Annotated in this window: 67 protein-coding genes and 1 riboswitch (1 of these 68 running past the window's edge); of the genes, 24 read left to right on the forward strand and 43 right to left on the reverse strand. The window is 70.8% G+C overall.

What is annotated here, in order from left to right; genetic code table 11:
- The coding region (locus ACFQQI_RS10375) for a DUF222 domain-containing protein (RefSeq protein WP_378561955.1) at positions 1–1,095 on the forward strand (1,095 nt) is incomplete at its 5' end.
- Between the two features lie 157 nt (positions 1,096–1,252).
- On the opposite strand, the gene ACFQQI_RS10380 is transcribed toward ACFQQI_RS10375, so the two are convergent.
- The 3 genes from ACFQQI_RS10380 to ACFQQI_RS10390 form a co-directional block, all read right to left on the reverse strand.
- Entirely contained in the window at positions 1,253–2,389 is a 1,137-nt protein-coding gene (locus tag ACFQQI_RS10380; RefSeq protein WP_378561958.1) for a hypothetical protein, read from the reverse strand.
- Positions 2,390–2,901: 512 nt separating this feature from the next.
- Positions 2,902–3,192: a DUF4193 family protein gene (locus ACFQQI_RS10385; RefSeq protein ID WP_378561961.1), complete on the reverse strand. Its 291-nt coding sequence runs from the start codon at positions 3,190–3,192 to the stop codon at positions 2,902–2,904.
- 120 nt (positions 3,193–3,312) lie between these two features.
- Positions 3,313–3,774 carry a hypothetical protein gene (locus ACFQQI_RS10390; RefSeq protein ID WP_378561964.1) on the reverse strand — a complete coding sequence of 154 codons (462 nt, stop codon included), beginning with the start codon at positions 3,772–3,774 and terminating at the stop codon, positions 3,313–3,315.
- Between ACFQQI_RS10390 and ACFQQI_RS10395 the strand changes: the two genes are divergently transcribed.
- Both ACFQQI_RS10395 and ACFQQI_RS10400 read left to right on the forward strand, forming a co-directional pair.
- A complete protein-coding gene (locus ACFQQI_RS10395) occupies positions 3,773–4,288 on the forward strand; it encodes a VOC family protein (protein WP_378561967.1) in 516 nt (171 codons plus the stop codon). The two genes, ACFQQI_RS10390 and ACFQQI_RS10395, sit on opposite strands and share 2 nt — an antisense overlap.
- Before the next feature lie 111 nt (positions 4,289–4,399).
- Positions 4,400–5,851 (forward strand): alkaline phosphatase PhoX, encoded by a 1,452-nt coding sequence (locus ACFQQI_RS10400; RefSeq protein WP_378561970.1) that lies wholly within the window; start codon positions 4,400–4,402, stop codon positions 5,849–5,851.
- Positions 5,852–5,856: 5 nt separating this feature from the next.
- On the opposite strand, the gene ACFQQI_RS10405 is transcribed toward ACFQQI_RS10400, so the two are convergent.
- Genes ACFQQI_RS10405 through ACFQQI_RS10415 form a run of 3 tightly spaced genes read right to left on the reverse strand, consistent with a single transcriptional unit; the run spans position 5,857 to position 9,410 of the window.
- Positions 5,857–6,630, reverse strand: a complete 774-nt coding sequence (locus ACFQQI_RS10405) for a PIG-L deacetylase family protein (protein WP_378561973.1) — start codon at positions 6,628–6,630, stop codon at positions 5,857–5,859.
- Between the two features lie 54 nt (positions 6,631–6,684).
- Positions 6,685–8,736 carry an acyltransferase family protein gene (locus ACFQQI_RS10410; protein ID WP_378561976.1) on the reverse strand — a complete coding sequence of 684 codons (2,052 nt, stop codon included), beginning with the start codon at positions 8,734–8,736 and terminating at the stop codon, positions 6,685–6,687.
- Positions 8,737–8,795: 59 nt separating this feature from the next.
- Positions 8,796–9,410, reverse strand: a complete 615-nt coding sequence (locus ACFQQI_RS10415; RefSeq protein ID WP_378562311.1) for a TetR/AcrR family transcriptional regulator — start codon at positions 9,408–9,410, stop codon at positions 8,796–8,798.
- A 51-nt stretch (positions 9,411–9,461) separates the two neighbouring features.
- Between ACFQQI_RS10415 and ACFQQI_RS10420 the strand changes: the two genes are divergently transcribed.
- The 8 genes from ACFQQI_RS10420 to ACFQQI_RS10455 are packed head-to-tail and all read left to right on the forward strand — an operon-like array spanning position 9,462 to position 17,643.
- Complete coding sequence (locus ACFQQI_RS10420; RefSeq protein ID WP_378561979.1) at positions 9,462–10,214, forward strand: SDR family oxidoreductase; 753 nt, start codon at positions 9,462–9,464, stop codon at positions 10,212–10,214.
- A complete protein-coding gene (locus tag ACFQQI_RS10425) occupies positions 10,214–11,014 on the forward strand; it encodes an SDR family oxidoreductase (protein WP_378561982.1) in 801 nt (266 codons plus the stop codon). The genes ACFQQI_RS10420 and ACFQQI_RS10425 overlap by 1 nt, the downstream gene beginning before the upstream one ends.
- Entirely contained in the window at positions 11,011–12,045 is a 1,035-nt protein-coding gene (locus ACFQQI_RS10430) for a phosphotransferase family protein (protein WP_378561985.1), read from the forward strand. The genes ACFQQI_RS10425 and ACFQQI_RS10430 overlap by 4 nt, the downstream gene beginning before the upstream one ends.
- A 12-nt stretch (positions 12,046–12,057) precedes the next feature.
- Entirely contained in the window at positions 12,058–13,287 is a 1,230-nt protein-coding gene (locus ACFQQI_RS10435; RefSeq protein ID WP_378561988.1) for an acyl-CoA dehydrogenase family protein, read from the forward strand.
- Between the two features lies 1 nt (position 13,288).
- Positions 13,289–14,467, forward strand: coding sequence for an acyl-CoA dehydrogenase family protein (locus ACFQQI_RS10440; protein WP_378561991.1), 1,179 nt, complete (start codon positions 13,289–13,291; stop codon positions 14,465–14,467).
- Positions 14,464–15,528: an acyl-CoA dehydrogenase family protein gene (locus tag ACFQQI_RS10445; RefSeq protein ID WP_378561994.1), complete on the forward strand. Its 1,065-nt coding sequence runs from the start codon at positions 14,464–14,466 to the stop codon at positions 15,526–15,528. The genes ACFQQI_RS10440 and ACFQQI_RS10445 overlap by 4 nt, the downstream gene beginning before the upstream one ends.
- A 1-nt stretch (position 15,529) precedes the next feature.
- Positions 15,530–16,693, forward strand: a complete 1,164-nt coding sequence (locus ACFQQI_RS10450) for an acyl-CoA dehydrogenase family protein (protein WP_378561999.1) — start codon at positions 15,530–15,532, stop codon at positions 16,691–16,693.
- 11 nt (positions 16,694–16,704) lie between these two features.
- Positions 16,705–17,643, forward strand: a complete 939-nt coding sequence (locus ACFQQI_RS10455) for an alpha/beta hydrolase (RefSeq protein ID WP_378562004.1) — start codon at positions 16,705–16,707, stop codon at positions 17,641–17,643.
- A gap of 82 nt (positions 17,644–17,725) precedes the next feature.
- Here the strand turns inward: ACFQQI_RS10455 and ACFQQI_RS10460 are convergent, their stop codons facing one another.
- On the reverse strand, positions 17,726–19,342 hold the full coding sequence (locus ACFQQI_RS10460; RefSeq protein ID WP_378562007.1) for a heme peroxidase family protein: 1,617 nt from the start codon (positions 19,340–19,342) through the stop codon (positions 17,726–17,728).
- A 544-nt stretch (positions 19,343–19,886) separates the two neighbouring features.
- Positions 19,887–20,186: a DUF3303 domain-containing protein gene (locus tag ACFQQI_RS10465; protein ID WP_378562010.1), complete on the reverse strand. Its 300-nt coding sequence runs from the start codon at positions 20,184–20,186 to the stop codon at positions 19,887–19,889.
- A gap of 183 nt (positions 20,187–20,369) precedes the next feature.
- Positions 20,370–20,433, forward strand: a riboswitch (guanidine-III (ykkC-III) riboswitch).
- Positions 20,434–20,444: 11 nt separating this feature from the next.
- Here ACFQQI_RS10465 and ACFQQI_RS10470 point away from each other — a divergent pair.
- Positions 20,445–20,759, forward strand: coding sequence for a DMT family transporter (locus ACFQQI_RS10470; protein WP_378562013.1), 315 nt, complete (start codon positions 20,445–20,447; stop codon positions 20,757–20,759).
- Here the strand turns inward: ACFQQI_RS10470 and ACFQQI_RS10475 are convergent.
- Together ACFQQI_RS10475 and ACFQQI_RS10480 are read right to left on the reverse strand one after the other, a co-directional pair.
- Positions 20,756–21,490, reverse strand: a complete 735-nt coding sequence (locus ACFQQI_RS10475) for a GNAT family N-acetyltransferase (RefSeq protein ID WP_378562016.1) — start codon at positions 21,488–21,490, stop codon at positions 20,756–20,758. The genes ACFQQI_RS10470 and ACFQQI_RS10475 overlap by 4 nt on opposite strands.
- 43 nt (positions 21,491–21,533) lie before the next feature.
- Positions 21,534–22,661, reverse strand: a complete 1,128-nt coding sequence (locus ACFQQI_RS10480; protein WP_378562019.1) for a glycosyltransferase — start codon at positions 22,659–22,661, stop codon at positions 21,534–21,536.
- Between the two features lie 83 nt (positions 22,662–22,744).
- On the opposite strand from ACFQQI_RS10480, the gene ACFQQI_RS10485 reads away from it, so the two are divergent.
- The gene (locus ACFQQI_RS10485) at positions 22,745–23,269 is read left to right on the forward strand and encodes a GNAT family N-acetyltransferase (protein WP_378562022.1); all 525 of its coding nucleotides are present in this window, start codon (positions 22,745–22,747) and stop codon (positions 23,267–23,269) included.
- A 24-nt stretch (positions 23,270–23,293) separates the two neighbouring features.
- Here ACFQQI_RS10485 and ACFQQI_RS10490 read toward each other — a convergent pair whose 3' ends face one another.
- A complete protein-coding gene (locus ACFQQI_RS10490) occupies positions 23,294–23,671 on the reverse strand; it encodes a hypothetical protein (RefSeq protein WP_378562025.1) in 378 nt (125 codons plus the stop codon).
- 47 nt (positions 23,672–23,718) lie between these two features.
- Between ACFQQI_RS10490 and ACFQQI_RS10495 the strand changes: the two genes are divergently transcribed.
- Entirely contained in the window at positions 23,719–23,841 is a 123-nt protein-coding gene (locus tag ACFQQI_RS10495) for a hypothetical protein (protein ID WP_378562028.1), read from the forward strand.
- A 162-nt stretch (positions 23,842–24,003) separates the two neighbouring features.
- Here the strand turns inward: ACFQQI_RS10495 and ACFQQI_RS10500 are convergent, their stop codons facing one another.
- Positions 24,004–24,231: a hypothetical protein gene (locus tag ACFQQI_RS10500; protein WP_378562031.1), complete on the reverse strand. Its 228-nt coding sequence runs from the start codon at positions 24,229–24,231 to the stop codon at positions 24,004–24,006.
- Between ACFQQI_RS10500 and ACFQQI_RS10505 the strand changes: the two genes are divergently transcribed.
- Complete coding sequence (locus ACFQQI_RS10505) at positions 24,224–25,639, forward strand: PQQ-binding-like beta-propeller repeat protein (RefSeq protein WP_378562034.1); 1,416 nt, start codon at positions 24,224–24,226, stop codon at positions 25,637–25,639. The two genes, ACFQQI_RS10500 and ACFQQI_RS10505, sit on opposite strands and share 8 nt — an antisense overlap.
- A 36-nt stretch (positions 25,640–25,675) precedes the next feature.
- Here ACFQQI_RS10505 and ACFQQI_RS10510 read toward each other — a convergent pair whose 3' ends face one another.
- Positions 25,676–26,884, reverse strand: a complete 1,209-nt coding sequence (locus ACFQQI_RS10510) for a PucR family transcriptional regulator (protein WP_378562036.1) — start codon at positions 26,882–26,884, stop codon at positions 25,676–25,678.
- Between the two features lie 155 nt (positions 26,885–27,039).
- On the opposite strand from ACFQQI_RS10510, the gene ACFQQI_RS10515 reads away from it, so the two are divergent.
- From ACFQQI_RS10515 to ACFQQI_RS10535, 5 genes are read left to right on the forward strand one after another with little or no spacing between them, the layout of a single operon-like run.
- The gene (locus ACFQQI_RS10515; protein WP_378562038.1) at positions 27,040–27,834 is read left to right on the forward strand and encodes an ABC transporter ATP-binding protein; all 795 of its coding nucleotides are present in this window, start codon (positions 27,040–27,042) and stop codon (positions 27,832–27,834) included.
- A gap of 1 nt (position 27,835) precedes the next feature.
- Positions 27,836–28,543 carry an ABC transporter ATP-binding protein gene (locus tag ACFQQI_RS10520; RefSeq protein WP_378562041.1) on the forward strand — a complete coding sequence of 236 codons (708 nt, stop codon included), beginning with the start codon at positions 27,836–27,838 and terminating at the stop codon, positions 28,541–28,543.
- A 13-nt stretch (positions 28,544–28,556) separates the two neighbouring features.
- The gene (locus ACFQQI_RS10525) at positions 28,557–29,435 is read left to right on the forward strand and encodes a branched-chain amino acid ABC transporter permease (RefSeq protein ID WP_378562043.1); all 879 of its coding nucleotides are present in this window, start codon (positions 28,557–28,559) and stop codon (positions 29,433–29,435) included.
- A gap of 8 nt (positions 29,436–29,443) precedes the next feature.
- A complete protein-coding gene (locus ACFQQI_RS10530) occupies positions 29,444–30,493 on the forward strand; it encodes a branched-chain amino acid ABC transporter permease (RefSeq protein WP_378562045.1) in 1,050 nt (349 codons plus the stop codon).
- Positions 30,490–31,839 (forward strand): ABC transporter substrate-binding protein, encoded by a 1,350-nt coding sequence (locus ACFQQI_RS10535; protein ID WP_378562048.1) that lies wholly within the window; start codon positions 30,490–30,492, stop codon positions 31,837–31,839. The genes ACFQQI_RS10530 and ACFQQI_RS10535 overlap by 4 nt, the downstream gene beginning before the upstream one ends.
- A gap of 70 nt (positions 31,840–31,909) precedes the next feature.
- Here the strand turns inward: ACFQQI_RS10535 and ACFQQI_RS10540 are convergent, their stop codons facing one another.
- The 3 genes from ACFQQI_RS10540 to truA are packed head-to-tail and all read right to left on the reverse strand — an operon-like array spanning position 31,910 to position 33,773.
- Complete coding sequence (locus tag ACFQQI_RS10540) at positions 31,910–32,356, reverse strand: hypothetical protein (RefSeq protein WP_378562051.1); 447 nt, start codon at positions 32,354–32,356, stop codon at positions 31,910–31,912.
- A gap of 15 nt (positions 32,357–32,371) precedes the next feature.
- Positions 32,372–32,980: a class I SAM-dependent methyltransferase gene (locus tag ACFQQI_RS10545; RefSeq protein WP_378562054.1), complete on the reverse strand. Its 609-nt coding sequence runs from the start codon at positions 32,978–32,980 to the stop codon at positions 32,372–32,374.
- A complete protein-coding gene (truA, locus tag ACFQQI_RS10550) occupies positions 32,973–33,773 on the reverse strand; it encodes a tRNA pseudouridine(38-40) synthase TruA (RefSeq protein WP_378562057.1) in 801 nt (266 codons plus the stop codon). The genes ACFQQI_RS10545 and truA overlap by 8 nt, the downstream gene beginning before the upstream one ends.
- 35 nt (positions 33,774–33,808) lie before the next feature.
- Between truA and ACFQQI_RS10555 the strand changes: the two genes are divergently transcribed.
- Positions 33,809–35,482: an FAD-dependent oxidoreductase gene (locus ACFQQI_RS10555; protein ID WP_378562060.1), complete on the forward strand. Its 1,674-nt coding sequence runs from the start codon at positions 33,809–33,811 to the stop codon at positions 35,480–35,482.
- Here ACFQQI_RS10555 and ACFQQI_RS10560 read toward each other — a convergent pair.
- A complete protein-coding gene (locus ACFQQI_RS10560) occupies positions 35,479–36,387 on the reverse strand; it encodes a carbohydrate kinase (protein WP_378562063.1) in 909 nt (302 codons plus the stop codon). The genes ACFQQI_RS10555 and ACFQQI_RS10560 overlap by 4 nt on opposite strands.
- Positions 36,388–36,409: 22 nt before the next feature.
- Between ACFQQI_RS10560 and ACFQQI_RS10565 the strand changes: the two genes are divergently transcribed.
- On the forward strand, positions 36,410–36,784 hold the full coding sequence (locus tag ACFQQI_RS10565; RefSeq protein WP_378562066.1) for a GntR family transcriptional regulator: 375 nt from the start codon (positions 36,410–36,412) through the stop codon (positions 36,782–36,784).
- On the forward strand, positions 36,781–37,974 hold the full coding sequence (locus tag ACFQQI_RS10570; RefSeq protein WP_378562068.1) for an AGE family epimerase/isomerase: 1,194 nt from the start codon (positions 36,781–36,783) through the stop codon (positions 37,972–37,974). The genes ACFQQI_RS10565 and ACFQQI_RS10570 overlap by 4 nt, the downstream gene beginning before the upstream one ends.
- A 73-nt stretch (positions 37,975–38,047) precedes the next feature.
- Here ACFQQI_RS10570 and rplQ read toward each other — a convergent pair whose 3' ends face one another.
- The 7 genes from rplQ to infA form a co-directional block, all read right to left on the reverse strand.
- Positions 38,048–38,629, reverse strand: coding sequence for a 50S ribosomal protein L17 (gene rplQ / locus ACFQQI_RS10575; RefSeq protein WP_378562071.1), 582 nt, complete (start codon positions 38,627–38,629; stop codon positions 38,048–38,050).
- A 69-nt stretch (positions 38,630–38,698) separates the two neighbouring features.
- Positions 38,699–39,715 (reverse strand): DNA-directed RNA polymerase subunit alpha, encoded by a 1,017-nt coding sequence (locus ACFQQI_RS10580; protein ID WP_378562074.1) that lies wholly within the window; start codon positions 39,713–39,715, stop codon positions 38,699–38,701.
- Positions 39,716–39,824: 109 nt separating this feature from the next.
- Entirely contained in the window at positions 39,825–40,433 is a 609-nt protein-coding gene (gene rpsD / locus ACFQQI_RS10585) for a 30S ribosomal protein S4 (RefSeq protein WP_378562077.1), read from the reverse strand.
- A 32-nt stretch (positions 40,434–40,465) separates the two neighbouring features.
- Positions 40,466–40,873: a 30S ribosomal protein S11 gene (rpsK, locus tag ACFQQI_RS10590; RefSeq protein ID WP_157341719.1), complete on the reverse strand. Its 408-nt coding sequence runs from the start codon at positions 40,871–40,873 to the stop codon at positions 40,466–40,468.
- 67 nt (positions 40,874–40,940) lie between these two features.
- Entirely contained in the window at positions 40,941–41,315 is a 375-nt protein-coding gene (gene rpsM, locus ACFQQI_RS10595; protein WP_157341721.1) for a 30S ribosomal protein S13, read from the reverse strand.
- A 159-nt stretch (positions 41,316–41,474) separates the two neighbouring features.
- On the reverse strand, positions 41,475–41,588 hold the full coding sequence (gene rpmJ, locus ACFQQI_RS10600; protein ID WP_011757308.1) for a 50S ribosomal protein L36: 114 nt from the start codon (positions 41,586–41,588) through the stop codon (positions 41,475–41,477).
- A gap of 56 nt (positions 41,589–41,644) precedes the next feature.
- The gene (gene infA / locus ACFQQI_RS10605) at positions 41,645–41,866 is read right to left on the reverse strand and encodes a translation initiation factor IF-1 (protein ID WP_011757309.1); all 222 of its coding nucleotides are present in this window, start codon (positions 41,864–41,866) and stop codon (positions 41,645–41,647) included.
- A gap of 292 nt (positions 41,867–42,158) precedes the next feature.
- Here infA and ACFQQI_RS10610 point away from each other — a divergent pair, with 292 nt between their 5' ends.
- A complete protein-coding gene (locus ACFQQI_RS10610; RefSeq protein ID WP_378562083.1) occupies positions 42,159–43,214 on the forward strand; it encodes a glycosyltransferase family 2 protein in 1,056 nt (351 codons plus the stop codon).
- Between the two features lie 13 nt (positions 43,215–43,227).
- On the opposite strand, the gene ACFQQI_RS10615 is transcribed toward ACFQQI_RS10610, so the two are convergent.
- The 19 genes from ACFQQI_RS10615 to rpsC form a co-directional block, all read right to left on the reverse strand.
- Positions 43,228–44,274, reverse strand: a complete 1,047-nt coding sequence (locus tag ACFQQI_RS10615; protein ID WP_378562085.1) for an LLM class flavin-dependent oxidoreductase — start codon at positions 44,272–44,274, stop codon at positions 43,228–43,230.
- A 28-nt stretch (positions 44,275–44,302) separates the two neighbouring features.
- On the reverse strand, positions 44,303–45,334 hold the full coding sequence (locus ACFQQI_RS10620; protein WP_378562087.1) for a TerC family protein: 1,032 nt from the start codon (positions 45,332–45,334) through the stop codon (positions 44,303–44,305).
- A gap of 145 nt (positions 45,335–45,479) precedes the next feature.
- Positions 45,480–46,307 (reverse strand): type I methionyl aminopeptidase, encoded by an 828-nt coding sequence (gene map, locus ACFQQI_RS10625; protein ID WP_378562090.1) that lies wholly within the window; start codon positions 46,305–46,307, stop codon positions 45,480–45,482.
- A gap of 105 nt (positions 46,308–46,412) precedes the next feature.
- The gene (locus tag ACFQQI_RS10630) at positions 46,413–46,988 is read right to left on the reverse strand and encodes an adenylate kinase (protein WP_378562093.1); all 576 of its coding nucleotides are present in this window, start codon (positions 46,986–46,988) and stop codon (positions 46,413–46,415) included.
- Positions 46,989–48,302, reverse strand: coding sequence for a preprotein translocase subunit SecY (gene secY, locus ACFQQI_RS10635; protein ID WP_378562095.1), 1,314 nt, complete (start codon positions 48,300–48,302; stop codon positions 46,989–46,991).
- Between the two features lie 165 nt (positions 48,303–48,467).
- Positions 48,468–48,908: a 50S ribosomal protein L15 gene (gene rplO / locus ACFQQI_RS10640; protein ID WP_378562098.1), complete on the reverse strand. Its 441-nt coding sequence runs from the start codon at positions 48,906–48,908 to the stop codon at positions 48,468–48,470.
- Position 48,909: 1 nt separating this feature from the next.
- On the reverse strand, positions 48,910–49,092 hold the full coding sequence (gene rpmD / locus ACFQQI_RS10645) for a 50S ribosomal protein L30 (protein ID WP_378562101.1): 183 nt from the start codon (positions 49,090–49,092) through the stop codon (positions 48,910–48,912).
- On the reverse strand, positions 49,092–49,709 hold the full coding sequence (rpsE, locus tag ACFQQI_RS10650; protein WP_378562105.1) for a 30S ribosomal protein S5: 618 nt from the start codon (positions 49,707–49,709) through the stop codon (positions 49,092–49,094). The genes rpmD and rpsE overlap by 1 nt, the downstream gene beginning before the upstream one ends.
- Before the next feature lie 34 nt (positions 49,710–49,743).
- The gene (rplR, locus tag ACFQQI_RS10655) at positions 49,744–50,127 is read right to left on the reverse strand and encodes a 50S ribosomal protein L18 (RefSeq protein ID WP_378562109.1); all 384 of its coding nucleotides are present in this window, start codon (positions 50,125–50,127) and stop codon (positions 49,744–49,746) included.
- Positions 50,128–50,129: 2 nt separating this feature from the next.
- Positions 50,130–50,669: a 50S ribosomal protein L6 gene (gene rplF / locus ACFQQI_RS10660; protein ID WP_378562113.1), complete on the reverse strand. Its 540-nt coding sequence runs from the start codon at positions 50,667–50,669 to the stop codon at positions 50,130–50,132.
- 29 nt (positions 50,670–50,698) lie between these two features.
- Entirely contained in the window at positions 50,699–51,106 is a 408-nt protein-coding gene (gene rpsH / locus ACFQQI_RS10665; protein ID WP_378562116.1) for a 30S ribosomal protein S8, read from the reverse strand.
- Positions 51,107–51,175: 69 nt separating this feature from the next.
- Entirely contained in the window at positions 51,176–51,361 is a 186-nt protein-coding gene (locus tag ACFQQI_RS10670; protein ID WP_011757321.1) for a type Z 30S ribosomal protein S14, read from the reverse strand.
- A gap of 1 nt (position 51,362) precedes the next feature.
- On the reverse strand, positions 51,363–51,935 hold the full coding sequence (gene rplE / locus ACFQQI_RS10675; RefSeq protein WP_378562119.1) for a 50S ribosomal protein L5: 573 nt from the start codon (positions 51,933–51,935) through the stop codon (positions 51,363–51,365).
- A complete protein-coding gene (gene rplX, locus ACFQQI_RS10680) occupies positions 51,935–52,285 on the reverse strand; it encodes a 50S ribosomal protein L24 (RefSeq protein WP_378562314.1) in 351 nt (116 codons plus the stop codon). The genes rplE and rplX overlap by 1 nt, the downstream gene beginning before the upstream one ends.
- 18 nt (positions 52,286–52,303) lie before the next feature.
- A complete protein-coding gene (gene rplN / locus ACFQQI_RS10685; protein WP_011757324.1) occupies positions 52,304–52,672 on the reverse strand; it encodes a 50S ribosomal protein L14 in 369 nt (122 codons plus the stop codon).
- 68 nt (positions 52,673–52,740) lie between these two features.
- Positions 52,741–53,010, reverse strand: coding sequence for a 30S ribosomal protein S17 (gene rpsQ, locus ACFQQI_RS10690; RefSeq protein ID WP_378562122.1), 270 nt, complete (start codon positions 53,008–53,010; stop codon positions 52,741–52,743).
- Positions 53,007–53,249: a 50S ribosomal protein L29 gene (gene rpmC, locus ACFQQI_RS10695; RefSeq protein ID WP_378562125.1), complete on the reverse strand. Its 243-nt coding sequence runs from the start codon at positions 53,247–53,249 to the stop codon at positions 53,007–53,009. The genes rpsQ and rpmC overlap by 4 nt, the downstream gene beginning before the upstream one ends.
- A complete protein-coding gene (gene rplP / locus ACFQQI_RS10700; protein ID WP_378562128.1) occupies positions 53,249–53,668 on the reverse strand; it encodes a 50S ribosomal protein L16 in 420 nt (139 codons plus the stop codon). The genes rpmC and rplP overlap by 1 nt, the downstream gene beginning before the upstream one ends.
- A 3-nt stretch (positions 53,669–53,671) precedes the next feature.
- Positions 53,672–53,840, reverse strand: partial view of a 30S ribosomal protein S3 gene (gene rpsC, locus ACFQQI_RS10705; protein WP_378562131.1) — the end only. The gene runs 659 nt beyond the window's last position; only the last 169 of its 828 coding nucleotides appear in the window; its start codon lies off the right edge, out of view; it ends in the stop codon at positions 53,672–53,674.

Raw genomic sequence — 53,840 nt, forward strand, 5'->3', positions numbered from 1 at the left:
AAGCTCGAAGAGCTCGAGGCCCGGGTGGCCGCGCACGCCGACGACCTCCACGTCGGCCAGGACGTCGGCGCCTCCAACGCCGGCAACTGGCTCGCCCACCAGACCAAGGCGACCCGTCCCGCCGCGCACGCCACGGTCCGGCTGGGACGGTCGCTCGAGGCGCATCCGCTCGTCCGGGACGCGCTCGCCGCCGGACAGGTGCTCGCCGAGCAGGCGCGGGTGATCATCCGCTGGGTCGACAAGCTCCCCGACACCCTCGGCGCCGCCGTCCTCGAGAAGGCCGAGCGGCACCTCCTCGACCAGTCCCGTGACCACGACGCGCGGAACCTGAACCACCTCGGCCGCCACCTCTACCAGGTCGTCGCCCCCGACGAGGCGGACGCGCACGAGGCCCGGCTGCTCGCCGAAGAGGAGGCCGCCGCGGCCCAGGCCTGCGAGCTCACCCTCCGCGACGACGACCAGGGCCGGAACCACGGCTCCTTCACCGTCCCTCGCTACCACGGCTCCGCGCTGCGGAAGGCGCTGATGGCGATCATGGCGCCGAAGCACCAGGCCGCCACCCGAGGCGCCGGCGTCGAACGCAAGCCGACGCCGCAGGCGCTGGGGCAGGCGTTCTGCGAGTACATCGCCCGCTACCCGGTCAAGCGGCTCCCGCACACCGGCGGCGTCAACGCCACCCTCCTCGTGCTCATCGACGAAGACTCCCTGATGGGACGGCTGGAGAAGGCCGGCGTACTCGACACCGGCGACAAGATCAGCCCCGGCCTCGCCCGGCGGCTAGCGTGTGAGGCCGGGATCATCCCCGTCGTCCTCGGCGGCGACTCCGTCCCCCTCGACCTCGGCCGCAAGCGTCGTACGTTCACCGACCACCAACGCCTCGCGATGTTCGTGCAGTACCGCGGCTGCGCCGAAGAGGCGTGCGACCGCACGACCGGCCTCCACGCCCACCACACCACCCCATGGGCCCACGGCGGCAACACCGACCTGAAGGACGGCAAGCCCTACTGCGCCTACCACCACGGCCTCGCCCACCACCCCGACTACGCCACCGCCCACCTCCCCGACGGCCGGGTCAGGTTCCACAGACGAACGTGACAGGACACCCGCCAACCCCAGGAGCGGGCTGCGATCGCCAGTCACATGCTCGGGATGACGCGTCCCGGCAGATCCGGCGGACAGGCCGCGATCTGGCGCCACGCTGTCCCGCCTGCGGCTTGAGTCTGGGTGCCCGGCGTGTTACGCCGGCGCAGACTCAGTCGGTGGGCATCTGGAGGTCCACTCGGGACCAGGTCCTCCCGGCGTCGTGGCTGACATTGACGTAGTCGAACGTGTCTGGGGTGAGGATGATGTCGCCGCCGAGGACGTACAGGCCCCATGCAGCTTCCCCGAAGGGGGCAGGCCGGAACTCGAGGTGCCGGTTCGTGGTGTCGGTGCCGACCATCAAGCCGACCGTCAAGCTGTGCCTGTCCTTCGTCGTGACCAAGATTCCAGAAGGGAGGATGTACTGCCAGCCTCGCCCGAAGCGGTGCATGGAGAGGACTTCGCTTGTTGTTCGGTCGATCGTGGACCACCAGGACTTGAGCCCGCGGCTGGTCTGGATGATAAGGCGGTCGGCGGCCACCATGCATTCACCCCCGTAGAACCTCCTGCGCTTCGCCGGGATTTCGGCGAAGGAGACCCATTTCCACGTCAACCCGTTGTCGATGGAGGTGGGGATGCGGGTCCGGGCTGCAAGCGGTCCGAACGCCCGACTAGCGCAAGCACCACCATTCGCATCGGCGACGATGCCGGCCGCGCTGCGGCGCCACCAGGTCGGCAACGTCCGCCTGAACAGTCGGTCCTGGCTGGGCCGGTAGGCGGTGTCCCGTCCGCCCTCGATCGGGAGCAGCACGTCGGCCACCGTCGCGGGACGCTTCCCGGCGTGCGCGCGGAGCTCGTGGGCGACCTCGCGGACCTGGCCGTCAAGGCTGATCGTTATCCAGTGGCGGTAGTAACCGACTCTGCTCGTGACTGAGGCGTAACCGATGAAACCCTCGGGAGTTGCGGCGTAGAGCCTGAGCATTGGCTTGAGGCCCAGTAGCGGCGTGAGCGGTTTCCAGTCCTGGTCGTAGATGCGGAATGCCGACCACAAGGTCGAATCGACGCGGTACGCGATGATGGTCGCTCCACTGGTGGTCCGAAGGACGCTCTCGATGCTCGCCAGCGTGCGAGTTCCTGACATCTCGCGGGTGGCCAACGGGCCGTTGCCCTGGTTCGAGGTGACTCGATTCTCGGCCAGGACTGCGACGCTGGGGTTGGCTGGGCCCTCGTCTTCGCCGCAGGCGGTCAGCAAAGTCGCGCTCAACAGCAAGCTGACCGATACCAACTTCGTCCGCAGCGTTGTCCGCACGGCCACCTCCTGGCCGTTCCGTGCGGTTCAAGCGTCCTCCGCCTGGTCGACTGGCGTCCATGGCCCTGCCGGGCCATCCGCCGTCGATGGAGGTTCAAGTGGTTCGGTGCGGGAGAGCAGGCAGCGATGAACTCGGTGAATGGCGCCGAGATCGGCGGGATGAATGCCAGGTCTCCGTCGGCGCGACCAACAGCGATGTCGAGCCGCGACGCCTCGTCGGCGCGAACTCCGCTCCGCTCGGCGCGACACGGGTGCGCTGCTCTACGACGGCACCGACTCGTGCACCGTGATGCAGGACATCGAGGCAACGAGTTCTGGTTTACCTGAGACCTCCGGGCAGCCGAACGCCGCCCACCTCGGATCGGAGTGAGAGACCTCATCCGGGTCAGGTGAACGGCGCCGACGGCTCTCTTCCCGCCTGCAGCAGACGGTCCCCGAGCCGCCGGTCAGGCTACCGGTCGCTGGACGTCCACGCGAGCAGTTCGCACCGACGACGGGGCACTCCCGGCCGGCTACGCGCAGTCGAGGCAGTGGTCCTGCGACCCTGCGGCCAGCTGCGACCGATGCCGGACGAGGAAGCAGCCCATGCAGGTGAACTCGTCGGACTGCTGGGGCACGACCTCGACCTCGAGCTCGACCCCCGAGAGGTCGGCGCCGGGCAGCGTGATCGCCTCGTCCGGATTCGGCTCGTCGTCGACCTTGTCACCGCTGCCGGCGACCTTGGCGCGGGCCTCCTCGAGCGTTTCGTCCTTCTCCTGCTCCTCGGGCTTCACCCGCGGTGCGTCGTAATCCGTTCCGGCCATGCTCGCCTCCCCGATCCAAGCGGTCCATGCTCAAGCCGGCCTGTGACGGCCGAGACGTAGAGGATGCACCACCACCCCAAACGGGGGCGGATCGACACGACGAGTGGGACGGAAAGGCTGCTACTGGTCGCGTGGCCCCGGGGTGGCGGCGTCGACCCGCTCGAGCATCTCGGCGAGGTGTCCGCGCAGGTGCTCCCGGTGCTCGGACGCGATCTGCTCGAGCCGGGCGACCTCCTCGGCGTGACGCTCGCGGAGCGCGGTCGTCTGCTCCCGAACCCGGTACGCCTCGACGCGTGCGTCGTTCGTCGCCTGCGCGGCCTGCTCCCGCGCTTCGGTCACCAGGCGATCAGCCTCCACGCGGGCCGCCCGCACGAGCCGCGCGGACTCCTCGCGTGCGCCCGCCACGATCGCGGCGGCCTCGGTCCTGGCCTCCGAACGCCACTCGTCCGTCTCGCGGGCCACCATCTCCAGCAGGCGAGCCGCCGCCGGTGAGCTGTCCGAGCTCTCCCCGGGGCCACTCGGCGTCTCGCCGTTCTCGGCGCTCGTGCTGGAGTACGGATCGACGTACCTGTCTGCGTTCATGCTCGTGACCTTCTCCCGAGGTGGCCTGGTGCGCCGCTCCCCGTGCGGCGATCTGCGATCCCACCAGACTGCCTTGTCGGCGGGGCTTCCCGACAATCGGGGGATGCCCGACGGTGCCTGGCGCCGGAGAATCGTCGGCATGCCGGTCCGCGTGCACCACATCGTCATCGACGCCCATGACCTGGACCGCCTCGCCGAGTTCTGGAGTGCGGCACTTGGATGGAAGGTGCTGTCGGCACGGGAGCGGGAGGTTGTCGTCGGGCCAGGCCTCGACGCACCGGTCGGGCTCTGCTTCATGCCTGCCGGAGGGACGAAGAAGGTGGTCAAGAACCGCGTCCACCTCGATCTCACCACCACCGCCGAGGACCGGGACGCCGAGATCGAGCGACTGCTCGGCCTCGGGGCGCACCGGGTCGACATCGGCCAGACGGGAGAGGAGTCGTGGGACGTGCTCGCCGATCCCGAGGGGAACGAGTTCTGCGTGGTTCGACCGAAGACCACCCTGGTGGCCTGACGCCACCACGATGTTCACCTGCGAGCCGTCGGCCGGTCGGCCGGCGTTGGTTCCGGTCCGGGCCGGCGCCCAGTTGACTCCAGTCGACCACCCGGACGACAGGAGCAGCCCATGTCCCCCACTCGACGTTCCGTGCTCGCGGGCAGTGCCGCAGGCGTCGGCATCGCTGTGGCAGGTTCCGTCCCCTCGCTGGCCCAGGCCGCACCGGGACACGGCCGCCACCCGGCCCACGGCTCCCGGGAGCCCGTGCCGCCGTTGGTGGACGACCCTGCGGGCATCCTCGCGCTCCCGGCCGGCTTCGGCTACGCGATCGTCACGCGGACCGGCGTGACCAGGCTCGACGCCGGCCAGGGACTCACCCCGGCCGACCACGACGGCATGGCGGTGTTCGCGGCCGGCCGCGGCCGCTACACGCTGATCCAGAACCACGAGATCGACCCGGGCGCCGAGTTCGGCGTACCGCACGTCGAGGGCACCGTCTACGACCCCGGCGCCACCGACGCGGGCGGGTGCACGGTCATCACCACGGACGCCCGGGGCCGCAACCTCGGTGAGTTCGTGGCGCTCTCGGGCACCGCGGCGAACTGTGCCGGAGGCCCGACCCCGTGGGGTACCTGGCTGACCTGCGAGGAGACCGAGGACCGCGCCGGGGACGAGTGGGAGGGCGACGCGGGCACCGGCGTCTTCCAGAAGGACCACGGCTACGTCTTCGAGGTCTGGGCCGACGGCGGCGCGGACCCCCGGCCGATCAAGTGCCTGGGCCGGTACGCCCACGAGGCGCTCGCGATCGACAGGGACCGCACCCACGTCTACCTGTCGGAGGACGCCGACGGCCCCAACGGCCTCTTCTACCGCTGGACCGCGCCCCGGGGCGTGCGACTCGGCCCGGGCGTGCTCACCGGGCTCGCGCCCGACGCCGGCACCCTGGCCGCGATGCAGATCCTCATGGACGACGGCTCGGTGCTTCCCGACGTCGCCTACCTGACCTCGGCCCAGCTCGGTCGCCCGTTCCCGGTCCGCTGGATCGACGTGCCCGACCGGGACGCGCAGACCACCACCGTGCGCGAGCAGCTCGACGACACCCAGGTCACCCGCGGCCGCAAGTTCGAGGGCGTCTGGGGCACCGACGCCGGCGTCTACGTCGTCAACTCCTATGCCTGGGAGGACGGCGACCTGCCTGCCGACGCGGTGCCGCACGACGGCATGGTCTGGTTCTACGACTACCGTGCCGAGACCATCCAGCTGGTGACGTACTTCCCGCACCAGGCCACCACCGAGGACGGCTCCGCCGCCCGGTACGACGACATCACGTTCGACGGACCCGACAACGTCACGGTCACGCCGTGGGGCAGCCTCGTGCTCGCGGAGGACGGCGAGGGCGCCTCGCACGTCCTCGGCTCGTTCCCCGGAGGACCGACGTACGCCATCGCCCGCAACCAGCTCAACGACTCGGAGTTCTGCGGTCCGGTGTTCAGCGCCGACGGCAAGGTGCTGTTCGTCAACATGCAGGACCCCGGGCTCACCCTCGCGATCACCGGCCCGTGGGAGCGGTACCTGGGCTGAGCCGATCAGCCACCCTCGGCGAGCTTCATCGCCTCGACGGCGATGGCCGGCGGGGCGTGGAAGTCGAAGGCGCGGAAGAGCACGGCGTGGGGGACGCCCATCCGGCGTCCGTTGAGCGCGGTGATGCCGGTGATCATCAGCCGCGGGGGCGGGTGTCCCGGGATGCCGGCGAGGTACTGGCCGTGTGCCTCGAGGGAGGCGATCCCCTGCTCGAGCGCGGGACCGGTGACGTCGACGCCGTGCGTGGGCCTGTCGTCGCCGGCGACCAGCAGCCACCGCGGGGACCACGGCTCCAGGCCCTCGTCGAGGAGCTCGGGGAAGACCCACCGGTTGCCGGCGTCGCGTACGGCGTCCACGGCGGCGAGCCCGGCGACGCGGTGGTCGGCCTGATTGAGGCCGGCGACGAACTCGACGTTCCACGAGCCGACCACTACGGCGTCCGGCCGGTGGCTCCGGATCGTCCGGGCGATGTCGCGGCGCATCTCCAGCGAGTAGACCAGCACCCCGTCGGGGTAGTCGAGGAAGTCCACCTGCGACACCCCGACGATGGCCGACGCCGCGACCTGCTCCTTCACACGCAGGGCGGCCGTGTCCTCGGGGCGGCTCGCGTCCATGCCCGCCTCGCCGCGCGTCAGCAGCAGGTAGGCGACGTCCACACCCTGGCTCGTCCACGCCGCGACCGCCGACGAGGTGCCGTACTCGACGTCGTCCGGATGGGCCACCACACACAGGACCCGCTCGAAGGCGTCGGCGGGAAGGGGCGGCAGCACCTCGCTCATCTGGCGAGGCTAGACGCGCCCCGGAGGGAGCGACAGTCCCACGTTGGGGACGACCTAGTCCGGCAGCAGACCCGTGTCGTCGATCGCCGACCAGATCTCGTCGCTCTTGGCGATGGTGATCTCGCCGGTGAGGTGGTCGACGTTGCGCCAGACCACGATGTCGTCGAGCACCGGGAGACAGACCGGCGCGCCGGGACAGACGATCGGGTTCACGTCGATCGTCGCGACGTCGTCGCGCGTCGTGGCCGCGGTGTCGTAGAAGCTGTCGACGGTCGGCCGGTCGATGGGCGGCACGACCGCGCAGTCGCCGAGCGTCTGGGCCCGAGCGAGGCAGTCGAGCGGGTCGGGCCCCTCGCTGTCGAAGCCGCCGGTGCCCATCACGCTGCGGATGATCACCAGCGGGGCCCCGGTGTCGCTGACGAGGTCGGCGGTCCGCTCCGTGGCGTCGAGCTGCAGCCGGGCGAGGTCGCCGGTGTTCCCGTCGCGGTCGACGATGTGCTCCTGCCAGCGGTCGGCACTGCGGGCCAGCGACGTGGCGATCACCAGGTCGGGCTCCATCTGCGGGAGCGTCTCCCGGTAGAAGTCGTCGCGCGCCTCGTGGCACTGGTCCTGGTTGAGCCCCGACGCCCACGCGTTGTAGAGGCCGTCCTGCCAGGGGCACGAGGACACGATGTCGACGTACAGCTGGAAGTCGTGCTCCTCCGCGAGCCTCTGGAACGCCGGCGCGATCATGCGCGCCTGGCTGTCGCCGACGAGCACGACGGTCATGCCGTCACCGCGCTCCAGCAGGCAGTCCTCGACGGCGTCGGGCGTGCACCACTGGTCGTCCGGGCCGCGGTCCTCGGAGACGGCCTCGAAGTCGACGTCGGGCACGGGGTCGCCGAGCGCCTTCGAGACGGACTCCGGCACGACGGCGCCGCTGGAGGACTCCGCGGCGACGGCGGGCGCGCGGTCGCTCTCGAGCACCGGCGGCACGATCACGAACGCCGCGACCGCCGAGAGCGTCAGGCCGCCGAGCACCGTCGGCCAGCGGTACGGCGCGAGCCGGGTCGACCGGCGGATCGGACGCTCGAAGACGGCGGACGACAGCGCGGCGAGGCCGGTCCCGACGCCGGCCGAGAGGAGCGCGAGCTCCCACGCGTCGATGTCGAAGAGCTGGTCGAGCACCAGGATGACGGGCCAGTGCCACAGGTAGGTGCTGTAGGAGATCCGGCCGAGGTAGGCCATCGTCTCCCGGCCGAGCAGCCACCCGACCGGCGACTTCGGTACGGCGTACACGCCGGCGATCGCGGCGACCGCCGCGACCGTCGCCAGGATGCCGCGCAGGCTGATCGACATGTCGATCAGCCCGCTCGCCAGCACCATCAGCGCGACGACGCCGAGCCCGCCGATCAGTCCACCGCGCGCCGGGGTCCACCAGGGCGGGGTGCCGGCGTCGCGGTTGCGGCCGAAGTCCCGGAAGGCGACGGCGAGCGCGGCTCCCGCGAAGAGCTGGTACAGCCGGGTGTCGGTGCCGTAGTAGGCGCGGTTGACGTCGATCTGCGCGTAGACGATCTGGGCGACGAGCGAGATGGCTCCGAGCGTGAGGAGCAGGCCGAAGAAGAATCGGCCGCGGTGCTTGCCGCTCTTCGCCAGCAGCGCGACCAGCAGCGGGAAGACGACGTAGAACTGCTCCTCGATCGACAGCGACCAGAAGTGCAGGAAGGGGCTGCGCTCGGTGTCGGTCGCGAAGTAGTCGTTGGCGGCGGCGATGAAGTGCCAGTTGGAGACGTAGAGGAGCGCCGACTGTGCGTCCTGGACGAGCGGCAGCCTCTCGGGCAGCGAGGCGGTCAGCAGGAACAGCAGGCTGGTCAGCAGGACCACGACGACCGCGGCGGGCAGCAGCCGCTTGACGCGGCGTGCGTAGAAGCCGCTGAGGCTGAGGTGCCCGACGGCGTCGATCTCGGCGAGCATCACGTTCAGGACGAGGAATCCCGAGAGCACGAAGAACAGGTCGACACCGATGAAGCCGCCGGACGCCCAGCTGCCGCCACAGTGGTAGAGGAGGACCAGGTACACCGCGACCGTGCGCAGGCCGTCGATCTCGGGTCGGTATCTCCAAATCATGGCTGCGCCACGCTATCGGGGTGGCGTGAGCGCCGACGATTCGTCGGGTGTTGCGTGGCTCAGGTCACGCCGACCATGCGCAGCGCCAGCACCCGGTAGTGCGCGGCCACCTGGTCGGGGCTCCAGCGCCCCTCGTCGCGGAACCACCGGGCGACATCGACGCCGAGGGAGAGGATGGCGAGCGCGGTCATGTGCGGGTCGGGCGTGCTGAAGACGCCGCCGGCGACGCCGCGGTCGATGACGTCGCGGACCTCGAGGTCGATCTCGTGGCGGATCCCGACGATCTCGGCCAAGTGCTCCTCGCTGAGCGCCGCGAGCTCGTAGTTGATGACGCGCGCGCCCGTGTGCACGACGGCGTGGTCGCGCACGAAGTCCTCGACCAGGTCACCGAGCTGCTGCACCGGCTCGTCTGAGCGGGCGACCGAGTCGCGCACCATCGCGAGCACTCGCTCGTGGCCGACCCGCGCGAGCTCGTGGAGCAGCTCCTCCTTGGAGCGGTGGTGCACGTAGAGCGCGGCCGGGCTCATGCCGGCGGCCGTCGAGATGTCGCGGGTGGTGGTGCCGTGGAAGCCGCGCGCGCCGAACGCCTCGACGGCCGCCCGCGCCAGCCTGGTCCGGGCGTCGGGGCCGTCCGGGACGGGCTGTGCGGGGGTGGACGCGCTCACGACGAGCATGGTAAGCAAGCGCTTAGTCAGGCACAAGCAGGCACGAGATGGAGGCAGCGCGTGGACGGACTCGCCGGCAAGGTCGCGATCGTGACCGGAGCCAGCCGCGGCATCGGGCTGGGCATCGCCCAACGGCTCGTCGACGAGGGCGCGAAGGTGTGCGTCACCGCGCGCAAGCCGGAGGCGCTCGAGGAGGCGGTCGCCGCGCTCGGCGGCGCCGACCACGCGATCGCCGTCCCGGGCAAGGCCGACGACCCGGAGCACCGCGCCGACGCCGTAGGCCGCACGATCGAGGCGTTCGGGAGCCTGGACCTCCTCGTCAACAACGCCGGCATCAACCCGGTGCTGTCGAGCCTGGTTGACCTCGACCTCGGCGCCGCACGCAAGATCGTCGAGGTCAACGCGCTCGGTGCGCTCGCGTGGGTGCAGGAGGCGCACCGCGCGTGGATGGGCGAGCACGGCGGCGCGGTCGTCAACATCTCCTCCGTGTCCGGCGTGAAGCCGGCGCCGGGCATCGCGATGTACGGCGCGTCCAAGGCGATGCTGATCAGCCTCACCGAGTCGCTGGCCGTCGAGCTCGGCCCGAAGGTGCGCGTCAACGCGGTCGCTCCGGCGATCGTGAAGACGGCGTTCGCGACGCCGCTCTTCGAGGGCCGCGAGGACGAGGTCGCCGACCTCTACCCGCTCAAGCGGCTCGGCGTCGTCGAGGACGTCGCCGGCGCGGTGGCCTACCTGCTGTCCGACGACGCGGCGTGGGTGACCGGGCAGACGATCACCCTCGACGGCGGCGTCACGCTGTCCGGCGGCCACTGATGGCCGCAGAGCTGAGCGGCCGCGGCGTCGTCGTGACCGGCGCCGGGCGCGGCATCGGCCGAGCGCTCGCCGTACGCATGGCCGCCGAGGGCGCCCGGGTCGTCGTCAACGACCTCGACGCCGACAACGCCCGCGCGGTCGCCGAGGAGGTCGGCGGCACGGCGGTGCCGGGTGACGTCTCCTCCGCGTCGGGCGTGCGCGACGTCGTCGACGAGGCGACCGCGGCGCTCGGCCGGGTCGACGTCTTCTTCGCCAACGCCGGCATCGACGGCGCGGGCGGCGTCGACAGCCTGCAGACCCCCGACGACGTGTGGGCGCGGGTGATGGACGTCAACGTGATGGCCCACGTGCGCGCGGCGCGCGAGCTGGTGCCGCGGTGGCTCGACGACGGGCAGGGCGGCCGCTTCGTCGTCACCGCGTCGGCGGCCGGGCTGCTGACGATGATCGGCAGCGCGCCGTACTCCGTCACCAAGCACGCCGCGGTCGGCTTCGCCGAGTGGCTCTCGGTCACGTACGGCGCCCGCGGCATCGACGTGCACGCGATCTGCCCCCAGGGCGTGCGGACCAGGATGCTCGAGGACGCCGGGCCGCTCCAGGAGCTGCTGTCGCGCGACAGCGCGCTCGAGCCCGAGGCGGTCGCCGACGCGACCGTCGCCGCGATCACGGAGGGGCGGTTCCTCGTTCTCCCCCACCCCGAGGTCGCGGGCTACTACGCCACCCGCGCGACCGACACCGACCGCTGGCTCGCCGGCATGCGCAAGCTGCAACAGAAGGTCGACGAAGCAGGAGGGCTCGGATGAGCGACATCCCCGGACTCGACCTCGACGCGTTCCGGCGCTGGTACGACGAGCAGCGGCCCGGCGACATCGACGGCGAGCTGAGCGCGAGCCTGATCGCGGGCGGCCGCTCCAACCTCACCTACGAGGTCACCGACGGCTCGTCGTGGTGGATCGTGCGCCGGCCGCCGCTCGGCCACGTCCAGGCCACCGCCCACGACATGGGCCGCGAGTTCACCGCGATGAGCGCGCTGCAGTCGACCGACGTGCCCGTGCCCGTCACCTACGCCCACTGCGCCGACCCCGAGGTGCTCGGTGCGCCGTTCTACGTGATGGAGCGCGTCGCCGGCACGGCGTACCGCCGAGCGGGTCAGCTGGAGGCGCTCGGACCCGAGCGCACCGCCGCGATCGCCGACCGACTCATGGAGGTGCTCGGCGCGCTGCACCGGGTCGACCCGGCCGTGGTAGGGCTGGCGGAGCTGGGCCGGCCCGACGGGTTCCTCGAGCGGCAGGTGCGGCGCTGGGGCAAGCAGCTGGAGGGTTCGAAGACGCGCGACCACCCGGACGCCGACGAGCTGCACCGCCGGCTCGCGGCGCGGGTGCCGACCGACTCCGACACGCGCTACTCCGGGATCGTGCACGGCGACTACCGCCTCGACAACGTGCTCACCGGCTCCGACGACCGGATCAAGGCCGTCGTCGACTGGGAGATGGCCACGCTCGGCGACACCCGCACCGACGTGGCCCTGATGCTCGTCTACGACCAGCTCGCGTCGCTGCCGTCGGCCGGGTTGGTCTCCGACGCCACGTCGGCGCCGGGCTGGCCGGACACGCAGACCCAGCTGACGTCGTACGCCGCCGCCGTCGGGCACGACGACCTGGGCGACATGGGGTTCCACCTCGGGCTCGCCTACTTCAAGCTCGCGGTGATCCTCGAGGGGATCAACTACCGCTTCCTGCAGGGCCAGACGGTCGGCGAGGGATTCGACCAGATCGGCGCCGCCTTCGACCCGCTGATCGCCGCAGGGCTCGACGCCCTCGGCCGCAACCACTAGCAGAGGACTGCCATGCACTTCGCGCACGACGAGCGCACCCAGGAGCTGATCGACCGGCTCGAGACCTTCATGGCCGACCGGATCGTGCCGTCCGGGCCGACCTTCCACCAGCAGCTCGGCGAGCTCGACGACCGCTGGGCGTGGAGCGAGGCGCCCGTGCTCAAGGAGCTCCAGGCCGAGGCCCGCGAGCGCGAGCTCTGGAACCTCTTCCTGCCCAGGGAGCACGCCGACTCCCCCGGGCTCTCCAACCTCGAGTACGCGCCGCTCGCCGAGATCACCGGCCGCGCCGGCCACCTCGCGCCGGCGGTGCTCAACTGCGCGGCGCCCGACACCGGCAACATGGAGGTGCTGTCGCTCTTCGGCACGCCCGAGCAGAAGGAGCGCTGGCTGCAGCCGCTGCTGCGGGGCGAGATCCGCTCGTCCTTCGCGATGACCGAGCCCGACGTGGCCTCCTCCGACGCCACCAACATCGCGACCCGCATCGAGCGCGACGGCGACGAGTACGTCCTCAACGGCCGCAAGTGGTGGATCACCGGCGCGATGAACCCGCACGCCGAGATCCTGATCGTGATGGGCAAGACCGACCCGTCGGCGTCGCGGCACCGCCAGCAGAGCATGATCCTCGTCCCGCGGGACGCCCCCGGGCTCGAGGTCGTGCGCGGCATGGAGGTCTTCGGGTACGACGACCACGAGCACGGCGGCCACGCGGAGCTGCGGTTCACCGACGTGCGGGTGCCCGCGACCAACCTGATCGGCGAGGAGGGGGCCGGCTTCGCGATCGCGCAGGCCCGGCTCGGCCCCGGCCGGATCCACCACTGTATGCGGTCGATCGGCGTCGCCGAGGCGGCCATCGACCTGATGTGCAAGCGCGCGACCGACCGCGTCGCCTTCGGCCGGCCGATCGCCCAGCAGGGCGTCGTCCGCGACTGGATCGCCGAGTCGCGGGTGCGCCTCGAGCAGCTCCGCCTGCTGGTGCTCAAGACCGCCTGGTTGATGGACACCGTCGGCAACCGGGGCGCCCACACCGAGATCCAGGCGATCAAGATCGCGACACCCCAGACCGTGCAGTGGATCCTCGACAAGGCGATCCAGGTGCACGGCGCCGGCGGCCTGTCGCAGGACTTCCCGCTGGCCTCGGCGTACGCCGGCATCCGCACGCTGCGGTTCGCCGACGGCCCCGACGAGGTGCACAAGAACTCGCTGGCCAAGGCGGAGATCGCCCGGCACACCACGGAGGCCTGAGTTGGACGAGTCGGACCTGAGGGAGCACGTCGAGCGGCTCCTCGCCGAGCACCCGCCGGCGTCGACGGAGCGCATGGACTTCCTGCGCGCGCGCTTCGACGCCGGCCTCGCGTGGGTGCACTTCCCCGAGGGGCTGGGCGGGCTCGGGCTCCCGCGCACCCTGCAGACCGTCGTGGAGAAGGCGCTCTACAAAGCGGGCGCGCCCGACAACGACCCGCGCAAGATCGGCATCGGCCTCGGCATGGCCGCGCCCACGATCCTGGCCTTCGGCACCGACGAGCAGAAGCAGGGCTACCTGAAGAAGCTCTGGTGCGGCGAGGAGGTCTGGTGCCAGCTCTTCTCCGAGCCCGGCGCCGGCTCCGACCTCGCCGGGCTGGCGACCCGAGCCGTGCTCGACGGCGACACCTGGATCGTCAACGGCCAGAAGGTGTGGACCTCCTCCGCACACCTCGCCGACCGCGCGATCATGCTGGCCCGCACCGACCCCGACCAGCCCAAGCACGCCGGCCTGTCCTACTTCATCGTCGACATGCACGACCCCGGCGTCGAGGTGCGGCCGCTGCGCCAGATCACCGGCGAGGCCGAGTTCAACGAGGTCTTCCTGACCGACGTGCGGATCCCCGACTCCGACCGGCTCGGCGAGGTCGGTGAGGGCTGGAAGGTCGCCAACGCGACGCTCTCCAACGAGCGGGTGGCGATCGGCGGCGGCGCCTTCCCACGCGAGTTCGGCATGGTCATGAACGTCGCGAAGGCCTGGCGCGAGCGCCCCGACCTGCGCACGCCGGAGACCCACGAGCGCCTGCTGCGCGGCTGGATCGACACCGAGGTCGCGCGCATCACCGCCACCCGGCTGCGGCAGAAGCTGGCGGCCGGCGTACCCGGGCCCGAGGGCTCGGCCATGAAGCTGTCCTTCGCCCGGATCAACCAGGAGCTGTCGGCGCTCGACGTGGACCTGCGCGGCGACGACGGGCTGCGCTACGAGAGCTGGGAGATGCGGCGCCCGACGCACGTCGACTTCTTCGGCCGCGACGCCGGCTACCGCTACCTGCGCGCCAAGGGCAACTCGATCGAGGGCGGCACCTCGGAGGTGCTGCGCAACGTCGTCGCCGAGCGGATCCTCGGCCTGCCCACCGAGCACCGCGTCGACAAGGACGTGCCGTGGAAGGACCTCCCCCGATGACCACGCTCTCCCCGACTTCTGGGCCGGCCGACGTCGACCTCCTGCCCGACGACGTCGAGACCGACCTGCGCACGTCGGTGCGCAAGGTGCTCGAGAAGCACGCGCCGACCGACCGCGTCAACGCGCTCTACGACGGCACCGACGAGGTGACCCGTCCGCTGTGGTCGGCGTTCGTCGAGCTCGGCCTGCCGGGCCTGCTGGTGCCGGAGTCGCTCGGTGGCGCCGGCGCTTCGGCCCGCGAGGCCGCGGCCGTGCTCGAGGAGCTCGGCCGGGCCGCCGCGCCCTCGCCGTACCTGACCTCGAGCGTCGTCGCCACGACCGTGCTGCTGGCTCTCGGCGACACCGAGATCCTGCCCCTCCTCGCCTCCGGCGAGCAGACGGCCGCGCTGATGGTGCGGCCAACGGCCCGACAGCACGGGGCGGCCGCGCTCACCACGGTCGGCCTGCCCGCCGACGTGCTCCTGCTCCCCGAGGGCGACGCGCTGTACGCCGTGCGTGGCGCGACGTTCACGCCGGTGCCCTCGCTCGACATGACGCGGCCGCTCGCCGAGGTCGACCTCGACGGCGCGGAGCGGACGCTCGTCGCCGAGGACGCGGCTGACGCGATCGCCGCCGGTCTCCGGATGGGCGCAGGGTTGCTCGCCAGCGAGCAGGTCGGCGTCGCCCGGTGGGCGCTGGAGACGACCATCGCCTACCTGAAGGAGCGGCGTCAGTTCGGCCGCGTCGTCGGGGGCTTCCAGGCCCTCAAGCACCGGCTCGCCGACCTCTACGCCGAGGTCGAGCAGGCCGACGCGGCGGCGCGGTACGCCGCGGCCACGCTCGCGCTCGACGACCACGACGCCCCGGTGGCGGTCGCCGTCGCTGCGTCGTACTGCGGCGAGGCCGCGGTGCACGCCGCCGAGGAGGCGATCCAGCTGCACGGCGGGCTCGGCATGACCTGGGAGCACCCCGCGCACCTGCACCTCAAGCGCGCCAAGGCCGACGCCCTCCTGCTCGGCTCGCCCGAGGCGCACCGCGCCGCCCTCGGCGTACTCGTCGACCTGCCCGGACCGGAGGCCTGACATGGATCTGACCCTCACCGAGGAGCAACAGGCGTTCCGCGACCTGGCGCGCGACTTCCTCGACCGCGAGGCCGTGCCGCACCGCACCCAGTGGGACCGCGACGAGCAGGTGGACCTCGCGATCATCCCGAAGATGGCCGAGCTCGGCTTCTTCGGGCTCACCATCCCCGAGGAGTACGGCGGGCTCGGCGGCGACTACCTGACCTACGTGCTCGGCATGGAGGAGCTGGGGCGCGCCGACTCCGCGCTGCGCGGGATCGTGTCGGTGTCCAACGGGCTCTTCGGCAAGTCGGTGCTGGGCTTCGGCACCGAGGAGCAGAAGCAGGAGTGGCTGCCGCAGATCGCCAGCGGGGCGGCGCTCGGCTGCTTCGGCCTCACCGAGCCCGACACCGGCTCCGACGCCGGCAACCTCACCTCGCGGGCCCGCCGCGACGGCGACGACTACGTGCTCAACGGCCAGAAGCTCTTCATCACCAACGGCACCTGGGCCAAGGTCGCGCTGGTCTTCGCGCGCACCAGCGACCCCGAGACCCAGCCAGGCCCGCGCGGCGTCTCGGCGTTCCTGGTGCCGACGGACACGCCGGGCTTCGAGGCCCGCGAGATCAAGGGCAAGCTCGGGCTGCGCGGCCAGGCCACCGCGGAGCTCTTCCTCTCCGACGTCCGGGTGCCCGCCTCGGCGCTGCTGGGCGAGGAGGGGCAGGGCTTCAAGATCGCGATGACGACGCTCGACAAGGGCCGGGTCTCGGTGGCGGCCGGGTGCGTCGGGATCGTCCAGGGCTGCCTCGAGGAGTCCGTCGCCTACGCCACGAGCCGCACGCAGTTCGGCAGGCCGCTCGCGGGCTTCCAGCTCGTGCAGGAGCTGATCTCGGACATGTCGGTCGACGCCGACGCGGCGCGGCTGCTGGTGTGGCGGTGCGCGGACCTGATCGAGCGCGGCGAGCCGTTCGGCGTCGCTGCCTCGAAGGCCAAGCTCTACGCGTCCGAGGCCGCCGTACGTGCCGCGAACAACGCGATCCAGGTCTACGGCGGCGCCGGGTACGTCGACGAGTACCCCGCGCAGAAGTACCTCCGCGACGCCCGTGTGATGACCCTCTACGAGGGCACCAGCCAGATCCAGAAGCTGCTCATCGGCCGCGCCGAGACCGGCGTCAACGCCTTCGTCTGACAGGAGAACCCATGCCGCTCGACCCGTCCCTCGCCACGCTGCTCGAGTTCCTGGCGTCCGCCGGCACACCGCCGATGTCGCAGCAGACGCCGGAGCAGGCCCGCGCGGGGTTCCGCACCCTCACGGTCGACATGCGCGACCCCGCGTCGCTGCCGGCCGTCGAGTCGGTCGAGGAGATCACCGTCCCCGGTGGTGACGGGCCGCGGCCCGCCCGCGTCTACCGGCCCGCGGCCGCCGGGCCGCTGCCGACGATCGTGATGTTCCACGGCGGCGGGTTCGTGATCGGCGACCTCGACACCCACGACCTGACCGCCCGCACCCTCGCCAACGACGCCGAGGCCGTGGTGGTCTCCGTCGACTACCGCCTCGCCCCGGAGGACCCGTGGCCGGCCGGCGTCGAGGACGCGATCGCCGCCACGCGCTGGGCCGCCTCCGCCCTGGCCGACCTCGGCGGCGACGCCCGTCTCGCCGTGGCCGGCGACAGCGCCGGCGGCAACCTCGCCGCCGTCACCGCCCAGGCGATGCGCGACGAGGGCATCGATCTCGCAGGCCAGCTGCTGGTCTACCCCGTCACCGACGGAGCGACGCCGTACCCCTCGCACGAGGAGAACGGCGCCGGCTACTTCCTCGACATCGACGCGATGGTGTGGTTCGACCAGCAGTACGTCGGCCACCTCCCCGACGTCGACCACGACGACCCCCGCATCTCCCCGATGCACGGCTCGCTGACCGGCCTGGCACCGGCCGTCGTGGTCGTCGCCGAGTTCGACCCGCTCCGCGACGACGGCCTCGCGTACGCCGAGGCCCTGTCGGCTGCCGGCGTGCCCGTCGAGGTCCGCACCTATCCCGGCCTCATCCACGGGTTCGTCGACATGGGCCGCCACTCCCCCGCCGCGCAGGCTGCCATCGAGGAGACGGTCGGGCTCTTCCGCAAGGTGCTGCACGGCTGACGACGACGGGCCCGGCACCTGGGGGGTGCCGGGCCGCCACCACGCGGCTTCTCGGGGGATCTGCCGCGCAGGTCGAGGCAGGTCAGGTGCTCCGCCCACCTCCCAGACCGGGCGGGCCGCCGATCAGCTCGAGGCCGTGACCGGAGGCCGTGATCAGGTCCGGCATCGAGAACGTCCCACCGGCCGTGGGCAGGATGGGCCGCCAGGCCGGCTCCTTGCGCATGTACGACGACGGGTCGCGCGCGAGGATCCCGAGGAAGACCTCGGCGACGATGCGACCGCCGACGGGGCCGAGATGACGACCGTTCGCCCGCACCTGCGCCTCGCGGAGGACGTAGTACCAGAGCGGAGCCGGGCCGCCACCGGGCAGCTTGAGCTCGGCCCTCGTGAGCGGAGTCTCTCCCATCGCCCGGGCGACGTCCTGGCCGGACGGGAGCGCCAGCCGCGCACCGCGGGTGAGGTTGCGGTCGATCAGTGACGGCCGGTCGCCGCCGATCTCGGTCGGCAGGTTCGCCAGCGGGTTGGCCAGCTTCGTGTCGATCAGCCTTGTCTGCTGGAGCACTGCGGCGTCCGCGCCGGGCATCTCGAAGAAGCGTCGCCACTCGATCGTCCAGAACGGCGGGAGGATGCGGAACCCCCCGAACTGCCGGAGCAGGTTGGCCGGGTCGGACGACGATCCGGGCAGGAACGTCGAGAGGCCCTGCACCAGCGTGTTCAGCGAGTAGCGGCCACGGATCTGGGAGTGGCCGAACCGGTACGCCGCCACGGCGAACTCGACGGGCATGTACGGCGTACCCGACTTCGGGTCGTAGTGCCGCAGCCGCACCCGGGGCACGTGCCCGGACTCGTCGAGCACCGAGTCGAACATGTCCTGGCCGACCGTGCGGCGCAGGAAGTCGTGGACCGCGACCCACTGGTAGTGCCACCGGACGATGCGCTGGGCGGTCTCGAACGTGCTCTCGCTGCCGCGCTGCAGATCGGGCTCCGCGCGCACCTTCTCGACCATCTTGTTGTGGAACTTGAGCATCGTGAGCTGCAGCTGGCTGACGAAGGTGTTCTCGTCGTTGCGGGGGTCTCCGATCAGCGCGGTGTCCTGCGTGTTCCGCGGGAGGTCGTGCTCGTTGTCGTGCTCCCCGATCAGCAACATGTCCTCGAAGCCGTCCCGCTTGTCGTACATGTAGGCGTCGTCGGACGGGCCGCGGCCGTAGATGCAGTCGAGGTCGAAGCGTGGCGACCTGAAGTTCGTCAACGCGTCCGGGTCGTTCTGACGGGTCAGGCTCGACACGGGGTCGAAGGTCAGGTCGTGGTCGATGAACTGGCCGAAGTAGGTGTAGCCGGCGGGGATGTCGGGGTTGTTGAGCGCGGGGTCGCCGCCGGCGGCGTCCTCCGTCATGACCGCGGCGATCTCCGCGATCCGCTCCCGGCTGGGCACGAACGGCGGCAGCCGGAACATCCGGCCGAACCTGCCCTCGAACTGCTGGGAGACCGGCAGGTACGCCAGGCCACGCTGCTCGTACCCGTGCCCGCGGGCCCGGCGGTGCGGCGTACCGAAGCCGCGTGACGACGCGGCCTGGTTCACCAGCTGCTCGGTCGGGCGTCCGTCGACGAGCCCGGCCGCCGCGGTCTTGGTGGTCTTTCGCCTGGTCGGCTTCTTCTTCGCGGCCGTCTTCACGGCAGCGGTGGACTTCGTGGGAGCCATGCGTGCTCCTCCAGAGTTGTGTGGTGGCGTGGTTCGACAACCCCGGCGACGAGGGAAACGTCCCGGGACAAGGCGCGCCGCGCCGGCGCGTCGTCAGGTCTCCCCGTGCGGACGACGCGGCCTCCCGAGCCCTGCGTACGTCCAGACCTCGCCCACTCTTCCGGCGCTTTACCGGCCCCGGCAATAGCCCGATGTAGTCAGAGCCCCATCCCTAATCTGTTCGACCGTCCCCATGCCTACTCGCGGATAGTCCGTCACGTTCCGGCCGCCTCCCGGGCAGATCGGCGACCATTTCGTGACGGACTATCCCGGGCTGGTGGCGGCCGTCGCCCGACAGTGACATCGTCGTGACATGGTGCGGTGGCTGAGAAGGCGGCACCCGGCTCCGGCGTCGAGAACCTGCAGGTGCGGGGAGCCTCTCGACAAGCGCGTCGTGGGCGCCGCGCAGCGGTGGGGCGGCGAGCCGGTCAGCAGTCTGTGGCGGTGGCACTGCCACCGGTGTGGCGACGTCCGGGAGTAGTGCCACCGACCTCGCAGTGGCAGTTCAGCTGATCGAGCCCATGAACTCCAGAGCCTCGCCCGCGATCGTGGCCAGGTCGCCGACCTCCACGACCGGCACGACCTCCATGTCGAACCACGTGCCGAAGATGGCCATGTCGCGCACGATGGCGTTGACGTCGTCCGTCGTGACGACGGCGTACCCGCCCTTGGCGTCGACGCGGCCCAGGAACTGCTCGAACGTGGCGTTCTCCGACGGCGTCCACTTGCCGAAGACCTGGAGCGAGCGGGCAGCCTCTGCCTCGCCCACGGTGGGCTTCTGGATCCACGAGATGACGTACTTCATGCTGACCTCCTGACTAGATCCCCATGACGGGTGAAGAGGCGAGCGTCGCTCGGCGACACCGTCCACCCGAGATCATCGACAGGTGCGGTGGAGTCGACCTCGTTGCCTGCGACCGTACGCCGCCCGGCGCGACCGCGACATTCCCGAACCGGGTGGTTTCCGCCGCTGCCCGGTAGTCTGGGAGCAACGGTCGGCCAACGACCGCCGGACGAGGGAGCCGTACCCGGAGCGCGACAAGACGGCCACTGAGGAGTGGTCATGACGTGGCTCGTGCTCGTTGTCTCGGGTGTCCTGGAAGCCGTATGGGCGATCGCCCTCGCGAAGACCGAGGGCTTCACCCGCCTGACGCCGTCGATCGTCTTCGCCGTCGCCATCACCGCCAGCATGGGCGGGCTCGCGGTCGCGATGCGCACCCTGCCCGTCGGCACGGCGTACGCCGTCTGGGTCGGCATCGGCGCTGCGCTGACCGTCGGCTACGGCATGGTCACCGGCGACGAGGCCGTCAGCGTCGTCAAGGTGTTGCTCCTGCTGGGTCTCGTCGGCTGCGTGGTCGGCTTGAAGCTGACCCACTAGGCGGAGGGCGCCGGTGCGCCGGACGCGAAGGAGTGGGCGACCCGGTAGCCGAGACGTCGGTAGATCGCGAGAGCGGGGTCGTTGTCGTCGTTCACGCTCAGGGTCGCGACGCCGGAGCCACGACTCAGTGCGAGCCGGGTGAGACCTGTCGAGATGACGCGCCCGCGGCCTCCGCCGGCGTAGTCCGGCAGCACCGTGACCCCGCGCAGGTGTCCGGTGCCGTCGGACTGGCGGAGCAGCGCCCCGACGCCGACGAGGCGCTTGCCGTCGCGAACGCCGAGCCAGGTCTCGACCCCGGGAGTGTCCGGTCGCGCGAAGGAGTCCGGGTTGGCCGCGTCGAGGATCGCGTCGATCGCGGCAGCCGAGGTGACCTCCTCGACCTGCTCGTCGGAGCGGCGGGGCATGGTGCGGGTCCACATCCAGTGCCAGTGCTCGGTGGTGGGCGAGCGCCACGAGTCGGGCAGGGCCCTGCGGGAGGCGTGCTCGATCGTGAAGCGCCAGGGGGTGTCGATCTCCCGACCGACGGTGGCGAGCAGCGGGTCGAGATCGATGGCGGGGCCGACGCCCGTGACCACCGACAAGTGGGCCGGGTCGCCGGGTCGGTTGCGGGCGCCGTCGATGACAGCTGCGCTGCCGGAGATCCAGACCCGGCGGGTGGTGTCCGGGTCGGCATGGTGGCGAAGGAACGGTGATGCGTGGGCCCTGAAGGTCTCGACGTGGAGTTCGCGCACCGCCACATTCTCGGCGCGGACCCTCGGACTCCGTCTTCAGGGGTCAGGCGGCCAGCTCGGCCCATGCGGTGTCGGCGTCGGGCATGGTGGCGATCTCGTCGCGGACATGCTCGGCCGCTGCGCGAAACGCCGGGTCGCTCGCCACGTCCGCGACGGCGGCCGCGATCGACTCGACGGCGTAGTCCTCGGGAGCGACGAGCAGACCGGCGCCGGCACGGACCAGGAGTGCGGCGTTCTCCGGTTGGTCGGTCCCGCGGGGCAGGGCGACCTGGGGTACGCCGTGCGCGAGGCCGCCGAGCATCGTGCCTGACCCGCTGTGGGAGACCAGCAGGCTGGCCCTTTCGAGCACTGCGGTCTGGGGGACGAACTCGACGACGACGGCGTTCGCCGGCAGCGGCCCCAGCTCGCTCGGGTCGATCGGACGACCCGTGGTGGCCACGACGACCCCGTCGTACCCGGCGAGGGCACGAAGTCCGGTGCTGAAGTCGGCGGCGTCGGCGTTCTTGACGGTGCCGAGGGTGAAGTAGGCGACGTGGTCCTCCGTCGCCAGGACCTCGGCGACGCGAGGTGGGACCGGGCCACCCTCGCCGGCGTCCGCTCGCAACGGGACCGTGGCATCCCAGGGGCGGGGCCCATCGGGCTGCAGCGAGGGAGGGCAGAGGTCGACGGCCCGCTCCGCGGAGAGCTGCCCCCACAGTTCCGGCTGTCCGATGGCGGTGCCTGCCGCGCCGATGAGCGGAGCGTAGAACGGGAACATCGGTCCGATGCCGTGCACGACGCCCGGTACCCCGAGCCTGCTGGCCAGCATCGAGCCCGCGGGCTCCAGGACCTCGTGGACGACGATGTCGGGCCGCCACCGCGAGGCCAGGTCGACCAGGTCCTCGAGCCGGGCCAGGGCGGGGGTGCCGAACAGCGCCACCACACCGTCCATCATCTTCTGCTCCTCCGAGAGGCTGGGATCCGCCCACACTGCGTTGTGGGCGGACCACACGGACTCCCAGGTCGGGCCCACCGCGTGGACGTCCAACCCGCGAGCAGCCAACGGGCCCGTCAGGTCCGGACCCGTGGCGACCCGCACGTCGTTGCCGGCGCGCGCTGCCGCACGCATCAGGGGCAGCATCGGCAGGGCGTGCCCATACGCGGGGCACGAGGTGAAGAGCACCCTGGCCATGCCTACCAATCTGACACCTGGCCCGCCCGCCGTACATCGGCTATCCGGGGCCGCCCACACGCCATGGCGTGGGACCATCCAGCGTGGGTGCCAAGGAGATGAGGACCGAGCGGCTGCGGTTGACCCGGCCCATGGCGACCGACTCTGCGGGAGTGTTCGCGATCCTCGGAGACCCGCGCACCGTCGAGCACAACCCGTCCGACCGGCTCCAGGATCGCGGCGATGCGGCTGACCTGGTGGCCCGGTGGATCCGCCACTGGGACGAGCACGGCTTCGGCTACTGGTGCGTCCGCGAGTCCGGTTCGGACCGCATCATCGGCTATGCCGGCGCGAAGCGGATGCTGATCCATGAACGCCCGGTGTTGAACCTGGTCTATCGCTTCGTGCCGGAGGTATGGGGACGGGGCTTCGCCAGCGAGGCCGCCACAGCCGTCGTGTCGAGGTCTCAGGACGAGATGCCGGCGGAGACGATCGTGGCACGCGTGCGGCCCGCCAACCGGTCCAGCCAGAACGTGGCGCTGAAGGCCGGACTACGACGTGATGCCGCGATGGACTGCCAGGGCGAGGACGGCCTCGACTGGGCCTTCACGAATCGCGAGATCCATTGACGCCGATCCGAGGCGACGGGCGGCTCAGTCCTGCCACCAGTCGATGACCGACTGCCCAGCGTCGGAGGCGAGGAACACGGCGAACGTGGCCACGGAGACAAGCGCGACGAGGTGCAGTCGTCGCGTTGTCGCGTCGAGGTCACCGCGACGCCACAACGCGACACAGCTCGCGCACCCTGCGAGGCCGGCGGCGGTCGGGGCGAGTACCAGCGCCAACGGCCCGCCGAGGCTCCACAGCCAGTCCAGACCTGCGGGCGGTGCGAAGTCGACGACGGCGTAGGGGAGCACGACGAGCACCGCAAACCCCAGGACGGCCACGGCCACCGTGCTCAGCACCAGCCGCGCGTCCGACCTCCCTGCGCGGTCACGGGCGCCGGCGGGCGGCCGGGTCGCGATCGTCATGGACAGAGCATGACCGGGCTGACCTTGCCCCACAATGGCGAACGTTCATGGAGCGCGCTGCGATCGCCGCCTACGTCGTCGTCGGCGTCGTCCTCCTCGTCCGCCGCCACCACATCGAGCCTCCCGACGTCGGCACGACCACGAGCACCCTCCCCGACCCTGCTGTTTGACGACGTCTGCGGTCGAGTGTCCGCAAGCCGAACCGACCCCGAGCACCCCGACGACGACCTCCTCGCCGAGTCGGGGCGCAAATCGCCCCTGTCCGTGGACCTGAGAGCAGTACTAGGTTCCGTAGTAGCGCCGACGTGGTGCTGAGGAGGCGAGCGGGGCGGTCATTGCGAAGCTCGGTAGCGATCCTCATCCTGCGCGCCCATCAACTGATGGGAGAGCCCAATGAAACGGATGACGAGAACGACGGTTGTCATCGCTGCCGCCGCAGCTTGCGTGTTGAGCCTCGGGAGTGCAACGGCCTCTGCAGTCGACGGCGACTGGAACTCAGCCGGCGGCAATCGGGAGAACACCCGGTTCCAGGCGAGCGAGACGACCTTGAGCGTGAGCAACGTCGACGACCTCGAGGTGAAGTGGGAGTTCACGACCGGTGGCGACGTCTCGGCGACGCCGGCAGTGGTGGACGGGACGGTCTACTTCCCTGACCGGGCCGGCAACCTGTACGCCCTCGACAAGTGGACCGGCCAGCAGCGGTGGAAGTCCAGCATCGCGGCCGCCAGCGGAGTGCCGGGCGACTACGCCAGGGCCACACCCGCGATCGCCGGAAACAAGGTGATCATCGGAACGCAGGGCCCGTTCGGAGGCGGCGGGAAGGTTCTCGCCTTCGACAAGAGCACCGGAGCGCTGCTCTGGCGCACGACCCTGGACAACCATCCGGCCGCGATCATCACCCAGTCGGCAACGGTGTTCGGCAACCGGGTCTACGTCGGTACGTCGTCGCTCGAAGAGACCTTCGCGCTCCTGCCCGGCTACGACTGCTGCAGCTTCCGGGGCAGGTTCGCAGCACTCGACCTGAACACGGGCGCCGTCGTCTGGGAGCTCAGGACCGCACCGGTGGGCTTCCCCGGCAACGCCGTGTGGGGCAGCTCGCCCGCGATCGACTCCAAGCGCGGCCAGGTGTACATCGCCACCGGGAACAACTACGACGCTCCGCCGGAGACACTCCAGTGCGTCGCCGCTGCAGGCAACGACCCCGCGGCGCAGAGGGCGTGCCTGCCCGCCGACAACTACTTCGACTCGGTCATGGCGCTGGACATGAAGACGGGCGCCATCCGGTGGATCACCGAGGCCCTGGGCTTCGACGCCTGGACCGTGGACTGCATCCCGTTCATCGGCGAGGGGACGAACTGCCCAGAGCCGGCCGGGCCCGACTTCGACTTCGGTCAGGCCCCGGCCCTGTTCTCGGTCACCGTCGGCGGCAAGAAGCGCGACGTGGTGGGGGCCGGCCAGAAGAGTGGCCAGTACTGGGCGCTCAACCCGGACACCGGCGCCGTCCTCTGGAGGACCCAGGCCGGTCCGGGCGGGACCGCAGGCGGCCTGCAGTGGGGCTCGGCAGTCGACGGCCAGCGTGTGTACACGACTAACGCCAACAGCAACGGCGTCCCGTGGACACTGCCCAACGGCACGACGACCACGGACGGTGTGATCAGTGGGATCGATGCCGTCACCGGCCAGCTGCTGTGGCAGACGCCACCGCCGTTCGGTGGTGTGCCGTTCGGAGGTGGAACCTCCGGTCCGGCGACGACCGCGAACGGTGTGGTCTTCGCCTGCGCGCTGGATCCCGCCGGGCACATGTACGCCCTGGACGGCGCCACGGGAGCGATCCTCTGGACCTACGCCAGCGGTGGCTCGTGCCTGTCCGGAGCCGCGATCTCCGAGGGGCGGCTGTACTGGGGATCGGGCTACGGCTTCTTCGGTACGCCGAACAACAAGCTCTACTCGTTCGGCCTGCCCGGCTGACCAACGCTGAGTCGCGGCGCGACCTCGCGCCGCGACTCAGCCCGGAGCAGCCAGCAGCCCGAGGCTCAGCAGCAGCTTGTCCCGCGGGTCGGAGAGCGACCGTCCGGTGAGCTCCTCGATCTGCTTGGCGCGGTAGATGACCGTGTTGCGGTGGCAGTACAGCGCCTCGGCGGCGTGCTTGGCGGAGCCGTCGTGCTCGAGGAGGGCGGCGAGGGTCTGGCGGAGGGTGTCGGCGACGTGCGGGGGCTGGGCGAGGATCGGGGCGACGGTCTCGCGGACGAGGAGGGCGGCGACCTCGGGGTTGCCGGCGAGCAGCACCTCGGGCAGGCGCTGGCTGACCGCGACGGCTGCGCGCGTGCCGACCGGCACCGTGTCGGTGGCACGGGCCGCGAGCTGGAAGGCGGTGGCGAAGCCGGCCATGCCGTCGGGTGACGACGCGACCGCGGCGCGGCCGGTGGCGAGCGGCGCAAGCAGGGTGACCAGGTCGGCGTCGCGCGGGAGGTGGTCGCCGGCGAGGAGGCCGAAGTAGAGCCCGCCGCGGACGTGCCAGTGCGAGACGAGGCCGTGCCGCTCGAGGCGGTCGGTCGGGGTGATCAGGGGTTCGTCCAACGAGCCGTCGTACGGCGCCACCACGCACGCGACCGCCATCTCGGGGCCGATGCCGAGCACCTCGCGGGCCTCGGTCGCGAAGTCCGGGTCGGCGCCGCGGCCCTCGACCAGCGCGTCGAGGGTGCTCTGCTGCCGGTGCAGGTCGCGGCGCTGGAGGCGCACGCTCTCGCGGCGGTAGGCCTCGATGAAGACGGCGTTCTGCACGTCGAGCGCCGACCAGACCCGCTGGCCGGCGACGAGCAGCACCTGCTCGTCGACGTTGTCGTGCGCGCCCTGCGCGAGCAGCGCCTCCCACAGCACGCGGGTGCCGAGCGTGTAGGCGTTCAGCACGAGCTCCATCGGGATCCCCTGCCGCGCCCGCCGCCTCCCGGTCTCCCGCCAGAGCTCCGCGGTCTGGTGGGTGGAGTTGGGGACGCCGGCCATCGCCTCGATGCCCCGCCGGATGTGGTCGCGGGTGCTCGCCCGCACGTCGACCTGGAACTCCGGTCCCGTCCGCTCGTAGAGCTCCGCGTCCTTCTCGAGCAGGGACAGGCAGATGTCGTCGGCGATGGCGTCGGCCTGACCGAGCAGCGACATCCACGCCTCCGCAACCCTGGCCTCGAGGGCAGGCGCCACCTCCCCGGCGAACGGACGCATGCGGGCACCTTCGCACCCGGAGCACAAATCGCGCTACCACCGGGGGCATAACGTGGCGCTCCGCCCGACAGTCGCTGTGCCCGGCGCCCAATGCGCTTCCTGTGCGCTCCGACCAAGGTGGTGCCCGTCACAGTCCCGGGATGTGAGGAGGATCGATGGCCGGCGCCGTCTTCTCGATGCGGGACGTGACAGTCACCTTCGGCGGCCTCACCGCGCTCTCCGGCGTCTCCCTGACCGCGCAGCCGCGGCAGGTGCTCGGCGTGATCGGTCCCAACGGCGCGGGCAAGACGACCCTCTTCAACGTCGCCTGCGGCTTCGTCGCCCCCGACTCCGGCACGCTCAGCTGGCGCGGTGAGCAGCTCCACCGCCTCCGCCCGCACGACCTCGCCGGGCTGGGCATCGCGCGCACCCTCCAGGGGCTCGGCCTCTTCGACCGGATGACCGTGCTCGACAACGTGCTGGCCGGCGCCGACCACACCGGTCGGGCCGGCTTCTGGTCCGGCCTGCTCGGCGTACGCCGCTCCTCGCGCGACGAGGCGGACCTCCGCGACCGCGCCCTCGCGGCGCTGGACGAGCTCGGCGTCGCGGCGTACGCCGGCCGCTACCCCGCCAGCCTCCCCTACGCCCTCCGCAAGAAGGTCGCGCTCGCCCGCGCCCTGGTCGCCGAGCCCGAGCTGCTGCTGCTCGACGAGCCGGCCAGCGGGCTCTCCGACGAGGAGATGGCCGACCTCGGCGAGCGCCTGCGCGGCCTCACCGACCGGATGGCGGTGATGCTCGTCGAGCACCACATGGACCTGGTGATGTCGGTCTGCGACGACCTCGTCGTCCTCGACTTCGGCCGGGTGATCGCGACCGGCAGCCCCGCCGACGTCCGCGACGACCCCGCTGTGCGCGCCGCCTACCTCGGCGAGGCCGTCGAGGCGGAGCCGACCCGGACCACGGGAGCCTGACGTGCTCGAGGTCCACCAGCTCTCGACGTCGTACGGCGCGGTGCGGGCGCTGCGCGACGTCTCCTTCACCGCACCCACGGGCGAGGTGACCGCCGTCCTCGGCGCCAACGGCGCGGGCAAGACGACCCTGCTGCGCACGATCACCGGCCTGGTGCGGGCGCAGTCCGGCGGCGCGACGTACGACGGTCGCGAGCTGACCCGCACCGCCCCCGAGCTGATGCCGGGCCTCGGCATCGCCCACGTGCCCGAGGGCCGCGGCGTGATCACCGAGCTCACCGTCGAGGAGAACCTCCGCCTCGGCGGGCTCGGTCGCGGTCGCGGCCGGGTCCGCCCCGAGGAGCTGCAGAACGTCTACGACCTCTTCCCCGTCCTCGCCGACCGGCGCAACGCCCTCGCCCACACGCTGTCCGGTGGCGAGCGCCAGATGCTCGTGCTCGGCCGCGCCCTGATGGCCGACCCGAAGATGCTGCTGCTCGACGAGCCCTCGCTCGGCCTCGCGCCGCGCATCGTCGCGCAGCTCTTCGAGCTCGTGCAGTCCCTGGTCGCCGAGCAGGGGCTGACCGTGCTGCTCGTCGAGCAGAACGCCCGCAGCGCCCTGTCCATCGCCCACCGCGGCGTCGTGCTCAGCCTCGGCAAGGTCGTCGTCGACGAGCGCGCCGAGGTGCTGGCGGGCGACGACCAGCTCCGCCACGCCTACCTCGGCTTCTGACGGGAGGAGACCCGTGCAGCAGTTCGTCAACACCGTGCTCGGCGGCCTGACGCTCGGCATGGTGTACGCCGCGTTCGCGCTGGCCCTGGTGCTGATCTGGCGGTCGACGCGCATCGTGAACTTCGCCCAGGCACCGATGGCGATGGTCACGACGTTCATCGCCCTGCAGATCATCGAGGCCGGCCACTCCTGGTGGCTCGGGTTCGTCGCCGCCCTGCTGGCGGGCCTGGTGCTGGGCGCGGTCATCGAGCGCCTGCTGATCCGTCCGGTCGAGGGGAAGGCCGAGATCAACGCGGTCATCCTCACCCTCGGCCTGTTCATCGTGATCCACGCGCTGGCGTCGGTGATCTTCGGCAATCGCTACCGGTCGTTCCCGGCCGCGTTCGGCGTCCGCGGCATCGAGGTCGGCGACACGACGATCGCCCTGACCGGCTTCGGGATCTTCACGATCGTCGCTGTGCTCGTCGTGATGGGCCTGCTGGTGCTGCTCTTCCGCTTCACCGACCTCGGCCTGCGGATGCGCGCCGCGGCGTTCAACCAGGAGGTGGCGCGCCTGCTCGGCGTACGCGTCGGCCGGATGCTCACCCTCGGCTGGGCCCTCGCCGCCCTGGTCGGATCGCTGGCCGGCATCCTCATCGCCGGCGGCAGCCTCGTGCACCCCGGCTACATGGACAGCGTGGTCGTCTACGGCTTCGTCGCCGCCGTCCTCGGCGGGCTCGACAGCCCCGGCGGCGCGGTCGTCGGCGGCCTGCTGCTCGGGCTGTCGCTGAGCCTGGTCTCCGGGTACGTCGGATCGCAGCTGGTCGCCCTCGCCGCCCTCGCGATCCTCATGGTGATCCTGCTGCTGCGGCCGCAAGGACTCTTCTCCCACGGGGCGGAGCGGCGCGTATGAGCCGCGCCATGACTCGAGCCAGGGCGCTGCTCCGCAGCCACCTCGTCGTCGCCGTCCTCGGCGTGGTCGCGGTCGTCGCCGTCCTCACGACCGTCGACGACTTCCGCGCCGTCCAGCTCACCCAGATGGCCTACCTCGGCATCGCCGCCGGCGGCCTCACCGTGCTCACCGGCCTCAACGGCCAGATCTCCCTCGGCCACGGCGCCCTGATGGCGGTCGGTGCCTACACCACCGCGCTGCTGCTCCAGGACGACGAGCCGATGCTCCCCCTGCTCGGCGTGCTCCTGCTCGCCACGCTGGTCACTCTCGCCGTCGGCGCCGCCATCGGCGTCGCCGCCGCCCGCCTGCACGGCCCCTACCTCGCCGGCGCGACGCTCGCCCTGGCCGTCGCCGTACCCGGCATCGCGCTCTACTTCGGCGAGACCCTCGGCGGCGAGCAGGGCCTGCGGGTGCGGGTGCCCGACGCCCCCGACTGGCTGCTCGACGTGGCGTTCTTCGTGACCGGGCAGGACCTCACGCCGAGCAAGTACGTCGCCTACATCGGCTGGTTCACCCTGGTCGTCGCGTACGTCGGGCTCGCCAACCTCTCCCGCAGCCGGGTCGGCCGCCGGTGGCGCGCCGTACGCGACGACGAGGTCGCCGCCGAGGTCGCCGGCATCCAGCTCGGCCGGGCGCGCGTCTCGGCGTTCGTCGTCAGCGCGGCGGCGGCCGGGGCGGCCGGCTTCGTGATGGCGATGTCGGTGCGGCTCGCCGCGCCGAGTGGGTTCACGCTGACGCTCAGCCTGACGCTGCTGACCGCCGTGGTGCTCGGCGGGCTCGGCAGCCTGACGGGCGCGCTGGTCGGCGCGGCGCTGCTGACGTTCCTCCCCGACGTCGTCACGGACGCCGGTGTCTCCGCCGGCCTCGACGACATCCGCGCCGCCGAGCTCGCCCCGCTCCTCTACGGGATCGTCATGGTCGCGGTCATCCTGCTCGCGCCCTCGGGGCTCGTCGGCAGCCTGCGCAGCGGCTGGCACCGGCTCGCCCACTCCACCACCTCGAAGGGAGACACCACATGAAGACACGGCGCAGGAGGCTGGCCGGCACGGCCAGCGTGCTCACCTCGTTGGTCCTGGTCGCCGCGTGCGGCGCCGGGGGGCGGGACGAGGACGACGGCGACGGAGGTGGTGGCGGCGCGTCGGACGTCGGCGTCACCGAGGACTCGATCAAGGTCGGCGGCACCTTCCCGCTGACCGGCGTGGCCGCCCCGGGCTACAGCGAGATCCCGACGGGCGCCCAGGCCTACTTCGACTTCGTCAACGCCAACGGCGGTGTCAACGGGCGGTCGATCGACTTCGAGGTCAAGGACGACGGCTACGACCCGACCAAGACCAGCAGCCTCACCAACGAGCTGGTGCTCAAGGACCAGGTGTTCGCGACCGTCGGCTCGCTCGGCACGCCCACCCACAGCGCGGTCGTGGACTTCCTCAACGACGAGGGCGTCCCCGACCTCTTCGTGTCGTCCGGCTCGCTCGGGTGGGGCGACAACCCGGAGGAGCGGCCGACGACGTTCGGCTGGCAGCCCGACTACGAGATCGAGGGCAAGATCATCGGACAGTACGTCGCCGAGAACATGCCCGACGCCAAGGTCGGCCTCTTCCTCCAGGACGACGACTTCGGCGCGGACGCCGAGAAGGGCGTGCGGCAGTTCCTCGACGAGCAGGTCGTCGAGGTGCAGCGCTACACCTCCGGCAACACCGACGTCGGCCCGCAGATCGCGGCGCTCCAGGCGGCGAAGCCCGACGTCGTGCTGTCGTTCACGACCCCGTCGTACACCGCCCTCGCGCAGCTCGTGTCGCTCAAGCTCGGCTTCAAGCCGCAGTGGTACGTCTCCAACGTCGGCTCCGACCCCGCGCTCGTCGGCTCGCTGCTCGAGACGTTCTCCGAGGGCGCCGTGAAGGGCAACGCGGCGGCGCTCGACGGCATCATGTCGTCGGAGTACATCCCCGGCGTCGACGCCCCCGACAACCCGTGGGTGCAGCTCTGGCAGCGGGTCTGGGACGAGCAGGGCAGCAAGGGCGAGCTCACCAACTACCGGATCTACGGCATGTCCTGGGCCTACACGTTCGTGCAGGCGCTCCAGGCCGCCGGCGAGGACCTGACCCGCGAGGGTCTCGTCGACGCGCTCCAGCAGGCCGGCGGAGAGTTCGAGGGGCCCAACTACGCGCCGTACCGGTACAGCGAGGACAGCCACCTCGGCATCTCCGGCCTGCAGCTCGTGGAGCTGAAGGGCGGCACCGGCGAGCCGCTCACCGAGGTCCTCACCACCGACATCGGCGACGCCGAGATCAGCGAGGACGACTCCGGCCAGTTCGACGACGCCCCGCCGGAGAGCGGCCTCCCCGAGGTCGAGGCGGTCGACTAGCAGCGGCGCCCGCGGACGTCATACGAATCGAGGCCTGCGGGACCTCCGTTCGTATGACGTCCGCGGACCGCTACCGGACGGCGATGATCGCGACCAGCAACAGGAACGCCCAGCCCCCGGTCAGCCGGTAGGCCGACCGGGGCAGCCACCGCACCGTCGAGCCGCCGAGCACGAGGAACGCCAGGGCACCGACCGGCGGCAGCATCCACACCAGCCAGAACCACGCCCATCGGGTGGCCAGGCGCGGCTCGGCGCCGAACTTCACCACCCACATGGCCCCGAGCTGCACGACGATCAGCAGCAGCGGCGCCCAGGTCGGGACGACCCAGCCGGCGATCGTGCCGTACGGGTCCTGGCCCGCGGTGATCTCGTACGACCCCTCGCGCTCGCCCGCCACGAGGATCGTCGCGCCGAGCACCGTCAGGCAGGCCAGCATCGCCCACGCCAGTCCACGGGCCACTCGCTCCAGCCGCTGCACGAACGCCGATCTCGGCGCCGCGATCACCGTCTCGCTCACAGCGGCTCCGTATGTCTAGTCGGCGCGTCGCGTCTCGAGGACGCGGAACCCCTTGGCGCTCGCGATCCGCTCCGTCGGCCAGCCCTGCTCCCCGAGCCAGCGCTGGAGGGAGTCGGCGCCGAGGTTCTTGCCGACCACCATCACGCCGCGGCCGCCGGGCGCGAGCCGGGGCAGCCAGGTGAGCAGCAGGTCGTGCAGGGCGGCCTTGCCGATCCGGATGGGCGGGTTCGACCAGATCTCGTCGTACTCGTCACCGGTCGGCACCTGCTCGGGGCGGCACGCGATGAAGCGGCCCTCGACGCCCATCGCCCGCGCGTTCTCGTTCGCCAGCGCGATCGCCCGGTCGTTGACGTCGACGGCGGTGATCGACGCCAGCGGGACGGCGGCGGCGATGGCCAGGCCGATCACGCCGTACCCGCAGCCCAGGTCGAGGAAGCGCCCCTGCGGTGGCGGCCCGGTCTCGCGGAAGAGCACCGCCGTCGCGTGGTCGAGGTGGCCGCGGCTGAAGACACCCGCACCGCTGACCAGCGTCAGCTCGCGCCCCCACACCTCACAGGTGAAGGTCTCGCGCTCGAACGGCACCGACGGATCGGCGCTGAAGTAGTGGTCCTGCTCGTCACTCACCGGCTACTCGCTTCGCTCGGGTCTGGTCGGCGCGCGCCGCCAGCTCGTCGTCGGCCGGGTACGCGACCTCCTCCAGCGTCAGCCCGTGCGCGTGCACGACCGCCACTGCCGGGTTTCGCTCCTCGGCGCTCAGGATCTGCCCGGCCCACTCGACCGGCTTCCGGCCCTCGCCGATCGCGATCAGGCAGCCGACCAGCGACCGCACCATGCTGTGGCAGAACGCATCGGCGACGACCGTGCCGACCAGCACGCCGGCCGCGTCGCGCTCCCACGACAGCCGCTCCAGCGTGCGGATCGTGGTCGCCCCCTCGCGCTGCTTGCAGAACGCCGCGAAGTCGTGGCGTCCCACCAGCAGCAGAGCCCCGGCATTCATCGCCCGCTCGCCGAGCGGCCGGGGCCACGCGAGCACGTGCTGCCGGGCGAGGGGGTCCACCGCGCCCGGGATGTCGGCGATCCGGTAGGCGTAGCGCCGCCACAGCGCACCGAAGCGGGCGTCGAACCCCGCCGGCGCCTCCGCGGCGCGGCGTACCCTGACGTCCGCGGGGAGGATGCCGTTGAGCCGCCGCACCAACGGCGCCGGTTCGATCGGCTCCGCGACGTCGAAGTGCACGACCTGCCCGCGCGCATGGACGCCGGCGTCGGTGCGACCGGCGCAGACCACCGACACCGCCTCGACCCGCAACAGCGTCGCGAGCGCGGCCTGGAGCTCACCCTGCACCGTCCGCAGCCGCGGCTGGGCCGCCCAGCCGTGGAACTCGGTGCCGTCGTAGGCGAGGTCGAGGCGGATGCGCACGACTCGCAATCCTATTGCGGTGCGGTTCTAGGCTCATGATCGTGAGCGCACCCGCCATCGTCCTCATCGCCCCTGAGCACGCCGATGAGATGCAGACCGGCTTCGCCCGCTATGTGACGGAGTACGACGTCCGCCTCGCACACTCGTGCCGCGAGGCGCTCCAGGTCACCCACGACATCGTCGGAGAGGGCGGCACGGTCGCGATGTTCGCGAGCGAGTCCGTGCTGCCCGACGCCGAGGTGCTGCACTGCTTCCACAAGCTGCGCGAGAAGGTGCCGACCGCGCGCCGGGTGATCGCGGCGTACTGGGACCGGTTCCTCGTCGACGCACCCGGCCTGCGCCCGGGCATGGCGAAGGGCAAGTACGACGCGTTCCTGCTGATGCCCCGAGGCACCCGCGACGAGGAGTTCCACAACGCGATCACCGACCTGCTGTCGGACTGGGGCTCGACGGTCGCCGACCCGGAGGTCATCTCGGTCAAGATCGTGACGCCGGTGCGCGACGGCCTCACGCTCGCGATCCGCGACTTCTTCGACCGGATGGGCATGCCCTGCCGCGTCTACGAGCCCGACTCCGAAGCCGGGCAGTACGTGATCGAGCAGTGGGGCCGGGAGCCGGCGTACCCGCTCGTCTGCGCGATCAACCGCCCGGTCATCCACGCGACCAGCGTCCGCGACGTCGCGGTCGCGATGTACGGGGCACCGACCGAGCTCGACCTCGACCACGTGGTCGACCTCGCCGTCGTCGGCGGTGGCCCGGCGGGTCTTGCCGCCGCGGTGTACGCCGCGTCCGAGGGCCTGTCGACGGTGATCCTCGAGGCCGAGGCGATCGGCGGCCAGGCCGGCACCAGCTCGATGATCCGCAACTACCTCGGCTTCCCGCGCGGCATCTCCGGGATGCGCCTCGCGCAGCGTGCCCGCAACCAGGCGCTGCGCTTCGGCGCGACGTTCTACACCGGTCAGGTCGTCGACGAGCTGCGTCCCGGCTTCGACGGCGACCCGCACGTGCTGTGCACCGAGAGCGGGGAGGTGCGCGCCCGCGCGGTCGTCATCTCCAGCGGTGTCGCGTACCGCAAGCTCCGCGTCGACCCGGTCGAGGAGCTGGTCGGGATGGGCGTCTACTACGGCGCCGCGATGACCGCGGCCCGCGAGATGGAGGGCCAGGACGTGTACGTCGTGGGTGGCGGCAACTCGGCCGGCCAGGCGGCCGTCCACCTCGCCCGGTTCGCCCGCTCCGTGACGATCCTGGTGCGCCGCCCCGACCTGGCCGAGACGATGTCGGCGTACCTGATCGGCGAGATCGGCTACAACCCCCGCATCGCCGTGCGCACCTGCTGCCGGGTGGTCGACGGGGGCGGCGACGGGCGGCTGGAGTGGCTCGGGCTGGAGGACGTGCGCACCGGCGAGCAGGACCGCGTGTCGGCGTACGGCCTCTTCCTGCTGCTCGGCGCCGAGCCCCACTGCGACTGGATCCCGCGCCAGGTCGCCCGCGACGAGCACGGCTTCGTGCTCACCGGCCGCGACGTGCCGAGGGAGCTCTGGCAGGACGGCCTGCCGCCGGAGAACCTCGCCACGACCGTGCCCGGCATCTTCGCGGCCGGCGACGTCCGCTCGGGCTCGATGAAGCGGGTGGCCTCGGCGAGCGGCGAGGGCGCGTCCGCGGTGCCGCTCGTGCACGCGTTCCTCGCGCCGGCACCGGAGCCCGTCTAGAGCTCGCGGAGGTACGGCGGGTCCGCGCCGGGCCTCGACACGGTCACCGCGGCCGCGCGCGCGGCGTGGCCGAGCACCTCCTGCGCCACCTCGGCCGGAAGCTCGCGCAGGGAGCGGCGTCGTGCGGCGCCGAGGAGGTTGCGGGCCCAGAGCGCGTCGATGACCGCCGCGCCGAAGGTGTCGCCGGCGCCGATGGTGTCGGCGACCTGCACCCGCCGGGAGGCGACCTCGACCACCGGCCCGCGCGCGACCCAGGCCGCGCCGGCCGCGCCGCGGGTCACCACCACCGCCGCCGGGCCGCGGGCCAGCAGGCGCCGCGCCGCGACCTCGTGGTCGAGGTCCGGATAGAGGTGCGACAGGTCCTCGTCGGAGGCCTTCACGATGTCGCACAGCGCCGCGACCCGCTCGACCTTCGCCACGAGGTCGGGCCCGGTCCCGGTGATCCCCGGCCGCACGTTGACGTCATAGCTGATCGTGGCGACACCGCGGAGCTGCTCCACCAGGTCGACCACGTCACTGGCTCCCGGTTCGAGCACTGCGCCGAGGGAGCACGTGTGCACCACGAGCGGCGCGGGCTCGGCCGGCACCGGACCGAGGCGCCACTCGAGGTCGAACTCGTAGGTCGCCCCGCCGTCCGCTCCCAGCGTCGCCGCGGCGGTCGACGTGCGGGGCAGCACGTGCGGGTCCGATGCGAGCTCCACCTCCGCCGCTGCCAGGTGACGCTCGAGCGCCGCACCGCGCTCGTCGTCGGCCCAGGCCGTCGCGAACCGCACCGGCCGGTCGAGCCTCGCGAGCGCCACGGCGACGTTCGCCGCGCTGCCGCCGGGGTGCTCGACGGTGGAGCCGTCGGCCGCGTGGACGATGTCGACGAGCGCCTCGCCGACCACCAGGACATCGCTGCGCATGGGATGTCTCTACCATGCACGCATGTCCGAACCGGTCGTCCATCCGCTCGACGCGACGTCGTCCGTCCCACCGTTCGAGCAGCTGCGGGCGCAGGTCGCCTCGCGCGCCGCGGCCGGCGACCTGCCCGCCGGCACCCGGCTACCGACGGTCCGTGCGCTCGCCGCCGACCTCGGTCTCGCCGCCAACACCGTGGCGAAGGCCTACCGCGCCCTGGAGACCGACGGCGTGATCGCCACCGAGGGACGGCGCGGCACGTTCGTCGCGGCCAGCACGGCCGGCACCGGGACCGACGCGCACGACGCGGCCACGGCGTACGTCGGAGCCGCCCGACGGCTCGGCCTCACGCTCCCCGAGGCGGTCCACCTCGTCGAGCAGACCTGGTCGGTGCCCGCATGAGCGCCGACGCCCTGACGCCCGAGGGGCGGCGGCTGCTGGAGTTCGCCCGGGCCGCTCGCGTCGACGGCGGCTTCGGCTGGCTCGACGACCGCGGCCGGCCGACGCCCGGCGCCGACCGCCCGACCTGGCTCGCGGCCCGGATGACCTACATCTGGTCGCTCGCCACGCAGCTCGACGTCGCGGGCGCGGCCGACCTGGCCGAGCACGGTGTGCGCGCCCTCGCCGAGGCGCACCGCGACCCGGAGCACGGAGGCTGGTACGACGCGCTCGACCCCGACGGGCGCGCGCCCGCGGACCCGGCGAAGAGCGCCTACCCGCACTCGTTCGTCGCCCTCGCCGCGGCATCGGCGACCGCCGCGGACGTCCCCGGCGCGGCTGCGCTCCTGGCCGACGCGGCCGGCGTGCTCGACGCGCACTTCCTCGACGCCGACGGGCGGGTGGTGGAGGGCTACGACCGCGCGTTCACCACCGCGGAGGCCTACCGCGGCGCCAACGCGAGCATGCACATGGTCGAAGCGCTGCTGGTCGTCGGCGACGTGCTCGAGGACCCACGCTGGCACCGGACCGCGCTGGGCATCGCCGAGCACCTCATCCACGGCGCGGCGCGCAGCAACGACTACCTGCTGCCCGAGCACTACTCCCCCGGCTGGGAGCCGCTCCCGGACTACAACCGCGACCGGCCGGACGACCCGTTCCGCCCCTACGGCTGCACCCCCGGCCACCTGCTCGAGTGGTCCCGGCTGCTGCTGCAGCTGGAGGCCGCGCTGCCCGATCCGCCTGCCTGGCTCACCGACGACGCCGGCCACCTGTTCGAGACCGCCGTACGCGTCGGCTGGCAGGCCGACGGCGCGCCCGGCTTCGTCTACACCGTCGACTGGGACGGCGCACCGGTCGTCCGCACCCGGATGCACTGGGTCGTCGCCGAGGCGATCGGCGCGGCCGCGGCCCTCCACCGGCGCACCGGTGAGGCGGAGTTCGAGCGCTGGTCCGACACCTGGTGGGACTACACGCGCGCGTACCTGCTCGACCTCGAGCACGGCAGCTGGCACCACGAGCTCGACCCGGCCAACCGACCGACGGCGACGGTGTGGGCCGGCAAGCCCGACGTCTACCACGCCTTCCAGGCCACGCTGCTCCCCCACCTGCCGCTCGCTCCGTCGGCTCCCGTCGCCCTGCGCCGCGCCGACTGAGTCCCTCCGGGAACGACGAAGGCCCGCCACCCTCGCGGGTGACGGGCCTTCGTGCGTCAGGTGACGATCGGGCTCAGGCCTTCTCGTCGTCCTCGGTGCTCTCCTCGGCGGCCGCCTCGTCGGCGGCCTCCTCGGCAGCGGTCTCCTCGGCCACGTCCGCGACGAGCGCGTCCTCGGCAACCGTCTCCTCCGCCACGGCCTCCTCGGCCGGAGCCTCCGCGACCGGAGCCTCCGCGGCGGGGGCCGGGGCGGCCTTCTTCGCGGTGGCCTTCTTCGCGGTGGCCGGCTTCGGGCTGTAGGCCTCGGTCACGAGCTCGATGACCGCCATGGGGGCGTTGTCGCCCTTGCGCGGACCGACCTTGGTGATCCGGGTGTAGCCGCCCGGGCGCTCCGAGAAGGTCGGCGCGACCTCGGTGAAGAGGACGTGCACGACCGACTTGTCGCGGACGACCTTGAGGACCTCGCGACGGTTGTGCAGGTCGCCCTTCTTCGCCTTGGTGATCAGCTTCTCGGCGAACGGACGCAGCGCACGGGCGCGCGACTCGGTCGTCGTGATCCGGCCGTGCTCGAAGAGCTGGGTGGCCAGGTTCGACAGGATCAGGCGCTGGTGGGCCGGGCTGCCGCCGAGGCGGGGACCCTTGGTGGGCTTGGGCATTGCTCTCTCATTTCTCTCCGGCCGTACTAGGTACCGGGGTAGACGACCGCGCGTGCGGTCGATTTGGGATCAGTACTGCTCGTCCTCGACAAAAGCGTCGTCGTCGTCGTCGCCGTACGCCGCGAGCGCGGCGTGCGGGTCGAAGCCGGGAGCGCTGTCCTTGAGGGACAGGCCCATCTCGACCAGCTTGGCCTTGACCTCGTCGATCGACTTCGCACCGAAGTTGCGGATGTCGAGCAGGTCCTGCTCCGAGCGGCTGATGAGCTCACCCACGGTGTGGATGCCCTCGCGCTTGAGGCAGTTGTAGGAGCGGACGGTGAGCTGCAGGTCCTCGACTGGGAGGGCGAGGTCCGCGGCCAGCTGCTCGTCGACCGGCGACGGGCCGATGTCGATGCCCTCGGCCTCGACGTTCAGCTCACGGGCCAGGCCGAAGAGCTCGACCAGCGTCTTGCCGGCCGACGCGATCGCGTCGCGGGGACGGATCGACGGCTTGGTCTCGACGTCGATGACGAGCTTGTCGAAGTCGGTGCGCTGCTCGACACGGGTGGCCTCGACCTTGTAGGTCACCTTGAGGACCGGGCTGTAGATCGAGTCGACCGGCATCCGGCCGATCTCGTTGTCCGCGCCCTTGTTCTGCACGGCCGAGACGTAGCCACGGCCACGCTCCACGACCAGCTCCATCTCCAGCTTGCCCTTGTCGGACAGGGTGGCGATCTTGAGGTCGGGGTTGTGCACCTCGACACCGGCCGGCGGCGCGATGTCCGCGGCGGTGACGTCACCGGCACCCGACTTGCGCAGGTACATGGTGACGGGCTCGTCGTGCTCCGAGGAGACGACCAGGCCCTTCAGGTTGAGGATGACCTCGGTGACGTCCTCCTTGACGCCCTCGATGGTCGAGAACTCGTGGAGGACGCTGTCGACCTTGATGCTCGTGACCGAGGCACCGGGGATCGAGCTGAGCAGGGTACGGCGCAGCGAGTTGCCGAGCGTGTAGCCGAAGCCCGGCTCCAGCGGCTCGATCACGAACCGCGAACGGAACTCGTCGACGGTCTCTTCCGACAGGGTGGGGCGCTGTGCGATAAGCACTTGTTCTTTCCTTTCCGGGCCCACCCGCTATTTGACGGGCCCGAACTTCAGGGTTGACGGAAGGTGTGGTCGGCGCCGCGGCTTGCGATCTCCGCGGCGCCGGCCGGGGTCACTTCTTCGAGTAGTACTCGACGATGAGCTGCTCCTGGACCGGGATGTCGATTTGGGCCCGGACCGGGAGCTGGTGGACGAGGATCCGCATCCGCGACGGGATCGCCTCGAGCCACGCGGGGACGACGCGCTCGCCGTGGGTCTCACGAGCCACGATGAACGGGGTCATCTCGAGCGACTTCTCGCGGACGTCGATGACGTCGTGCGCAGCGATCTGGTACGACGGGATGTCGACCTTCTTGCCGTTCACCTTGAAGTGGCCGTGGACGACCAGCTGGCGGGCGTGGCGACGGGTCCGGGCGAAGCCGGCACGGTAGACGACGTTGTCCAGGCGGCACTCGAGCAGCTGGAGCAGGTTGTCACCGGTCTTGCCGGCGCGGCGCGACGCCTCGGTGTAGTAGTTGTGGAACTGCTTCTCCATCACGCCGTACGTGAAGCGCGCCTTCTGCTTCTCGCGGAGCTGGAGGAGGTACTCGCTCTCCTTGATGCGGCCGCGGCCGTGCTGGCCGGGCGGGTAGGGGCGACGCTCGAACGACGAGTCGCCACCGACGAGGTCGACGCCGAGACGGCGCGACTTCCGGGTCATGGGGCCGGTGTAACGGGCCATTTTCTACAAGTCTCCTGTTCTCGGTCGCGCGGTCAGACGCGGCGGCGCTTGGGCGGGCGGCAGCCGTTGTGGGGCGTGGGCGTGACGTCCTGGATGGTGCCGACCTCGAGGCCGATCGCACCCAGGGACCGGATCGCCGTCTCGCGGCCCGAACCCGGGCCCTTCACGAAGACGTCGATCTTCTTCATGCCGTGCTCCATCGCGCGGCGACCGGCGGCCTCGGCGGCCATCTGCGCAGCGAACGGGGTGGACTTGCGGGAGCCCTTGAAGCCGACGGTGCCGGCCGAGGCCCACGAGATCACCGCACCGGTCGGGTCGGTGATCGTGACGATCGTGTTGTTGAACGTGCTCTTGATGTGGGCCTCGCCCACGGCAACGTTCTTCTTCTCCTTGCGGCGCACCTTCTTGGCGCCGGCCGCGCTGCGGCTCTTGGGAGGCATGCAGTAACTCCTGAGGTCTCTGGTCTGGAAGCTCGTGTGTGACGAGGATCAGCGCGTCAGCGCCGGATCACTTCGCCTTCTTCTTGCCGGCAACCGTGCGCTTCGGACCCTTGCGGGTGCGGGCGTTGGTCTTGGTGCGCTGACCGCGGACCGGAAGGCCCTGGCGGTGACGGCGACCCTGGTAGCTGCCGATCTCGATCTTGCGCCGGATGTCGGCCTGGACCTCGCGACGGAGGTCACCCTCGATCTTGAAGTTGGCTTCGATCTCGTCGCGGAGCTTGACCAGCTCCTCGTCACCCAGCTGGTGGACGCGCAGGTCGGGGTTGACCCCGGTGGCGGCCAGGAGCTGCTGGGCGCGGGTACGGCCGATGCCGTAGATGTAGGTGAGTGCGACCTCGATGCGCTTGTCGCGCGGGAGGTCCACACCAACGAGGCGTGCCATGTGGCTTGTCCTTCTGTTCGTTCGCAGCGGTTTCGGTCGTGTCGCACCCCGGCGCCTCTAGCTGTCCGGGCTCCGGCCTGCTGCTCCGGAGGTGGTTCGCCCTGGCGGGCTAAGCGATCACGTTGTGGTTGTTCAGTTGTTGCTCTGCGAGTGGGCTTGTCAGCCCTGGCGCTGCTTGTGGCGCGGGTTCTCGCAGATGACCATGACGCGGCCGTGGCGACGGATCACCTTGCACTTGTCACAGATCGGCTTGACGCTCGGCTTGACCTTCACGGGAAGCCCTTTCCGGTATTCGGCTGACTAGTTCAATGGCGAGCTCGCAAGCTCGCTCACTTGTACCGGTAGACGATCCGACCCCGGGTGAGGTCGTACGGCGAGAGCTCCACCACCACGCGGTCCTCGGGGAGGATCCGGATGTAGTGCTGGCGCATCTTGCCGCTGATGTGCGCGAGAACCTTGTGCCCGTTGCTCAGCTCGACGCGGAACATCGCGTTGGGAAGGGCCTCCACGACGGTGCCCTCGATCTCGATCACGCCTTCTTTCTTCGGCATGTCCTCCACAATCTGTTGGTCGGTTGTCTACCGTGTCGTGCACCGGGTCCGGCGGGCCGGATCCGGGTGGCCCGGGAACCTCCGTCGCACGCGACGGTGGACCTCGTGCAGCCGCTCTGGCACCTCATCCCGGGCACAGGGGTGAGTCGCTCGGAGGCGAAACACTCAGGTGATCCGGGCAGCCGCGAGGCACCACGAAGCAGACCCACGTTGGGCCGACACGCCAGTCTAGTCAAAACGGCCGCCAAAACACGAATCCGTCGACCGCGGTCGCGCCGGTAGCATCGCGGCGGTGACCACCACCCCGCCGTACCGGATCTCGCTGGCCATGATCGCACGGGACGAGGCCCGCTCCATCGGGCGGTGTCTCGAGAGCGTGCGCGACGTCGTCGACGAGATGGTGGTCGTCGACACCGGCTCGCTGGACGACACGGTCGCCATCGCCGAGGCGGCCGGCGCGACCGTGCACCACTTCACGTGGGTGGACGACTTCGCGACGGCGCGGAACGAGGCGCTCGCCCTGTGCACCGGCGACTGGCGGCTGGTGCTCGACGCCGACGAGTGGCTGGCGTCGGGCGCGGAGGCGCTGAGCGCGCTGCGCGAGGTGAACCCGTCGTTCGGCGGGATCGTCGAGATCGCCAGCGTGAGCGACAACGACGTGGTGAGCCTGCTGCCGCAGGTCCGGGTGCTGCCGGCGGACGCCTACTACGTCGGGCGCGTCCACGAGCAACCACAGGTCGCCGGGGAGCCGCGGCCGCTGGCGGTGCGCATCGACCACGACGGCTACCTGCCCGAGCAGCGCGAGAAGAAGCTCGGCCGCAACCGGCGGCTGCTGGAGCTCGCGTTGGTCGAGGACCCCGAGAACCCCTATCTGTGGTTCCAGCTGGCCTGCGACCACGACCAGGCCGCGAGCCACGCCTCCGCGTGCCTGGGGTACGAGCGGGCCGACCAGCTGATGACCGGGCCCGACGGGCCGGACGCCACGCCGTGGCGGCATCACCTGGTCGTCCGCTACGTGGCCAGCCTGGTGCTGGCGCAACGCACCCAGGACGCCATCGACCTGTCGTTCCGGGAGCTCGAGACCTGGCAGCACTCGGCCGACTTCCAGTTCGTGCTGGGCCACGCCCTGCTGCACCACGCGATGGCCAACCCCGAGCTGGGCGACGACATCCTGCCGCTGGTGGAGCAGGCCTGGCAGACGTGCCTGGCGCTCGGGGACTCCGACCTCCCCGGCGCGACCGTCGGCCACGGCGGCTACCTGGCCGCGCGGGAGCTGGTCCGCCTCTACGAGACGCTCGGCCGCGAGGCGGACGCCGCCCGGTTCCGGCCGCTCGCCGAGAAGCTCTGACTCACTCCCCCGACTACTGGGCGAGGAGCCGCAGGGTCGCCTCGCGGGCGGGACTGGTGCGCGGGTCGGTGCCGGTGAACGCCCCTGCGACGGGGTGCACCATCACCTCGTCGACGGCGTACGTCGCGGCGAGCTCCTCGATCCGCGCCCGCGCCTCGGCCGGGGCGCCGATCACCCACCGGCGCGCCATCGCATCCATCAGGTCGAGGTGGGCCTGCGGCAGCTCGACCTTCTCGGCCTCCTCGACCAGCGGTGCGGGCCGCAGCTCGCCGCCAGTGCGAAGCGCGACCATCGCCTGCAGCTGTGGCAGCGCCAGCCGGCGCGCCTCGTCGTCGGTGTCGGCGACGACCGCGTTGACGGTCAGGAAGGTCCGCGGCTCGGAGAGCTCCGGCGACGGGCGGAAGCTGTCGCGGTAGAGCGCGAGCGCCTCGGCGGTGCCGCTGCCCGAGAAGTGGTGGGCGAACACGTAGGGCATGCCCTTCTCCGCGGCGAGCCGGGCGGAGTAGTCCGAGGAGCCGAGCAGCCAGATCGTCGGCACGCCCCGCGCCGCAGGGGTGGCCTTGAGCGGATAGGTGCGGCCCTGGATCCCGAGCCCGACGCCGTCGGGCTCCATCATCGCGAGGACGTTGTCGACGTACTCCGGGAACCGCGTGACGGCCTCGTCGCTCACTCCCCCGGCGCCGTGGCGCAGGGCGTACGACGTGACGGGGTCGCTGCCCGGCGCCCGGCCGATGCCGAGGTCGATCCGGCCCGGGTACGCCGCCTCGAGCAGCGCGAACTGCTCAGCGACCACCAGCGGTGCGTGGTTGGGCAGCATGACGCCGCCCGACCCGACCCGGATCCGCTCGGTGGCGCCGGCGACCAGGCCGATCAGCACCGGCGGGTTGGTCGCCGCCACGGCCGGCATGTTGTGGTGCTCCGCGAGCCAGTAGCGCTCGTAGCCGAGCCGGTCGGCGACCCGCGCCAGGGCCAGCGAGGCGGCCACCGCGTCACTCGTCGCCTGGTCGCTGCGCACCGGCACCAGGTCGAGAACGGACAGGGACGGACGACGCTCACTCACCACCGGAGAACCCCTCCGGCGGCGCGGACTATTCCGGCTTGCGGGCCTCGGGCGTCTCGAGGTCGCCCGTGCGCTCCTCGATCTCCTCCTCCGACATCTTCCGCGAGGCTCGGATGCTGGCGACGCCGGTGACGACCAGCGTCACGATGATGACGGCCAGGCTGAAGAGCGACGAGATGTCCGGGACGTCGACGTGCTCGCCGCCGTTGATGAACGGCAGCTCGTTCTCGTGGAGCGCGTGCAGCACGAGCTTGACGCCGATGAACGCGAGGATGAAGGCGAGCCCGAGCGAGAGGTAGACGAGACGCTTGAGCAGTCCGCCGAGCAGGAAGTAGAGCTGCCGCAGGCCCATCAGCGCGAACACGTTCGCGGTGAAGACCAGGTAGGGCTCCTGGGTGATGCCGAAGATCGCCGGGATCGAGTCGAGCGCGAAGAGCAGGTCGGTGGTGCCCAGCGCGATGATCACGATGAGCATCGGGGAGACCACCCGGGCGCCGTTCTTGCGGTACCAGAGCTTGAGGCCGTGGTACTCGTCGCCCACGTTGAGGTGGGTCTGGGCGAACCGGACGATCCGGTTCTCCTCCGGGTGCTCGTCCTCGTGGGTGCGATAGCTCTTGACCAGGCCGTACGCCGTGTAGACCAGGAAGGCGCCGAAGATGTAGAAGACCCAGCTGAAGTTGTTGATCAGCTGGTAGCCGAGCGCGATGAAGATGCCGCGGAAGACCAGCGCCAGGATGATGCCGACCATCAGCGCTTCCTGCTGGTACTCGCGGGGCACCCGCAACGCTGCCATCAGGATGATGAAGACGAAGAGGTTGTCGATCGACAACGAGTACTCGGTCAGCCAGCCCGTGTAGAACTCGATGCCCATGTCGTGGCCGTGGGACACCCAGATCCAGGCGCCGAAGGCGACCGCGGCGCCGATGTAGACGCTCAGCGCGATCGCGCACTCGCGGAACGATGGTTCGTGGGGGTTGCGCGCGATGACGATGACGTCGAACAGCAGCACCGCGCAGGTGGCGACGATCGTGATGGTCCACTCGAGGGTCGTGATCTCCAACGAACTCTCCGTACATATCGGGGACGAGACATCGTCAGAGGTCTCTCCCACCGGCGGAACGACGGCCTACGGGCCCGGAGGCGTTGCCACCTCGTGCTGACGAGCCCGCAGCGACGGGATACTCCCCACTGCGCGGCCCATCCTGTCACAGCCCGGGTCGTCCCCCGAAAGTCACCCCGAGGGCGGACAGCGCTGCCTCGCCGCCGTCCAGTGCCGTGAGTACCCATGTACCGGTGTCGGTAAGCGTGAACGTGTGCTCGAAGTGCGCGGCGCGGCTGCCGTCGGTCGTGACCACGGTCCAGTCGTCGTCGAGGACGTCGGTCTCCTTGGTCCCCGTGGTGATCATCGGCTCGACGGCGAGCGCCAGGCCCTCGACCAGGCGGGGCCCCTTGCCCGGACGCCCGTAGTTGGGGACGTTCGGCGGCTGGTGCATCGCGGAGCCGATGCCGTGGCCCGTGTAGTCCTCGACGATGCCGTAGCGCCCCTGCCGCCGCACGTGCCGCTCGACGGCGTGCGAGATGTCGGTGACCCGGCCGCCGAGGTGGGCGGCGGCGATCCCCCGCCACATCGCCTCCTCGGTGACCCGCATCAGCTCCGTGAGGTCGGCGCCGACCTCGCCGACGGGCACCGTGATCGCCGCGTCCCCGTGCCACCCGTCGACGATCGCGCCGCAGTCGATCGACACGACGTCGCCGTCGGCCAGCACCCGGTCGCCCGGGATGCCGTGGACGACCTCGTCGTTCACCGACGCGCAGATCGACGCCGGGAAGCCGTGGTAGCCGAGGAACGACGGGGTCGCGCCTGCCGACCGGATGCTGTCCTCGGCGATCCCGTCGAGCTCGGCGGTCGAGACGCCGGCGCGCACGTGCCCGCGGAGCAGCTCCAGCGTCCGGCCGACCACGAGGCCGGCCTTGCGCATGCGGTCGATCTGCTCCGGCGTCTTGATCTCGACGCCGCGGTCGAAAAGCGCCACCGCTGCCTCACCTCTCACTGGGTCTCGACACGCCGGTCGCGGCTTCGTGCCTCAGCCGCGCGGCTCGCTCGACCGCCATCAGCGGGTCCGCTGGCGCGTCCCCGCTCAAGACTCCGGGATGTCGTCCAGCGCCTGGAAGATCCGGGTGGTGACGTCCTCGACCTCGCCCATGCCGTCGACCTCGACCACGATGCCGCGCTCGCCGTACACGGCGATCAGGGGCTGGGTCTGCTCGAGGTAGACCTCCTGGCGGCGCCGGATGACGTCCTCGGTGTCGTCGGCGCGACCCTCGACCTGGGCGCGCTGCAGCAGCCGGGCGACGATCTCGTCCTGGTCGACGGTCAGGCACACGACGGCGTCGAGCCGGTGTCCGGTGAACTTGATCATCCCGTCCAGCTCCTCGACCTGCGCGAGCGTGCGCGGGTAGCCGTCGAGGAGGAAGCCGGAGACGGCGTCGGGGTCGTCGATCCGGTTGCGGACCATGAGGTTGGTGACCTCGTCGGGGACGTACTCCCCGGCGTCCATGTAGCGCTTGGCCTCGAGGCCGAGCTCGGTGCCCTCGGACACGTTGGCGCGGAAGATGTCGCCGGTCGAGATCGCGGGGATCTTGAAGTGCTCGGCGATGAAGCGGGCCTGCGTGCCCTTGCCAGCGCCGGGGGGCCCCATGATGATCAGCCTCATTTAGCGAAGGAACCCTTCGTAGTTGCGCTGCTGGAGCTGGCTCTCGATCTGCTTCACCGTGTCGAGCCCGACACCCACCATGATCAGGATGCTGGTGCCGCCGAAGGGGAAGTTCTGGTTCGCCTCGATCAGGGCGAACGCGATGAGCGGGATCATCGAGATCAGGCCCAGGTAGAGCGCCCCGGGCAGCGTGATGCGGGACAGGACGTAGGAGAGGTACTCCTCGGTCGGCTTGCCCGCCCGGATCCCGGGGATGAAGCCGCCGTACTTCTTCATGTTGTCGGCCACCTCTTGCGGGTTGAAGGTGATCGAGACGTAGAAGTAGGTGAAGAACATGATCAGCAGGAAGAAGACGATCATGTAGATCGGGTGGTCTCCGCGGACCAGGTGGGCGTTGACCCAGTCCAGGACCGCCGAGTCGGAGTTCTGGTTGAACTGCACGACCATCGCCGGCAGGTAGAGCAGCGACGAGGCGAAGATGACCGGGATGACGCCGGCCTGGTTGACCTTCAGCGGGATGTACGTCGAGCTGCCGCCGAACATCTTGCGACCGACCATCCGGCGGGCGTACTGGACCGGGATCCGGCGCTGCGACTGCTCGACGAAGATGACCGCCGCGACCACGACCAGGCCGATGACCATCACGACGCCGAAGACCCACCAGCCCTTGGACTGCTGGACGGCCCACATCGAGGCCGGGAAGCCGGCGATGATCTGGGTGAAGATCAGCAGCGACATGCCGTTGCCGACGCCGCGCTCGGTGATCAGCTCGCCGAGCCACATGATGACCGCCGTGCCGGCCGTCATCGTGACGACCATGACGAGGAACGTCGCGGTGCCGTCGTCGTGGAGCAACGGGTACGTCGTGGGGTCGCAGCCCTGGAGCAGGTTGCCCGAGCGGGCGAGGGCCACGATGCCGGTGGCCTGGAGGACCGCGAGGCCCAGCGTCAGGTAGCGCGTGTACTGCGTGATCTTGGTCTGGCCGGCCTGGCCCTCCTTCTTGAGGGCCTCGAGGCGCGGGATCACCACGACCAGCAGCTGCAGGATGATGCTCGCGGTGATGTACGGCATGATGCCGAGCGCGAAGATCGTCAGCTGGAGCAGCGCTCCACCGGAGAACAGGTTGACCAGGCTGTAGAGGCCGGCGTTCTCGCCCGCCTCCGCGATCTCGACGCACGCGCGCACGTTGGCGACGTCGACGCCGGGCGTCGGAATCTGCGACCCGAGCCGGAAGACCGCGATGATCAGCAGGACGAACAGCAGCTTGCGCCGCAGGTCCGGGGTCCGGAAAGCGTTCGCGAACGCGCTCAGCACGGGATCCTCTTTCTCCAAGCGTGAAGCGGCCCCTGCGATCGCCTCGCAAGGACCCGGGGAAGCCTAACAGGCGCCCCACCGGGGCCAGAATGCGCGTCGGGCGCGGTGCTCCTGCCCACTGACAGGAACACCGCGCCCGGGACGCTGGTGTCGGTCAAATCGAGGTCAGACCAGGGTGGCGGAGCCGCCCGCGGCCTCGATCTTCTCCTTGGCCGAGCCGGAGAACGCGTTGGCGCTCACCTGGACGGCCACGGAGATCTCGCCCTGACCGAGGACCTTGACCGGGTGTCCGTCGCGGACGGCACCCTTGGCCACGAGGTCGTCGACGCCGATGGCGCCACCGTCGGGGAAGAGCTCGTTGATGCGGTCGAGGTTGACGACCTGGAAGTCCACCTTGAACGGGTTCTTGAAGCCCTTGAGCTTCGGCAGCCGCATGTGGATCGGCATCTGGCCACCCTCGAAGGAGGCCGGGACCTGGTAGCGAGCCTTGGTGCCCTTGGTACCGCGGCCCGCGGTCTTGCCCTTCGAGGCCTCACCGCGACCCACGCGGGTCTTGGCGGTCTTGGCGCCGGGGGCAGGACGCAGGTGGTGCAGCTTGAGCGTCATGTCAGTCGACCTCCTCGACCGTCACGAGGTGACGGACGGTCTGGACCATGCCGCGGATCTCCGGGCGGTCCTCCTTGACGACCACGTCGCCGATCCGCTTCAGACCGAGCGTCCGCAGCGTCTCGCGCTGGTTCCTCTTGAGGCCGACGAGGCCCCGGTCCTGGCGGACCTTGAGCTGTGCCATCAGGAGGACACCTCCTCGGAGACCCCTGCGGGAACCTCGACGCGGGCCTTCAGCAGCGCCGCCGGGGTGACCTGCTCGACCGGCAGGCCGCGGCGGGCCGCCACGGCCTCCGGCTGCTCGAGCATCCGGAGCGCCTCGACCGTCGCGTGGACGATGTTGATCTGGTTCGACGACCCGAGCGACTTGCTCAGGATGTCGTGGATGCCGGCGCACTCCAGCACCGCACGCACCGGGCCACCGGCGATCACACCGGTACCGGGAGCGGCCGGGCGCAGCATGACGACGCCAGCCGCCTTCTCGCCCTGGACCGGGTGCGGGATGGTGCCCTGGATGCGGGGGACGCGGAAGAAGTGCTTCTTCGCCTCCTCGACACCCTTGGCGATCGCGGCCGGAACTTCCTTGGCCTTGCCGTATCCGACACCGACCAGGCCGTCACCGTCACCGACGACCACGAGGGCGGTGAAGCTGAAGCGACGACCACCCTTCACGACCTTGGCGACACGGTTGATCGCGACGACACGCTCGATGTAGGCGGTCTTGTCAGCGCCCTGGCCGCGACGGTCGTCCCGCCCGCCCCGGCGCTCGCCACCGCGCTGTCCGCGCTGGGCTCCGCTCATGAGACTCTTCCTCTTCTCTCTCTGGTCTTCGCGATCAGAAGGTCAGGCCGCCGCTGCGGGCGCCATCGGCCAGGGCCGCGACGCGACCGTGGTACTTGTTACCGGCACGGTCGAACACGACGTCCGAGACGCCGGCCGACTTGGCCCGCTCGGCGACGAGCTCGCCGACCTTCTTGGCCTTCGCGGTCTTGTCGCCCTCGAAGCCGCGCAGGTCCGCCTCCATGGTGGACGCAGACGCGAGGGTCTTGCCCACCAGGTCGTCGACGACCTGGACGGTGATGTGCTTCGAGGAGCGGGTGACCACCAGGCGCGGGCGCTCGGCGGTGCCGTTGAGCTTCTTGCGACCGCGGACCTGGCGACGCAGGCGGGACTTCGTCCGCGCCGCGGTGTGCTTGTTGTTCGAAAGCGAGATCGCCATGGTCACTTACCAGCCTTTCCGACCTTGCGGCGGATGTGCTCACCCGCGTAGCGAACGCCCTTGCCCTTGTAGGGCTCCGGCTTGCGCAGCTTGCGGATGTTGGCGGCGACCTCGCCGACGAGCTGCTTGTCGATGCCCTGGACGCCGAGCTTGGTCGGACCCTCGACGGTGAAGGTGATGCCCTCGGGGGCGTTGAACGTGATCGGGTGCGAGTACCCGAGCTGGAACTCCAGCTGGGTCGGGCCCTTCGACAGGACGCGGTAGCCCACGCCCACGATCTCGAGCTTCTTCTCGTAGCCCTCGGTCACGCCGACGACCATGTTGTTGACCAGCGTGCGGGTCAGGCCGTGGAGCGCCTTGCTCTCACGCTCGTCGTCGGGCCGCTTGACGTCGAGGACGCCGTCCGACTTCTCGACGGTGATCGGGTTCGCCACGGTGTGGGAGAGGGTGCCCTTGGGGCCCTTCACCGTCACCACGGGGCCGTCGATCGCGACGTCGACGCCCGACGGGACCGCGATCGGAAGCTTGCCAATGCGCGACATGCTCTTCTACTCCTTCGCAGTTCTCGTCGTCACCAGACGTAGGCGAGGACTTCCCCACCCACGCCCTTCTGGTTGGCCTGGCGGTCGGTCAGCAGGCCCTGGCTCGTCGAGATGATCGCGACGCCCAGGCCGCCGAGCACCTTCGGGAGACCCGTGTGCTTGGCGTAGACCCGGAGACCGGGCTTGCTGATCCGGCGGACGCCCGCGATGGAGCGCTCCCGGTTGCGGCCGTACTTGAGCGTGATGGTCAGCGTCTTGCCGACCTCGCCCTCGGCCGGCTCCTGCACGTCGAACGACGTGATGTAGCCCTCCTGCTGGAGGATCTCCGCGACGCCGGCCTTCAGCTTGCTGTAGGGCATCGACACCGCGTCGTGGTACGCCTGGTTGGCGTTGCGCAGACGGGTGAGCATGTCTGCGATCGGGTCAGTCATCGTCATGATGTGGTTCTTTCTCGCCGTGGTTTCGGCCCGCGCTGTGGCGGGACGACCTTCAACGTGTTTGAGGGATTACCAGGAGGACTTGGTGACGCCGGGCAGCTCGCCGCGGTGCGCCATCTCCCGCAGGCAGATGCGGCACAGGCCGAACTTGCGGTAGACGGCCTTCGGCCGGCCGCAGCGCTGGCAGCGGGTGTAGCCGCGGACAGCGAACTTCGGCTTGCGAGCGGCCTTGACCTTGAGCGCGGTCTTCGCCATGTCAGTTCTCCTTGAACGGGAAGCCGAGCTGCTTCAGCAGCGCGCGACCCTGCTCGTCGTTGGTGGCGGTGGTGACGATCGTGATGTCCATGCCGCGGGACCGGTCGATCTTGTCCTGGTCGATCTCGTGGAACATGACCTGCTCGGTGAGACCGAAGGTGTAGTTGCCGCGACCGTCGAACTGGTTGGGGTTCAGACCGCGGAAGTCACGGATCCGGGGCAGCGCCAGCGACAGCAGGCGGTCCAGGAACTCCCACATCCGGTCGCCGCGCAGCGTGGTGTGCGCGCCGATCGGCATGCCCTCACGCAGCTTGAACTGCGCGATGGACTTGCGGGCCTTGGTGACCAGCGGCTTCTGGCCGGTGATCGCGGTGAGGTCCTTGACCGCACCCTCGATCAGCTTCGAGTCGCGGGCCGCCTCGCCGACGCCCATGTTGACCACGATCTTGGTCAGGCCGGGCACCTGCATGACGTTCTGGATGTCGAACTCCGCCTTGAGCGCGGGGAGGATCTCCTCGCGGTAGCGGGTCTTCAGACGCGGCGCGACCGAAGCAGAGGTGGTGGTCTCGGTCATCAGATGTCCTTGCCGGTCTTGCGCGAGATGCGGACAGAGCGCTCGGCCTCGTAGGTCGAGCCGTCCGGACGGCGCTTGGTGACCTTGTCGCGGCGGAAGCCGACCCGGGTCACACCGTCGCCGTCGACGAGCATGACGTTGGAGATGTGGATCGGGGCCTCGGTGGTGATGATGCCGCCGGTGGTGCCGGCGCGGCCGCCCTGGTTGACGACCTTGGTGTGCCGCTTGACGCGGTTGACACCCTCGACGATCACCCGCTGCTCCTCACGGAGCACCTGGATGACCTTGCCCTCGGCACCCTTGTCCTTGCCGGCGATCACCTTGACGGTGTCGCCCTTCTTGATGTTCACGCTGTTCTTGCCCATGAGTCAGAGCACCTCCGGCGCGAGCGAGATGATCTTCATGAACTTCTTCTCGCGCAGCTCGCGGCCCACGGGGCCGAAAATGCGGGTGCCTCGCGGCTCGCCGTCGTTCTTGAGGATGACGGCGGCGTTCTCGTCGAAGCGGATGTACGAACCGTCGGGACGGCGACGCTCCTTCACGGTGCGCACGACAACGGCCTTGACGACGTCACCCTTCTTCACGTTGCCACCGGGGATCGCGTCCTTCACGGTGGCGACGATGACGTCGCCGATCCCCGCGTAGCGCCGACCCGAGCCACCGAGAACACGGATGCAGAGGATCTCCTTCGCACCGGTGTTGTCGGCGACCTTGAGTCGCGACTCCTGCTGAATCATTTCTTCTCCTGGTTGTCGTGCCGGTTCTCATCGCCTCAGCGGGCGGTGAGCCTGGCCGAACGGGTGGACTACTTGGCCTTCTCGAGGATCTCGACGACGCGCCAGCGCTTGGTGGCCGACAGCGGGCGGGTCTCCATGAGGAGCACGCGGTCGCCGATGCCGCACTCGTTCTTCTCGTCGTGCGCCTTCAGCTTGCTCGTGCGGCGCATGACCTTGCCGTACAGCGCGTGCTTCACGCGGTCCTCGACGGACACGACCACGGTCTTGTCCATCTTGTCGCTGACGACCAGGCCCTCACGGACCTTGCGGGCGTTCCGCTCAGCGGTCTGCTCGCTCATGCGTCACCATCCTCAGTGCTGTCCTGGCCCGGGGTGGGACGGATGCCGAGCTCGCGCTCGCGCACCACGGTGTAGATCCGGGCGATGTCCTTCTTGACCGTACGGAGCCGGCCGTGGCTCTCCAGCTGGCCGGTGGCCGCCTGGAAGCGGAGGTTGAAGAGCTCCTCCTTGGCCTCGCGCAGCTTCGACTCGAGGTCCACGGCGTTCAGCTCGTCGAGCTCGTGAGCCTTGGTCGCCATCAGAATTCACCTGCCTCACGGGAGACGAAGCGGCACTTCATGGGGAGCTTGTGCATCGCGCGGCGCATGGCCTCGCGGGCAACGTCCTCCGAAACACCGGAGAGTTCGAACATGACACGGCCCGGCTTCACGTTGGCCACCCACCACTCGGGCGAGCCCTTGCCGGAACCCATGCGGGTCTCAGCCGGCTTCTTGGTGAGGGGACGGTCCGGGTAGATGTTGATCCAGACCTTGCCGCCACGCTTGATGTGGCGGGTCATCGCGATACGGGCCGACTCGATCTGGCGGTTGGTCACGTAGTGACCCTCGACCGCCTGGATGCCGAAGTCGCCGAAGGCGAGGCGGGTGCCGCCCTTGGCCGCACCGGTCCGCTTCGGGTGGTGCTGCTTGCGGTGCTTGACACGACGGGGCATCAGCATGGGTCAGCCCTCCTTCGGGGTCTCAGCCGCCGGCGCCGCAGCCTCGGCGGGAGCCTCGGTGGCGGGCGCCTCGGCGCCACGGTCCGCACGCGACGGACGGTCGCCGCGCGAGCCGCGGGTCGGACGGTCGCCGCCACGCGACGGACGACCGCTACGACCGGGGACGCCCGCG

The organism is Nocardioides sp. GCM10030259 (assembly GCF_042666375.1).
GTDB lineage: Bacteria > Actinomycetota > Actinomycetes > Propionibacteriales > Nocardioidaceae > Nocardioides.

Coding starts and splice junctions, on each gene's coding strand:
- ACFQQI_RS10460 (WP_378562007.1), bottom strand. CDS start 19,342: ATGGCTCCCACGAAGTCCACCGCTGCCGTGAAGACGGCCGCGAAGAAG.
- rpsK (WP_157341719.1), bottom strand. CDS start 40,873: ATGCCTCCCAAGAGCCGCAGCGCGGCCGGCGCCAAGAAGGTGCGCCGC.
- rplN (WP_011757324.1), bottom strand. CDS start 52,672: ATGATTCAGCAGGAGTCGCGACTCAAGGTCGCCGACAACACCGGTGCG.
- ACFQQI_RS10480 (WP_378562019.1), bottom strand. CDS start 22,661: ATGGCCAGGGTGCTCTTCACCTCGTGCCCCGCGTATGGGCACGCCCTG.
- ACFQQI_RS10385 (WP_378561961.1), bottom strand. CDS start 3,192: ATGGCCGGAACGGATTACGACGCACCGCGGGTGAAGCCCGAGGAGCAG.
- ACFQQI_RS10395 (WP_378561967.1), top strand. CDS start 3,773: ATGCTCGTGACCTTCTCCCGAGGTGGCCTGGTGCGCCGCTCCCCGTGC.
- ACFQQI_RS10435 (WP_378561988.1), top strand. CDS start 12,058: ATGCACTTCGCGCACGACGAGCGCACCCAGGAGCTGATCGACCGGCTC.
- ACFQQI_RS10535 (WP_378562048.1), top strand. CDS start 30,490: ATGAAGACACGGCGCAGGAGGCTGGCCGGCACGGCCAGCGTGCTCACC.
- ACFQQI_RS10445 (WP_378561994.1), top strand. CDS start 14,464: ATGACCACGCTCTCCCCGACTTCTGGGCCGGCCGACGTCGACCTCCTG.
- rpmC (WP_378562125.1), bottom strand. CDS start 53,249: ATGGCGACCAAGGCTCACGAGCTCGACGAGCTGAACGCCGTGGACCTC.
- rpsD (WP_378562077.1), bottom strand. CDS start 40,433: ATGGCCCGTTACACCGGCCCCATGACCCGGAAGTCGCGCCGTCTCGGC.
- rplF (WP_378562113.1), bottom strand. CDS start 50,669: ATGTCGCGCATTGGCAAGCTTCCGATCGCGGTCCCGTCGGGCGTCGAC.
- ACFQQI_RS10560 (WP_378562063.1), bottom strand. CDS start 36,387: ATGCGCAGCGATGTCCTGGTGGTCGGCGAGGCGCTCGTCGACATCGTC.
- ACFQQI_RS10410 (WP_378561976.1), bottom strand. CDS start 8,736: ATGATTTGGAGATACCGACCCGAGATCGACGGCCTGCGCACGGTCGCG.
- ACFQQI_RS10510 (WP_378562036.1), bottom strand. CDS start 26,884: ATGCGTCCGTTCGCCGGGGAGGTGGCGCCTGCCCTCGAGGCCAGGGTT.
- ACFQQI_RS10455 (WP_378562004.1), top strand. CDS start 16,705: ATGCCGCTCGACCCGTCCCTCGCCACGCTGCTCGAGTTCCTGGCGTCC.
- rpsH (WP_378562116.1), bottom strand. CDS start 51,106: ATGACGATGACTGACCCGATCGCAGACATGCTCACCCGTCTGCGCAAC.
- ACFQQI_RS10515 (WP_378562038.1), top strand. CDS start 27,040: ATGGCCGGCGCCGTCTTCTCGATGCGGGACGTGACAGTCACCTTCGGC.
- ACFQQI_RS10430 (WP_378561985.1), top strand. CDS start 11,011: ATGAGCGACATCCCCGGACTCGACCTCGACGCGTTCCGGCGCTGGTAC.
- ACFQQI_RS10465 (WP_378562010.1), bottom strand. CDS start 20,186: ATGAAGTACGTCATCTCGTGGATCCAGAAGCCCACCGTGGGCGAGGCA.
- ACFQQI_RS10450 (WP_378561999.1), top strand. CDS start 15,530: ATGGATCTGACCCTCACCGAGGAGCAACAGGCGTTCCGCGACCTGGCG.
- rplO (WP_378562098.1), bottom strand. CDS start 48,908: ATGACGCTCAAGCTGCACCACCTGCGTCCTGCCCCCGGCGCCAAGACC.
- rpsE (WP_378562105.1), bottom strand. CDS start 49,709: ATGAGCGGAGCCCAGCGCGGACAGCGCGGTGGCGAGCGCCGGGGCGGG.
- ACFQQI_RS10470 (WP_378562013.1), top strand. CDS start 20,445: ATGACGTGGCTCGTGCTCGTTGTCTCGGGTGTCCTGGAAGCCGTATGG.
- rplP (WP_378562128.1), bottom strand. CDS start 53,668: ATGCTGATGCCCCGTCGTGTCAAGCACCGCAAGCAGCACCACCCGAAG.
- rpsM (WP_157341721.1), bottom strand. CDS start 41,315: ATGGCACGCCTCGTTGGTGTGGACCTCCCGCGCGACAAGCGCATCGAG.
- ACFQQI_RS10630 (WP_378562093.1), bottom strand. CDS start 46,988: ATGAGGCTGATCATCATGGGGCCCCCCGGCGCTGGCAAGGGCACGCAG.
- ACFQQI_RS10565 (WP_378562066.1), top strand. CDS start 36,410: ATGTCCGAACCGGTCGTCCATCCGCTCGACGCGACGTCGTCCGTCCCA.
- ACFQQI_RS10495 (WP_378562028.1), top strand. CDS start 23,719: ATGGAGCGCGCTGCGATCGCCGCCTACGTCGTCGTCGGCGTCGTCCTC.
- rplR (WP_378562109.1), bottom strand. CDS start 50,127: ATGGCGATCTCGCTTTCGAACAACAAGCACACCGCGGCGCGGACGAAG.
- ACFQQI_RS10405 (WP_378561973.1), bottom strand. CDS start 6,630: ATGAGCGAGGTGCTGCCGCCCCTTCCCGCCGACGCCTTCGAGCGGGTC.
- ACFQQI_RS10530 (WP_378562045.1), top strand. CDS start 29,444: ATGACTCGAGCCAGGGCGCTGCTCCGCAGCCACCTCGTCGTCGCCGTC.
- rpmD (WP_378562101.1), bottom strand. CDS start 49,092: ATGGCACAGCTCAAGGTCCGCCAGGACCGGGGCCTCGTCGGCCTCAAG.
- ACFQQI_RS10570 (WP_378562068.1), top strand. CDS start 36,781: ATGAGCGCCGACGCCCTGACGCCCGAGGGGCGGCGGCTGCTGGAGTTC.
- ACFQQI_RS10400 (WP_378561970.1), top strand. CDS start 4,400: ATGTCCCCCACTCGACGTTCCGTGCTCGCGGGCAGTGCCGCAGGCGTC.
- ACFQQI_RS10425 (WP_378561982.1), top strand. CDS start 10,214: ATGGCCGCAGAGCTGAGCGGCCGCGGCGTCGTCGTGACCGGCGCCGGG.
- rpsQ (WP_378562122.1), bottom strand. CDS start 53,010: ATGAGCGAGCAGACCGCTGAGCGGAACGCCCGCAAGGTCCGTGAGGGC.
- ACFQQI_RS10390 (WP_378561964.1), bottom strand. CDS start 3,774: ATGAACGCAGACAGGTACGTCGATCCGTACTCCAGCACGAGCGCCGAG.
- ACFQQI_RS10555 (WP_378562060.1), top strand. CDS start 33,809: ATGATCGTGAGCGCACCCGCCATCGTCCTCATCGCCCCTGAGCACGCC.
- rplE (WP_378562119.1), bottom strand. CDS start 51,935: ATGACCGAGACCACCACCTCTGCTTCGGTCGCGCCGCGTCTGAAGACC.
- ACFQQI_RS10670 (WP_011757321.1), bottom strand. CDS start 51,361: ATGGCGAAGACCGCGCTCAAGGTCAAGGCCGCTCGCAAGCCGAAGTTC.
- rplQ (WP_378562071.1), bottom strand. CDS start 38,629: ATGCCCAAGCCCACCAAGGGTCCCCGCCTCGGCGGCAGCCCGGCCCAC.
- ACFQQI_RS10490 (WP_378562025.1), bottom strand. CDS start 23,671: ATGACGATCGCGACCCGGCCGCCCGCCGGCGCCCGTGACCGCGCAGGG.
- ACFQQI_RS10415 (WP_378562311.1), bottom strand. CDS start 9,410: ATGCTCGTCGTGAGCGCGTCCACCCCCGCACAGCCCGTCCCGGACGGC.
- infA (WP_011757309.1), bottom strand. CDS start 41,866: ATGCCGAAGAAAGAAGGCGTGATCGAGATCGAGGGCACCGTCGTGGAG.